Genomic DNA, 57,671 nt, shown 5'->3' with positions numbered 1-57,671 from the left:
AAGATCACCGACCGGCTCACCGCGGTCGGCGGGCTGCGCTGGGAGGACTGGCAGCAGGAATCGGGGATGGGGCGGCCGTTCGTGTTCGCCGACCGTTCGCACGGCAACGTGTGGCTGCCGCAGTTCGGGCTCGCGTATGCGCTCACGCCGTCGCTGACCGCGTATGCGAACGTGAGCCGCTCGTTCAAGCCGAACGTCGCGTCGAATGTCACGTCGCCGCTCGCGCCGGAATTCGGCCGCGTGCTGGAAGCCGGCCTGAAGTTCAACCTGAAGCCCGGCATCACCGGCACGCTCGCGGCGTACCAGATCGACAAGCGCAACGTCGCGGTAACAGTAGGCGACATCACGTCGACGATCGGCACCGCGCGCTCGCGCGGGATCGAACTCGACGTCGCGGGGCAACTCACGCGGCACCTGAGCCTGATCGGCAGCTATGCCTACACGAACGCGAACGATCGCGACAGCAACACGTCGCTCGTCAACGTCGCGCGCCACACCGGCAGCCTGTTCGCGGTGTATGACACGGCGCTCGCGAACCTGCCCGGCCGCTGGCGCTTCGGCGGCGGCGCGCGGCTCGTCGGCGCACGGCCCGGCGACACCGCGAACAGCTTCACGCTGCCCGGCTACGTGACCGTCGATGCGTTCGCAGCGTACGAGACGACGATCGGCAAGTTCCCGACGCGCATCCAGCTCAACGTGAAGAACCTGCTCGACAAGACCTACTACCCGTCGAGCAACAGCAACCTGATCGTCGCGGTCGGCGAGCCGCGGCTCGTCACGCTGACGACGACGGTGTCGTTCTGACACACCGTCGCACCGGCCGGCCGAGGCGCGCAACACGCGCGACGCGCTCCGGCCGGCGACACGAACCGGTACGAACCGAACGCGCTATCAGCCGCCCGCGAAATCGAGCAGGATCTTGCAGCTTTCCGCGGGATTGCGCTCGGCCATCTCGAACGCCCGCGCGACGTCGCGAAAGCCGACCTTGTGCGTGACGATGTGCTCGGGCTGGATCAGCCCGCGAGCAATCCAGTCGATCACCTGCGGGAACATCGCGCAGTTGAGCCGCGATGCGGCGAGCGTCAGCTCCTTCTTGGTCAGCTCGGCCTGCACGATCGCCGACGGCTCCGACGAAAACCCGAGCACGCCGATGCGGCCGGCCGGCGCGGCGATCGTCACGGCCTCCTCGAGAATCGACGGATGGCAGACCGCATCGAAGATCAGCGTCGGGCCGCCGTCGACGCCGCGCTTGTCCAGCGCGTCGGGCAGCGACTCGACGCTCGTGTTGATGATCTCGTCCTCCGCCGCGCCGCACTTGCGCGCGAGCTGCAGCCGCGCGTCGAGCCGGTCGGTGATGAACGCGCGAATGCCGTACACGCGCTTGAGCACCTGCAGGATCGTCAGCCCGACGGTGCCGGCGCCGTAGATCAGCGCGACATCGCCCGGCAGCACGCCGGTGCGCGACGTCGCGTTCGCGGCCACCGCGAACGGCTCGACGATCGCCGCGCAGGTATCGGCGATCGCGTCCGGAATCCGGTGCGCATTGCCGGCCGGCACGCACGTGTACTGGCTGAAGCCGCCGTCACGATGCACGCCGAGCACGCTCAGGTGCCGGCACACGTTGCGCCGGCCGATCATGCACGCGTGGCAATGCCCGCAGCTGATCACCGGATCGACCGCGACGGTCTCGCCGAGCCGCGCGGCATCGACGCCCGCACCGACCGACTCGATCGTGCCGACGAATTCATGGCCGATGATGCGCGGGTACGACACGAACGGATTCTTGCCGTGAAAGATGTGCAGGTCCGACCCGCAGATGCCCGCATAGCGCACCTTCACCCGCACCTCGCCGGCGGCGGGCGCGGGCAGCGGCACTTCACGCACGCCCATGCTGTTCGGACGATCGACAACGACGCTCAACATTTCGGTTCTCTCCTTCGGATCTTCGCCGCTCACCAGTTCCACATCGAGCCGTCGCGCAGCCGCGCGACCGGCAGGTACGCGCGCTCGTACGGATATTTCGCGGCCAGCGTCTCGTCGATGTCGACGCCGAGGCCCGGCACGTCGTCCATCACGAGATAGCCGTCCTCGAAGCGGTAGTTGTGCGGAAACACTTCATCGGTCAGCGCGCTGTGCGGCATCAGTTCCTGGATGCCGAAGTTCGGCGCCCACAGCCCGAAGTTCACGGCCGCCGCCATGCAGACGGGCGACAGGTCCGTCGCGCCGTGGAAGCCGGTGCGCACCTGGTACATCGCCGCGTAATCGGCGATGCGCCGCACGTGCGTGATGCCGCCCGCGTGCACGATCGTCGCGCGGATGTAGTCGATCAGCTGGTCGCGAATCAGGTCCTTGCAATCCCAGACCGAATTGAACACCTCGCCGACCGCGAGCGGCGTCGTCGTGTGCTGGCGGATCAGGCGGAATGCGTCCTGGTTCTCGGCGGGCGTCGCGTCCTCCAGCCAGAACAGCCGATGCGGCTCGAGGTCACGGCCGAGCCGCGCGGCCTCGATCGGCGTGAGCCGGTGATGCGCGTCGTGCAGCAGGTGCGGCGCATCGCCGACCGCGTCGCGCACCTTGCGGAACAGCTCCGGCGTGTGGCGCAGGTAGAGCGCGGTGTCCCACGGCTCTTCGGGCGGCAGCCCCTTCTCGGCCGGCTCGTACGCGCCGGCCGTCTTGCCGACGCCGTACACCTTGTCGAGCCCCGGCACGCCCGACTGCACGCGGATCGCGCGATAGCCGGCCTCGATGTGCGCACGCACCGCGTCGACCGCTTCCTCGTGATCGCGCCCGTTCGCGTGGCCGTACACCATCAGGCCGTCGCGGCTCTTGCCGCCGAGCAGCCGGTAGACGGGCATGCCCGCGAGCTTGCCCAGGATGTCCCACAGCGCCATGTCGATCGCGGCGATCGCCGTCATCGTCACGGGCCCGCGCCGCCAGTACGCGCCGCGATACAGGTATTGCCAGATGTCCTCGATGTTGCGCGGGTCGCGCCCGACGAGGCACGGGAACACGTGGTCTTCCAGGTACGCGCGCACCGCGAGCTCGCGCCCGTTGAGCGTCGCGTCGCCGAGGCCGTGGACGCCCTCGTCGGTCACGATCTTCACCGTCACGAAGTTCCGGCCCGGACACGTGACGATGGTCTGCAAGCGTTCGATTTTCACAGCGCTCCTCCAGCGGGCGATTCAGATGTCAGTCGACGAAGTAATGGGGCGCGCGGCTGCGCACGTCCGGCAGGTGCGAGCCGATCCGGTCGACGTGCGCCGCGACCGACGCGCCGAGCAGCGCCATGTTGCGCGACGCGATGTGCGCGAGGATCTGTTCGTGTTCCTGCAGCGCGCGGCGCGCGTGATCCTCGACACGCTCGAGCAGCAGCCAGCGCACCCGGTCGAACTGGCGCTTCATCGGCTGCAGCATTTCCCACACATGCGGCCGGCCCGCGAACGCGAACATCCGCCCGTGCATCGCCTCATCGAGATCGAAGAACGCTTCGACATCGCCGGCGGCCACCGCGTCACGCTGCGCGTCGATGATCCGCGACAGCTCCGCGAGTTGCGCCGGCGTGATCTTCTGCGCGAGCTCGACGTGGTTCGCGCATTCGAGCGTGCTGCGCGCGAAGCGCCCTTCCTCGAGGATCGACACGGGAATCGGCGCGACCAGCGTGCCGACCTTGCGGATGATCTGCACGAGCCGCTCGTCGGCGAGCTGCGCGAACGCTTCGCGCACCGGCGTGCGGCTGACCTTGATCGTCGTGGAAATCACCGCTTCCGACAGCGCGGTGCGCGGCGGCAGCGCGCCGCGCACGATCGCGTGGCGCAGCAGCGCATGGACCTGCTCCGTATATGACCGGCTCTCGTCCAGCGAGAACCCCTGCAACGCCGTGACGACGACGTCACCCTCCTCCAGTACTGCCGTTTCGCTCATGGTGCGATTGATCCGACTCGATATCGATAGCTACCATGGTACATAACCAGCCGAATTCCGGCGATCTAGCGTTTACACCGATAACTTCACGAGAAAACTCGAAATAACCTGCACGCATTCGACCACCTACCATGGTACGCACCACCCCTGATCGCCATGCCATCCACCCCCGATTTCCTGCGCACCGCGCCGCCCGGCACCCGCCGCCCCCGTTATGACCGGCGGGCGGTCCGCACCGGCATCGTCCATCTCGGCCTCGGCGCATTCCATCGCGCGCACCAGGCGCTTCACACGGAGACGGTGCTCGAACAGGGCGATCTCCGCTGGGGGATCGTTGGCGTCGAGTTGCGCCGGCGCCATACCGTCGACCTGCTCGCCGCGCAGGACCACCTGTACACGGTGACCGAACGCGACGGCCAAGAGGCGCGCACGCGCATCGTCGGCGCGGTGCACGGCGCGCTGTTCGCGCCCGAATCGCTGCCCGCGCTGCTGGCGCTGATCGCCGACCCGGCCGTGTCGATCGTCAGCCTGACCGTGACCGAGAAAGGCTATTGCCGACGCCCCGGCGGCGGTCTCGATGCCGACGATCCCGCGATTCGCCAGGATCTCGCGACGCCCGACGCGCCGCGCACCGCGCTCGGCGTGATCGCGGCCGGCCTGCGCCGACGGCCGGCTCATGCGCCGCTGACCGTCGTGTGCTGCGACAACATGACGTCGAACGGCGACACGCTGCGCGCGCTGCTGATCGACTATGCGGAGCGCATCGACGGCACGCTCGCGCGGCGCATCCGCGACGACGTCGCGTTCCCGAACAGCATGGTCGACCGGATCGTGCCGGCCGCGACGCCCGAATCGCTCGACTGGGCGGACGCGCATCTCGGCGCGCGCGACCCAGCCGCGATCGTCTGCGAGCCGTTCTCGCAATGGGTGATCGAGGATCGCTTCGCCGGCCCGCGTCCGCGCTGGGAAGACGCCGGCGCGCATCTCGTCGGCGACGTGCGGCCCTACGAAACGATGAAGCTGCGGTTGCTGAACGGCTCGCATTCGGCTCTCGCGTATGCGGGGCAGCTGCGCGGCCGCGCGACCGTGTCCGACGCGATGGCCGATCCGGCGATCGCGGCGCTCGTCGACGGCATGATGACGCGCGACCTGCTCGCAACCGTCGACGTACCGTCCGGTTACGACGCGCACGGCTATTGCGCGACGCTCGTGCAGCGCTTCCGCAATCCGACGCTCGCGCATCGCACTGAACAGATCGCGATGGACGGCACGCAGAAGGTGCCGCTGCGCTGGCTGCCTGCGCTGGCCGAAAGCGCGGCGGCTGGGGTCGAGCGTCCCTACCTGGAACGCGCGCTGGCGCTCTGGCTGCACTACGTCGCCACCGCGCGCGACGAGTCGGGCCGGCCGCTCGCGATCAACGATCCGGGCGCGGCCGCGCTCGGCGCGACGCTGGCGGCTGCCGGCGATGCAACCGGCGCGGTTCGCGCCGCACTCGGCAGCAGCGCGCTCGCCGGTTCGACCGCGTGGCCCGACGCGTTGATCGTGCGCGTCGGCGCGCATCTGTCGACGCTGCGCACGCACGGCACCGACACGCTGCTCGCGCCGTTGCACACGCCGTTGCACACGCACTGAACAAACGCTCGTCACGGTTCGCCGCAACCGCAGCGAACCTCGCAACACCCGTGCCCGCCGACGGCGATACCGACGCGGCGAACGATCGACACGACATGACGGCCGGCCCACCGGCACGAAGGAGACAGACAATGAAGCAGAAGTCGCCGGCGTGGTTCACGGTGTTCCTGCTGTTCCTGGTGTACGGGATCAACTATCTCGACCGCGTCGCGCTGTCGATCGTCGCGCCGATCGTGCAGACCGATCTCGGCATCGATGCCGCGCAGATGGGCCTCGTGTTCAGCACGTTCTTCATCGGCTACGCGCTGTTCAATTTCATCGGCGGGCTCGCGTCCGACCGGCTCGGGCCGAAGCTCGTGTATGTGCTGTCGGTCGGACTGTGGTCGGTGTTCTGTGGGATGACCGCGCTCACCGTCGGCTTCGTGAGCCTGCTGATCGTGCGGCTGCTGTTCGGCATGGCCGAAGGGCCGCTGTGCTCGGCCGCGAACAAGATGGTCAACAACTGGCTGCCGCGCGACGGCGCCGCGACCGCGATGGGCCTGCTCAGCGCCGGCTCGCCGCTCGGCGGTGCGATCGCCGGGCCGATCGTCGGCCTGCTGGCCGCGCAGTTCGGCTGGCGGCCGGCGTTCTGGATCGTATGCGCGATCGGGCTCGCGTGGGTCGTCGTGTGGATGATGTCGACGTCGGACCGTCCGGCCGCGCCGGCTGGCGAGGCATCGGGTGCACGTGCGGCGACGCGTGCGGCATCGCCCGCCCACGCGCCCGCGGCGGCGGCGGCAACGCCGGCGCACACGCTGTCGCACTACGTGCGCCAGCCGCGCATCATCGCGACGGCCGCTGCGTTCTTCAGCTACAACTACGTGCTGTTCTTCTTCCTGAGCTGGTTCCCGAGCTACCTCGTGCGTGCGCACCATCTGAACATCAAGGAGATGAGCATCGCCACCGTCGTGCCCTGGCTCGTCGGCACGGTCGGCCTCGCGTGCGGCGGCGCGATCTCGGATGCGCTGTACCGGCTCACCGGCAACCTGCTGCTGTCGCGCCGGATCGTGCTCGTCACCTGCCTGCTCGGCGCGGGTGCTTGCGTGGCCGTCGCGGGCGCCGTGCAGTCGACGCAGGGCGCGGTCGCACTGATGTCCGTGTCGCTGTTCTTCCTGTACGCGACGGGCGCGATCTACTGGGCGATCGTGCAGGACGTCGTGCATCCCACCCGCGTCGGCGGCGTCAGCGGCTTCCTGCATTGCATGGGCAGCCTGTCGGGCGTGATCGGGCCGGCCGTGACCGGCTTCATCGTCGAGCGCAGCGGCTCGTTCGCGTCCGCGTTCGTGCTGGCCGGCGCGATCGCACTCGCGGGCGCGGTGCTGGCCGGCGTGTTCGTGCGCAATGGGCGGCCGTCGAACGTGCTGCGCGAACGCACCGCGCACTGACGTTCCACGGCTGGCGAAGGCCGCGCGGCGCAGCATGAACCGGCGCCGCGCGCGGGCACGAGGTGAACGGCCACGTGCTCGGCGCGCCGTGACGTCCGCCCGCCGCGGCCCGCGTGATCACGGACGCCAGCGATACACGACGAGGCTCGACCCGTTGTAGTTGTCCTTCGTGATCACGTATTCGCCGGTCGAGCGCAGGTACGCGCGGATGCCGTACATCGAGTCGACGTCGTTGCCGACGTCCATCGCGGCCGTGTTCGAGTTCGTCAGCGTGGTGACGAGGCTGCCGGTGTTCAGGTCGAACACGTCGACGTTCGGCACCGTGTGCACGTAGCCGACGAACAGGTAGTGGCCGGCCGCCGCCATCGATTTCGGGTTCGCGCTCGTCAGGTCGATCGCCACGTTCGGCGTGCTCGTGTTGCCGGCCTTCCAGCCGCGATAGACCTCGATGTGCCCGTTCATCGCGGTCCAGTCCCAGCTGCCCGAGATGCCCTGCGCGAGGATCATCGTGTCACTGTCGGCCTGGTAGATGATCCGCGTGAGCGGCAGCACGGTGCGCGGAATCTGGATCTGCACCGGCGTGCCCCATGTCGGCTTGCCGGTCGCGTCGAAGCCCTTCATCGGATAGTGCGAGATGTTGTTGGTGCGATCGAGCCCGGCCCATACGTCGCCGTTGTCGTCGAGCGCGAAACCGGCCGTCACCTGCAGGCTCGTGTTGAACGGCTTGCCGGGGATCGAGCCATCCGGAATCGCGATATAGCCGCTCGCGTTGTTGAAGTGATAGATGTTGTAGTTGCCCGGGTTCTGCCCGGTCGCGACGAGCATCCGGGTGCCGTTCACCAGCGCGAGCTGCCCGAAATGCTGGCCGCGCTGGTAGTCCTTCATGTCGAGGCGCGGGTCCTTCGGATAGGTGAACGGATCGATCGTGTTCGCGACGAACGTGCCGCCCGCCGTACCGGTATAGACGTTGTTGCCGCTGTAGAAAAACGCGCCGTCGGTCGCAGGGTCGGGCGCGGCAGCGCCCTCGAAGTTCAGCGCCTGCAACTTCCATTGCAGTACGCCCGTCGGGCTGTACGAATGGAGGTCGGTGCTGCCGTTGCGCCCGAGATCCCAGCCGCCGCCCCATGCGTTGTTCAGCACGTACAGGTTGCCGGCCGCGTCCTTGCCGATGCCCGCGACACGCGTGAAGCGCTTGTCGCCGACCTGCCCCTTGATGCCCGACGTCGTGTCGAGATAGCCGCCCAGCACGCCGAACGTGCCGATCTGCAAGGGCTGGCCGGCGAGCGTGTAGACCTTGATGTTCATGTCGGGGCCTTCGTCGCCCACCAGCATCTGCCCGCTCGGCGCATCGAAATACAGCGACGCTGGCCGCGCGCGGGCCGCCATCTGGATCGTGTTCATCGCCGTGCCGGTCGGGCTGAACTGCGCGACGATGCCCGCGCTCTTGCGCGCGACCCACAGGTTGCCGCCCGCGTCGAGCGCCAGCGCGCCGGGCCCCGATACGCCGATGTCGCGCTGCCACACGCCGTCCGTCGTATACACACGCACGCGGTTGCCGTAGAAGTCGCTCACGTACAGCAGGTTGCCGGTCGTCGCGAGGCCGGTGATCACGTCCGCGTACTGGATACCCGTCCACGTGCTGACCGGGATGCGCAGGTCGCGCTGGTTCGTGCTGCGGTTGTAGCGGCCGACCGAGCCGCTGCCGAACGTGCGGTTGTAGCCGAGCGCGACGAACAGCGAGTTCGCGTTGCCGGTGATCGCGCCGCCGTGGAATTCGTCATGGATGCCGATCGTGCCGAGCGTCTGCCCGTTCTGGTAGATCGCGACGCCGCCTGCATTCTCGTCCCAGCGCGACGCCGTATAGATCACGCCTTCGGGCGCGACCCACAGCGAGCGAGCGCCGTTGCCGACGTGCGCGGCCAGCGTGCCGAACGTGTTCGCGAGCCAGTCCGTCGTGTATTGCGCTTGTGCGTGACTGACCGGTGTCAGCATTGCCATGCACAATCCAAGCAATGCCGCGCGAATTTGTTTCGATAACATGAATGATGCTCCCGGACGATCGCCTCTCGATACTCTAGTTCGGCGCGTATGAAATATTGGTGATTTCTGCAAAAAACCGGTCATTTCCACCATGAATTACTCATTGGTTTTTTACCCGGGATCGGCCCCGCGGCTCCCCGCCAGATAGCGCTGTGGCGATTCATCATTACCGGCACTTTGTTCCGAATTTCCCACTCCGGACGCGTCATTTTTTCTGATGCACGCGCATTGAATTTCCATTGCCGGCAAATCGACTCGATGATTACAAATCGAAATTAAAATGAAAGAGAAAAAATATTATCCGGCTGCATGCCGCATTGCCGGTAAATCGTGAAGAAGTGAAATAAGGCGGGGCGCGGCGGACTGCGTTTGCCGCTGAAGACGGAGAGGGAAACGGAGGTGCGCCGCACGTGCGGCGAAGCGTGATGCGGGCCGTGTTGAATGGGGAAGGCCGTACGCCGGCCCGGCGTGCGGCCGGCGGCCCGCATTGCGCGCGGGCGACCGGTCGCGCGCGTGGCGTTAGAACTTCTGGCGCAGGCCGAGGCTGACGATCGCCTGCGATCGCGAATCGGACGAGTGGCCGTTCGCCTTGTCCGACACCGCCGCGGTCGCGGCCACCGGCCGACCGAGTGCGTCGAGCGTCGTGCCGGACGCACGCTGGTAGGCGCCGAGCAGGTACACGCTGGTGCGCTTCGACAGGTCGTAGACCGCGCCGAGCGTGACGTTGTGATACTGCGCGCGGTCGTCGATGCCGTCGACGTCGCTGCCGCGCGTGTAGCTGTAGCCGGCGAACAATTGCGTCTGCGGCTGCACGTTCCAGCGCGTGAACACGCCCGCGACGTTGAACGTCGCATGACCGCTGAACAGCGACTGCGCGCCACTGCGGTACTGCACGTTGCTGTAGTTCACGCCGACGACGGCCGGGCCGAAGTTGTACGTCGCGCCGGTCGCGATGACCTGCTGCGACTGCGCGCTCGCATAGCCTTCGTTGATCGACGAGTTGAACAGCCCGTCATCGGTGCTCTGCCATTTGCCGGCCGTCGGGTCGGTCGCGCCCGTCTTGCTGTTGTCCGAGCGCTCGTAGCCGACGCCCACGCGCAGCGGCCCGGCCGCGTATGCCGCGCCGACGCTCCACGTGTTGCGCTGCTTCATGCTGCCCGGCTGGCTGCCGAAGCCGTACAGCGCGCCGAACGTGAAGCCGGCGTAGTTCGCGCTCGTGTACTTGATCGAGCTGTCCACACGCGCGGTCTGGTCGAGATCGTCGATGTCGCCCGGGTGTGCGCCGAACCCGCCGATGAACGACGACGGGGCGACCGGGCTCACGAAGTCGTCGAGCGACGTGTACTGGCGGCCGAGCGTGACCGTGCCGTAGCGGTTGCTGCCGACGCCGACGAACGCCTGGCGGCCGAACTGGCGGCCGCCCTGGCCCGACGTGCCGTTGGTGATGTCGAAGCCGTTCTCGAGCACGAACAGCGCGCGCATTCCGCCGCCGAGATCCTCGGAACCCTTGATGCCCCAGCGGCTGCCCGACAGGTTGCCGGTGGTCAGGCCGACCGCCGAATGCCCGGTGTAGGCGCCCGGCGAGCCGACCCGTTCGTTGCTGCGATAGGTCACGCCCGCGTCGACGATGCCGTACAGCGTGACGGAGCTTTGCGCGGATGCGATGCCCGCGAGCGAGAGCAGCAGCGGTGCTGCGATCAGTTGCTTGTTCATGGTTTTTAGCGTCTCCGGGCGGTCAACCCTGTTCTATGCGAGTAACGCGTGCGGCCGGCGAGATACGCCTGCATGCGAGGCCGACGGCGTTCGCACGCGGGAACGCGCGCGTGCGAGACGCGCGCGGCACGTTGCGGCGAGCATGCCCGCCGAGGCCGCCATGGTAGTTGGAACCGGTTTCGTTCGATAGCGCAATAATGAAAACAGCTTCTTGCCGATATCGAGATAATTGGTTGCGCGACGAACGTCGCTGTACGGCGCGGGGCCGCGCGCCCGATAATCGAGCGCACCGCACTGGGGGCACGGCATCGCGAGCGCGCTATGCGCGAGCGTCACCGCGTGGGCATTCGCCGAAGGCGGCTTCATGCGCATCCAGGGTGTCGTGCTGACCAGCAACGCCGGCTCCGTGCGTGTTCTGCAGAAATGCGGCTACCGGTACGAAGGATTGCTGCGTGCCTACCGGATGGTGCGCGGCGTGCCGGGCGATTTCGCGATGTACGCGCGCATCGCGACCGACTGACCGATGAGCGACGCTCGATGCACGGGTCCACTGGCCGTCGGCGCGATTGGACGCGCTACGCCGAATTGGCGACAATCGCCGCTCCCCGCATCGACTTCTTCGCCATGAAAATCGCCGCGCTGTCCGACATCCACGGCAACCTCGCCGCGCTCGACGCGGTGCTCGACGACGTGCGCCGCCGCGGCGCCGACCTGATCGTCAACCTCGGCGACATCGTGTCGGGCGCGCTCCATCCGCCCGACACGGCCGATCGCCTGATCGCGCTCGACCTGCCGACCATCAAGGGCAATCACGAACGGCAACTGCTGAGCGGCGATCGCGAAACGATGCGGCTGTCCGATCGCTGGGCGCACGACACGCTGCGCGGCGACCATCGCGCGTGGATCGCCGCCTTGCCCGAACGCCTGACACTCGACGACGACGTGCTGATGGTGCACGGCACGCCCGCCAGCGACCTCGTCTATTTCCTCGAAACGGTAACGCCCGACGGCTGCCGCGCGGCGACGCCCGATGAAATCGCGCAGCGCGCGGGCGACGAGCCGGCGTCGCTGATCCTGTGCGGCCACACGCATGTCCCGCGCATCGCGCAGCTCGACGACGGCCGGCTGATCGTCAATCCGGGCAGCGTCGGGCTGCAGGCGTACACGGACGATCAACCGCATCCGCACCGGATCGAAACGGGCTCGCCGCATGCGCGCTACGCGATGGTGTCGCGCACGCCGGCCGGCTGGCACGCCGAATTCCACGCGGTCGAATACGACTGGCACACGGCCGCCGACACCGCGGCAGCGCGCGGTCGCGATGACTGGACCGTCGCGCTGCGCACCGGCCGGTGCTGACGCATCGTCGCCGTTCCACACCGCTTCGTTCACCGGAAAAACGATCCGCCATGCACGGTGCGTCAGGCAGCGCCGCGTGCTGGCAACCGCTCGCGAGCCGCCCCGCGCGGCGTCGCATCACACAGCATTCGCCAGCGTCAGCCGCGCTTCGAGCCCGCCGCCATCCGTCCGGTTGCGCAACGTCAGCGTGCCGCCCATCGCGAGCGCAAGCTGCCGCGCGATCGCAAGACCGAGCCCCGTGCCGCCCGTCTCGCGATTGCGCGACGTCTCCACGCGGCGGAACGGTTCGAACACCGCGTCGAGCTGATCGTCCGGAATGCCGGGCCCGCGATCGAGCACCGCAATGACCGCGCCGCCGCCTGACGCCGCCTGCACATCGATCTCGGCCGCGCCCGCGAACTTCAGCGCGTTGTCGACCAGGTTGCCGACGATCCGGCGCAGCGCCTTCGGCCGCGTGACGAGCGCGAGCGGGCCGCCGCTGTGCAGCGCGACGTCCTGCCCCGCATCCGTGTAATCGCACACGATGCTGTCGAGCAGCGCATCGAGATCGATGCGGCGCGCGGCCTCATCCGTGCCGTGCAGCGTGCGCGCATAGGCGACGCCCTCCTTCACCAGATGCTCCATCTCGATCAGGTCCTGGCGCAGCTTCGCGCCCTGCACGTCGTCGTCCATCACGTCGACGCGCAGTCGCATGCGCGTGATCGGCGTCTGCAGGTCGTGCGAGATCGACGCGAGGATCTGCATGCGCTCGGCCATGTACTGCGCGATGCGGTCCTGCATCGCGTTGAACGCCCGCGCGGCACGCGCGACTTCGGACGGCCCGCCCTCGTTCAGGCGTTCACCCTTCAGGTCGGGGCCGAGCGCGTCGGCCGCCCGCGCGAGCTGGTTCAGCGGCCGCGTCGCGAGCCGCACCGCGAGCCAGCAGCACGCGGCCAGCACCGCGAGCTGCAGCGCGAGCACCACCGGCAGCCAGCCCGACAGCGGCACCGTCGACATCGGGTGGATGTCGATCGTCAGCGGCGAGCCGTCGGTCAGGCGCAGATGCACCTGCAGATGCTCGCGATCGCCGGGAATCGCGTTCGCCGTCAGCGGGTAGTCGCCGCCGATGCCGTCCGAGATCGACCGCTCGACGCGCGCCGACAGCCGCGCCTCGGACGGCGTGCCCGTCTCGCCGGGCCCGAGGATGAACACGTAGCTGCGCCGCGCGAGACGCGGCAGCCACGCGGCGCGCTCGCCGGGCGGCAGGTGGTCGAGCAGCGCGACCGAACTCGCGACCTCGCGCTCGATGTAGCCCATCATCAGGTTGGTGGTCGCCTGGTCGCGCTCCATCACCGTGAGCCAGAACGACAGCGTCTGCGCGAGCGCGAGGCCCACGCACAGGATCAGCGCGAGCCGCGCGAACAGCGAGCGCGGCCAGTGCCGCAGGGTGCGCGCGCTCATGCGTCGCCTTCGACCGTGGTCACCGCCGACGAGAACACGTAGCCCTCGTTGCGCAGCGTCTTGATGTAGCGCGGCTCGCGCGCGCCGTCGCGCAGCCGCTGGCGCAGCCGGCTCACGAGCAGGTCGATCGACCGGTCGAACGGATCGGACTGGCGGCCCTGCGTGAGGTTGAGCAACTGGTCGCGTGTCAGCACGCGCTGCGGATTGTCGAGGAACACGCGCAGCAGCCGGTATTCGGCGCCGCTCAGCGCGACCAGCGTGCCTTCGGCGTCGAGCAGGTGACGCCCCGTCGTGTCGAGCCGCCATTCGCCGAACGCGAGCATCTCGGCCGTCTCCGTCACCTGCATGCCGGGCGGCAGCATGCGCGCGCGGCGCAGCACCGAGCGGATCCGCGCAAGCAGTTCGCGCACCGCGAACGGCTTCGCGAGATAGTCGTCGGCGCCCATCTCGAGGCCGATGATGCGGTCGGTTTCCTCGCCGCGCGCGGTCAGCATCAGCACCGGCACCGTCCGGAACTTGCCCGCGCGCAGATCGCGGCACAACGTGAGGCCGTCCTCGCCGGGCAGCATCAGATCGAGCACGATCAGGTCGGGCGCGCCGTCTTCGAGCACGTTGCGCATCTCGCGGCCGTTCGCGGCGAGCGACACGCGCATGCCGTTCTTCTCGAGGTAGTCCGCGATCAGTTCGCGGATCGCGCGATCGTCGTCGACGATCAGTACGTGGTCGATCTTGTCCATGAGTCGGGGTCGTGAGGTTGCGGCTGGCGATGTCCGCCTTTATACCGCACGGCGGGCACGCATTTGTATCCCAATGTATCGCGCCGCCGCGACGACACACAACATTGCAAGCCCGCGGCTCGCCGGACACATCGCAGATACGTCGGCGCGGCCCAATGAGGGCTGTCGAAACCAGTCCGGCCGACGCGATCGCGCGGCGGCCGGCCGAACCGGAGAACCGCCATGCTGCCCAGACTCAAGACTGCCGCCCTCGTGATCGCGCTCGCCGCCACGGCCGGGCTCGCCGCGTTCGCCGGCACCCGCGACGACGCGGGCATGACGGCCTCGCTCGCCGGCACGCCGGCGCCCGACTTCACCGGCATCGAGCGCTGGCAGAACAGCGCGCCGCTCAAGCTCGCGCAGCTGCGCGGCAAGGTCGTGCTGGTCGATTTCTGGACCTACTCGTGCATCAACTGCATTCATACGATTCCGTACGTGAACGACTGGTACCGGAAGTATCGCGACCAGGGGCTGGTCGTGGTCGGCGTGCATACGCCCGAGTATCCGTTCGAACGCGATCCGAAGCACGTCGCCGATGCGCTCAAGCGCTTCGACATCCAGTATCCGGTCGCGCAGGACAACCGCTACGATACGTGGCGCGCGTACGGCAACCAGTACTGGCCCGCGCTGTACCTGATCGACGCGAACGGGAAGATCGTCTATACGCGCTATGGCGAGGGCGGGTACGACAAGACGGAGGCGGCGATTCGCGAGGCGCTGGCGCAGGCGCATGCCGGCGAAGGCACGAAGGGCGCGACGCGTACTCAGTAACGGGTGCCGCCCGGGGGCGCGGCATGCGCCCCGGGCGATTCGCCGCCGCTCACTTCCGCTTCGCGTCCGCCTCCGCCAGCATCGCCGCCCCGATCGCGAGATGCCCCTCGGCGATCAGCGCGTCGCCCGCGCCGCGCATATCGTCGGCCGCCTTGTTCTGCCCGAGCTTGCGCTTGCCGACGAGCCGCGTGATCTCGATCTGCAGCCCGACGATCGACTGCAGCATCGTGTCGAGATAGTCCTTCGGCGCGTCGGCCATCTTCCACGGCGCCGGCTGCGACGCCTCGTGCGTGCGGGTCAGCCGCGCGACCACGCCGCGCACGAACTTTTCGTCGTCGCGCACCGTGATGCGGCCGTGCGCGTGCACGACCACGTAGTTCCACGTCGGCACCTGCCGGTGCGCGACGTGCTTGCTCGGGTACCAGTTCGGCGAGATGTACGCATCGCCGGCACGGAAAATCACGAGCACCTCGTCGCCGTTCTCGATCTCCTGCCAGACCGGATTGGCGCGCGCGACGTGCGCATGCAGCTCGCCGAGGTCGCCGTCGCCCGGCAGCAGTTCGAACGGAATGTGGTTCGCGTCGAGCCCGCTCCTGCCGTGCGTGACCAGGCTGCCGAACGGATGCTGGACGATCAGTTCGCGCAGCGCGTCGGGGCGGGATTCGGCGAAATCGGCGGGGACATACATGGCGGCTCCACGGTCGGACAGGGTTCAGGAAGGAACGAGCCCGAAACAGGCGCGTCATGCCCCGATTGTGAGCGCTAACTGGTTTATGCTGTAGAGCCGGTTTCAAACAATTTCAGTAGACCAGAATCATGGCCAGAACCGCCCGGATCGTCGAAGTCCCGTCGCTCGGCGCGCTCGACCGCGCGGCCGGCGACCTGAGCCGCCAGCTCGCGCAGGCATTGCGGGACGCGGTGCGCCGCGGCGACGTGCGGCCCGGCGACACGTTGCCGTCCACGCGGCTGCTCGCGGCATCGCTCGAGGTTGCACGCGGCACCGTCGTCGACGCGTATGCGCAGCTCGTCGCCGAAGGCTTCCTGGAGTCGCGCGGCGGCGCCGGCACGCGGGTCGCGAACGCGCTGGCCGAGCCGCCGCCGGCCGGCAAACCAGCGGCGGCCCGCCCGCGCGCCGCGCACGCCGGCCTGCCCGAGCCGGCCGCGACGTTCGCGCGGATCGCCCGCGAATTCCGTCCGCTGCCGGCCGCGCCGTTCGCGATCTCGGTGCCGGTCGGGCTCACCGCGCCCGACGACATCTGGCGGCGGCTCGGCAACCGGCTGCGCGCACGCGGTGCCGGTGCGCCGTCCGGCTATGCGGATCCACAAGGCGCGTTGCCGCTGCGTGAAGCGATCGCCGACTACGTGCGCCGCTCGCGCTCGGTGCGCTGCAGCGCCGATCAGGTCGTGATCACCAGCGGCACGCAACAGGGGCTGCACCTCGCGAGCCAGGTGCTGCTCGGCGCGCACGATCGCGCGTGGGTCGAGAATCCCGCCTATCGCGGCATCACCGCGCTGCTCGAGAGCACCGGGCGCCGCGACGCGATGGTCCGCGTGCCGGTCGACGCGGAAGGCATCGACGTCGAGGCCGGCATCCGCGTCGCAGCGGACGCACGCGCGGCATTCGTCACGCCGTCGCACCAGTACCCGCTCGGGATGCCGATGAGCATGGCGCGGCGCAACGCGCTGCTCGGCTGGGCCCGCACGCATCGCGCATGGGTGGTCGAGGACGATTACGACAGCGAGCTGCGCTACGAAGGCTATCCGTTTCCGTCGCTGCAGGGGCTCGACCCCGAGCGCGTGGTCTATCTCGGCACCTTCAGCAAGATCCTGTTTCCGTCGCTGCGGCTCGGCTACGTGATCGCGCCCGACGATCTCGTGCCGGCATTCTGCGGCGCGCGCGTGCTGATGGATCGCCATGCGCCCACCGCCGATCAGCACGTGCTGGCCGCCTTCATCGCGGAAGGCCATCTCGACCGCCACATTCGCCGCGTGCGCGGCGTCTACGCGGAACAGCGCGCGCTGCTGATCGACACGCTCGGCGCGCGGCTGGCGCGCGAGCGCGCATGGGTGCAGCCGGGCGATCAGGGCATGCACGTCGTGCTGTGGCTCGCGGCAGGGATCGACGATCTCGACGTGGTGGCGCGCGCCGCGCAGGCGGGCGTCGCGGTGCGCGCGGTATCGCCGATGTTCGCGGCGGGCACCGAACGTCCGGGCCTCGTGCTCGGTTTCGGCGGGTTCGATCGCGCGCTGATGGAAGCGGCCGCCCAGCGTCTCGCGGATGTGGTCGGCGCCGCCGCCGGTGCCGATTCATCGGAACAATCGCGCCGACGCACGCGGCCAAAGGTTGTCCGCGGGCAACAAACGTAATCGTCTGTAAATCCTGCAAGAAAACCGGCATTTTGGCCACAGCCAACGTTGCGCGGTTTGCTAGGATCGCGCCTTTTCCGACCGCGCTCCTGCCGCCGTGAATCGCTTCGTGCCGTTTCTCCGCAACCTTTGGCTTCGCTGCCGTGACGGCGCCCGCATGCTGGGTGCCGGCGCGTGGCAACGCGTGCGCCATCCGACGCGCCGCGGCGTCGCGCTGACCCTCGCCGCGATACCGGTGCTCGGCCTGCTGGTCCTGCTCGCGTTCGTGCCGTTCACGCCGAGCATCGGCGACATCCGCAAGGCGCGCATCGACCGTCCCGCGCGCGTGCTGTCGGCCGACGGCCAGCTGATCGCCGAATTCCGGCCCGTCAACCGCGAATGGGTGCCGCTCAAGCAGATCTCGCCGCACATGGTCGACGCGCTGATCGCGACCGAGGACCACCGCTTCTACGCGCATCACGGCATCGACTGGCGCCGCACGCTCGCGGCCGGCCTGCATACGTTCTCGGGCAGCCGCCAGGGCGGCTCGACGATCACGCAGCAGCTCGCGCGCAACCTGTATCCGGATGAAGTCGGCCGCGCGCCGACGCTCACGCGCAAGCTGAAGGAGCTGATCACCGCGTTCAAGATCGAGACGGTGTACAGCAAGGACGAGATTCTCGAGACCTACCTGAACACCGTGCCGTTCCTGTACAACGCGTTCGGCGTCGAGATGGCCGCGCGCACCTATTTCGGCAAATCGGCGGACCAGCTCGACATCGTCGAAAGCGCGACGCTCGTCGGGATGCTGAAGGGCAACAGCTACTACAACCCGGTGCTGAACCCGGAGCGGGCGGTCCAGCGCCGCAACATCGTGCTCGCGCGGATGGCGGCGATGGGCATGCTGTCGCCGCAGCAGCTCGCGCGATTGCAGCGCCGGCCGCTGCGCGTCGACTTCGAGCCGCAGACGGCCCAGCCCGGCCCGGCCCCGCACTTCGCGGTGCAGTTGCGCAAGTGGCTGATCGCCTGGGCCGACCGGAACAACTACGACCTCTACTCGGACGGCCTCGTCGTGCGCACGACGCTCGATGCACGGCTGCAGGACATGGCGACGCAAGCGCTGACGCGGCAGACGGAACGGCTGCAGGCGGTCGCCGACGGCGCGTGGCGCGGCCCGTCCGGCTGCGGGCTGCGCAGCGACCTGTTCCGCGGCTTCATCCGGCAGACATCCGACTACCGCGACGCGCGCGATGCAGGGCTCGCCGATGCAGCGGCACTCAAGCAGCTCGGCGCGAATCGCGCGTTCATGCAGGCGTTGTGCGAGCGCAAGACGCAGGTGCAGGCCGGCTTCGTCGCGATCGATCCGCGCAACGGCGCGATCCGCGCGTGGGTCGGCAGCCCCGATTTCGGCAGCGAGCCGTTCGATCACGTCACGCAGGCGCGGCGCCAGCCGGGCTCGACATTCAAGCCGTTCGTCTATGGCGCCGCGTTCGCGGACGGGATGCGCCCGGGCGATACGTTCGTCGACCGCCCCGTCGCGATCCCGATCGACGCGCACACGGTGTGGCATCCGACCGATGCGGAGCCGCCGACCGACGCGCCGATGACGCTGCGCGACGCGCTCGCGCTGTCGCGCAATCGCATCACCGCGCAGGTGATGCAGCGCGAAGGCGCGGCCAGGGTCGCGCAGCTCGCGCGCGCGATGGGCGTGCGTGACAGCCCGCTCGACGCGGTGCCGTCGCTCGCGCTCGGCACGAGCCCCGTCACGCTGAAGGAGATGGTGTCCGCGTACGGGACGATCGCGAACCGCGGCGTGTACGTCGCGCCGCAGATGATCACGCGCATCGAGGATCGCGACGGCAAGGTGCTCGCCGCATTCGCCAGCGCGCCGCCCGAACGCGCGCTGCCGGTGGCCGCGGCGCAGACGCTGGTCGACGTGATGCGCGGCGTCGTCGATTACGGGACCGGTGCCGACATTCGCTCGCGCTACGGGATTCGGATCGACGTCGCGGGCAAGACCGGCACGACGCAGGACAACACGGACGGCTGGTTCATCCTGATGCATCCGCAACTGGTGGCCGGCGCGTGGGTCGGCTTCGACGACGGCAGCGTGACGCTGCGCAGCGACTACTGGGGTGCGGGCGCGCACAGCGCATTGCCGATCGTCGGTTCGTTCTACGATGCGGCGCTGCGGGCGCGGGCGATCGACCCGCATGTGCAGTTCTCGCCCGACTTCCGGCCGCGCAGCGCACCGGCGCCGACACCGAAGCGGCGTCCGCATCCCGGCCTGTTCGACTGGTTGAAAATTTTCCGCTGATCGCCGCGCGGCGTCGCTCGACGCCGGCGGCAGGCGGCCTGCGTGAGCGCGTGAGCGATTCGCCGGCCGGCCGTTAAGGCACAAAGCTCATCAGCCCGCCGCGAGCGTCGCGGCCAGTGCGTCGAATTCCGGCGCCCACGCCGCGCGCCATGCGGCCTTCGTGTCGTCGTCGACCCACGCGCCGTCGATCCCGTTCAGCATGAACTGCTTCAGATCGGCGAGCGTGAAGCCGAAATGGCTGAACATCAGCTCCCACGCCTCGGACGGATTCACCTTGTGCAGCGTCGGATCGTCGGTGTTCGGATGGATCTTCAGCCCGAGGCCCGGCATCTTGCGCATCGGATGCCGCTCCGCCCATTGGTCCGGCGGCAGCGTGCGCAGGTAGTACGAATTGGTCGGCACGACCGTGAAGACGATCCCGCGCTCCGCATAGCGCGCGCAAAGCTCGGGGTTATCGACGATCGTATAGCCGTGATCGACGCGATCGACGTGCAGCAGATCGACGGCCGTCTCGACGTTGCGCCACGGCATTCCGAACTCGCCCGCATGCGCGGTCGTGCGGAACCCGGCCGCACGCGCGTCGCGATACGCCTTCCAGAACAATTCGGGCGGCCGGTCGTTCTCGCGATAGTCGATCCCGAGCCCCGCGACTTCGTCCGCGCGATTCGCCTTCATCCAGTCGACGATCGCGACCGCTTCGTCCGGATCCTGCTCGCGATCGATGCTCGGAATCAGGCGCGCACCGATCCCGAAATCGCGCGCGGCATCGCGAATCGCCGTCACGATCGCGGCCTGTGCATCCGCATACGGAATGCCCGACACGCGCACCGTACCCGTCGGATTCCAGAAGAATTCCGCATGCCGGACGTTGTGCGCGGCCGCATCCTCGAGATACTCGTACGCGATCCGCCGCAGATCGTCGGGCCGCGTGAGCAGGTATCGGTCGAGCGCGCGCAGCACGTGCAGCACGCCGACCGGCTTCTCGCCGCGCGCATAGAACGCGTCGATTTCCGCGCGCTCGATCGGTGCGCCGCTGCGCTGCGCGAGCGCGACGAACGTGTCGTGCCGCACCGCGCCGAGCAGGTGGCAATGCAGCTCGACCTTCGGCAGCGCGTGGAAGAAGGCCCGATGAGCGGCCGTGATCTCGATGCCCGTGCGCGCGGCCGGGACGTTGCCTGGTGTTTCCTTCATGTCTGTCTCTTTTGCGGTAGTGCCGATGCGTCGTGAACACCGTCTCTCAGTGCGGCTTCACGACGGTCCAGAAGTAGTAGCCGAGCGGCAGCGCGAGCACGACGAGCCCCCACGACACGTCGCGCCAGCGGCCGGCCAGCAGCTTGACGAGCACGTAGCACAGCAGCCCGCCCGCGATGCCGGTGCCGAAGCTGTTCGACATCAGCGTGAGCAGCACCATCGACATCACGGGCAGTGCATCGGTGAAGTCGTCGAAATGCGTATGGCGGATCGTCGCGAACATCGACAGCCCGATCAGGATCAGCGCCGGCGCGGTCGCCTCCTTCGGGATCGCGAGCGCGACCGGCACGAACAGCAGCATCGCGGCGAACAGCACGGCCGCCGCCAGCGACGACAGTCCGCTGCGGCCGCCGGCCTCGACGCCCGCCGCCGATTCGATCAGCGCGGTCAGCGCGGGAATGCCGAACACAGGGCCGAACGTCGCGGCGAGCGAATCGACCAGGAACGGCCGGTTGATATTCGGCAGGTTCCCTTGCCCATCGAGCAGGTTCGCCTTCGCGCCGACCGCGAGCGCGGTGCCGAGCGTCGAGAAGAATTCCGCCGCGAAGAACGCGAACAGGTACGGCGCGGCCGCAAGTGTCAACGCGCTGCGGATGTCGAGCTTGAACGCGATCGGCGCGATGCTGTGCGGCAGCGACACGAACGACGCGGGCAGATGCGTGACGCCGAGCGGCACGCCGGCGGCGGCCGCGGCGAGAATCGCGATCAGGATCGCGCCGGGCACCTTGCGCGCCTGCAGCACGATCGCGACCGCGAGACCGATCAGCGCGACGAGCGCACCCGGCCGCGAGAAGTCGCCGAGCGCGAACGCGTTGGTCTTCGCGTTCGCGACGACCATCCCCGCATTGCGCAGCCCGAGCATCGTCACGAACAGGCCGATCGATGCGCCGAGCCCGAGCTTGATCGGCACCGGAATCAGCCGCATCACGACGCCGCGCGCGCCGAAGATCGTCAGCAGGAAGAACAGCACGCCCGACACGCAGGCGATGCCGAGGCCCGTCTGCCAGCCGACGTGTTCCGTCGTCGCGAGCGTCACGCCGATGATCACCGAGCCGCCGATGCCGGGGCCGACGAGGAACGGCAGGTTCGCGTAGAAGCCCATCAGCGTCGTGAACAGCGCGAACACGATGATCGTCGCGGTCGTCGCCGCGCCGCGCTCCATCCCGCCCGTCGCGAGCAACGACGGGATCACGACGAGCAGATACGCGGCCGCGAGAAACGACGTGATGCCGGCGAGCGTCTCGGTGCGCATGCTGGTGCCGCGCGCCGCGAGCGCGAAGCGCCGTTCGAGCCAGTTGGCCGGCGTACGCGCCGGCATCGTGTCAGTCGCTGACATGGTGGTTCTCCTGTGATTCCGATTATTGTCCTGTGTCGGTTCGCGCGGCGCGGCCCTATACTGCCGCGTACCGCATCCGACCGTTATTGCCCGATGTCGTCCGACCGCTCGTCGCTGTTACCCGCACTCACGCTGCGGCAGGTCCAGCACTTCGTCGTCCTTGCGCATGCGCGCAGCTTCACGCAGGCCGCGCAGGCGCTGTCGCTCACGCAGCCCGCGCTCACCGCGTCGATCCGCCAGATCGAGTTCCTGCTCGGCGGGCGCCTGTTCGCGCGCACCGCCCACCGGCTCACGCTGACCTCCGCCGGCGAAGCCGTGCTGCCGCTCGCCGAGCGGCTGCTGAACCAGGCGCGCGGCACCTTCGACGACATGACGCGGCTCATCGGCGAACGCATCCAGACCGTGCGGATCGCGTTCATCCCGTCGGTCGCCGGCCGCCTGCTTCCCGCGCTCAACGCACTGCGCGGCACGCATCCGGCGTTGCGCTTCACGCTCACCGATCTGCCGAACAGCGCACTCGTCGAAGCCGTGCGCGACGGCGTCGCGGATCTCGGCATCGGCGTGCGCGAACCCGACAGCGACGACGGCACGCTGCACTATCAACAGCTCTTCGAGGACGAGATCGTGATCGTCGTGCGGCACGACGATCCGCTCGCCGGCGCGAAGAGCGTCACGTGGGCGAAGCTCGTCGACCGCGAGCTGGCCGTGTTCGTGCGCGGCAGCGTCAGCGAGTCGTTGCAGCGCACCGGCGGCGCCGCCAAGCTGCGCCTGAACGTCGCGTACCGGATGGAATACACCGAACCGCTGTATGCGCTCGCGCGCAACGGCCTCGCGACCGCGGTACTGCCCAGCCTCTACACGATGCATCTGCACGATCCCGAACTCGTCGCGCTGCGCGTCGAGAAACCACGCGTCACGCGTGCGATCTCGCTGATCTCGCTCGCCGCCGACGATCGCGGCCCGCACGTGCGCACCTGCCGCGAGTGGATCGCGAAGCACATCTGATCCGGTTCGGTGCGCGGCACGTCGCGTTGCGTCACGTTCGTCACGTTGCGCCGTTCAGGGCAGCTTCGCGATGCGCTCGGCGAGCGTCGCGTAGAAGCGGTCCGCGTCGACCTCGTTGATCCACGTCGCGTTCGGCGCGCGGCCGCTGCGCCCGTTCCAGTCGATCACCGTCTCGCCGAGCGTCCAATGCCCGGCCGTCTCGACGACCACATTCACCTTGCGTCCGCTGAACAGCGTCGGATCGACGAGATAGCCGACCGCCGTCGGGTCGTACATCGGCCCGTCGTCGACGCCGCGCCGCTTCTTGTTGTACGCGAGCTCGGCGTCCATGATGTCCGCGACGATCGCGCCGCAGCGGTTGCCGAGCGCACGGAACGGCGCGACGCGCGCCGGCGTGATCGGCGCCTTCACCGCGACGTCGCGCGGCAGCACGACGATCGGCACCCCGCTGCCGAACACGACTTCGGCCGCCTGCGGATCGACGTAGATGTTGAACTCCGCGGCCGGCGTGATGTTGCCGCGCTCGAAAAACGCGCCGCCCATCAGCACGATCTCGCGCAACGCGCCGCGGATCTGCGGCGCTTCGACCAGCGCGGTCGCGATGTTCGTCAGCGGGCCGAGCGCGCACAGCGTCACGCTGTTCGGCGCCGCGCGGCTCAGCGTCTCGACGAGGTACGACACCGCATGCCCGGCCGCGAGCGGCGCGCGCGGTTCGTGCAGCGCGACACCTTCGAGGCCGGTCTTGCCGTGCACGTTCGCGGCCGTCACGAGCTCGCGCACGAGCGGACGCGGGCAACCCGCGAACACCGGCAGCGTGTTCGTGCGGCCGGCCCAGTCGCGGATGATCCGCGCATTGCGTTCGGTCAGCTCGAGCGGCACGTTGCCGGCCACGGCGGTCAGCGCGCGCACGTCGAGGCGGTCCTGCGCGCCCAGCGCGAACAGGATCGCGATGGCGTCGTCCTGCCCCGGGTCGGTATCGATAATCACCGTGCGGCGCGCGGCGTCGCCGCCGGCCGCGAACGCGCCCGTTTCGGGCAACAGCGCGGTGCCGGCCAGCGCGGCGGACAGTTTCAGGAAGGTGCGGCGGGATGCGATCGGATGGGTCATGGTCGGGCTCTCAGAATACGTGCCGCACGCCGAGCGTGGCCATCATCTGGCGCGTGCCGGTCGAGCGTGCGTACGCGAAGATCTGCGCGTGATCCGCGTCGCCGGCCGCCTGCTGCGCGATCACCGTCAGCGCGACGTCGGTGCGTTTCGACAGGAAGTAGTCGGCCTGCAGGTTCACCTGATGCCATCTCGGTCGCTTGTCGATCACGTCGTACTTGCCGTTCGTGAACGCATACGCGGCACCGAGAAAGAGCTGCGGCGTCATCGTATAGACGACGTTCACGCCGATGTTCTGCAGGTGCAGATGCGAATTGTCGAGGTAATCGTAGCGCACGTCGGTAAACAGCGCCGCGAACTGCGCGCGGCCGATCGTGTAGAAGCCGCCCGTGCCCGCGATGCGCTGCCGGCTCGCGAACACCGCCGGCGACATCGCGCTTTTCGCAAAGATCAGGAGCGGCGACCCATAGTCGTTCGCGATCGCGCCGTCCGGATTCGTGCTGCTGTACGGATGGTTGTACTGCGCGTAGACCACGCTCCAGCGCAGCGGGCCACGCTCGTAGCCGAGACCGAAGCTGTACGCGCTGTTGTTCGCGAAGCCGGTCGCGTTGCTGAAGCCGTACAGCGCGGTGAACTTCAGGCCGTAGTAGACGGGGCTCACGTACTTCACCGAGTTCTGCACGCGGATGTCGTTGTAGCCGTTGTCGTTGTCGCCGATGTTCACGCCGTTGCTCGCGATGATCACGGGCCCGATGTAGTCGTGGATCGCGTCGTACTGGCGGCCGAACGTCAACGACCCGTAGGTGCGGTCGGCAAGGCCCACGTAGGCCATGCGCCCGAACTCGCGGCCGTTCTGCGCGGCCGTGCCCGTCATCACGTTGAAGCCGTTCTCGAGCTGGAAGATCGCCGACAGCCCCTGCCCGAGATCCTCCTTGCCCTTCAGCCCCCAGCGCGGGTTCTGGTTCGTGCCGGACAGCGCCTGCCACGCGTTCTTGCCGCCCTGGTTGGTTGCGTACCCGACGCCGGCCGAGATGAGACCGTACAGCGTGATGCTGCTTTGCGCAGCGGCATGGGTCGCGAAGGCGCCGAGCATCGCGAGCGGAGCAAGCTTGTAGAGAGTTTTCATGCGGGTCGTATGGTCGGTGAGGGTCCGGGCGCGGCAGGGTTTTCCGCGAAACCGGACTCGACTATACGAACGCCGATCGGATAATAAAAGTTTGCTTTTCTTATGTGTCGATAAAACGGATTTATTCTTATCCGACCACCCGCAGCGGCGGACCGGATGCCGTCAGTCCGCCGTGTCGCCGTTCTTCGGCAACTTCGACCACGCGTTGCGCCCCGGCGCCGGCGACCATGCCGGACGCGTCTTGCGCGCGCTGTCGATCACAACCAGGTAGCGGCCGGCGATCGGCGTGATGTCGCGATCGTGGCGCAGCACCCACAGCGACTTGCCGGCTTCGACGCGCGCCTGATAGTCGTCATCGAGAATGCCGTGCCGGTCGAGGAACGTGTTCAGCGACGCGGGAATCCGCACACAGCCTTTCGAGTGGCGGATGCCCAGCAGCGCCTCGAGACGGTCGGGATCGGTCGCGTGCATCTGGAAACGCATCGGCGACTTGCCGCCCTTGCCCCAACCGCGCTCGCCGTCCACCCAGCCGAAGTCGTAGATGCGCATGTCGCGATGGCCGTAGCCGCGAATGCCGTTGTCGTTCGTCGTGCCTTCCGCGCGGAAGTCCATGTTGTCGGGCGAATGATGGAACACGCCGAGCGGCGTCAGGAAGTGATCGTACTTGCCGGGCCAGCCGGTGCCGACCGGCGACGCGCCGATCATCAGCCACGCATTGGTCGGCGTCGCGCGGAAGTAGATGAACAACGCCTGCACGTTCGGCGCGCGGTCGACCATCGCGACGTACTCGCCGGCCAGATCGCCGAGGTCCGCATCGGCGAGAGCCTTCTGAAGGCGCTCACCGTACGCGCGCTGCTCCCTCGCGGGCACGTTCAGGCGCCGCGTGACTTCCCGCGTGAAGTCCTTGCGCATGTCGATCGCACGCGCGGTTGCGTTCTTCGCTTCGTCGGCCGACAGCGGCGGGTGCCGGCGCGGCGGCGTCGGCGCGGGAGCCTCGGCTTCGCTCGCGGGCGTGCCGGAAGCGGCCGACGCAGGCGACGCCGCCGATGCCGCGGACGCCGGCGATGCGGTGGACGCGGAGGACGCCGCCGATGCCGCGCTGGCAGGCGCAGCATGATTCACGGCCGATGCCGCGGATGCCCCGTTGGCCGGCGCAGCACGATGTACGGCGGATGCCGCCGATGCCCCGATGGCAAGCGCAGCATGATTCGCGGCGGATGCCGCGAACGCCCCGTTGGCCGGCGCAGCACGATGTACGGCGGATGCCGCCGATACCCCGTTGGCCGGCGCAGCATGATGCACCGCGGATGCCGCGGACGACGGCGTTGCGCCCAAGGGCGCAGGCGCCGCCGAAGCCGGATGCGCGGGCGATGCAGTTGATGAGGATGACGTAGCAGCGGACGACGGCACGTCGGACGCGGCAAAGGCTGACCGCTCGACAAGAACGGAAATCGGGAGAGCGGCCGCGAGCCATACGGACGCGGCGACGGCGAGGGTACGGCACCGCGGCTTGGGCAGCCGCCGCGTGAGGTCGGAAAGCATCATACGATCGAAGCCATCGGCCGATCCGGCCGCCGCACATGGCGAACGGCGCGTCTACCGCACGAGCCATCGACACGCCGCAGGCATCGCATGCCGCGGCGCCGACGCCTCTACGCGGTGGAGCCGTTCGCAGTGCAACGCGTTCGGCACGATGGCGGCTAGTGAGTCGTCAGGTCTTTCATTTTACCCGCGCAGATGACGATCCGCAGGGCCGAACCCCCGGTTTGACGGCGGTTTTGCGCTTCGTCACGCTTTGTTTCAACTCGTTGCCGATTGCTTTGCCGCCGCATGGCAGGCTAGTGCGTTGCGCGTTTCGGCAACATGAAACTGCGCGCACGCTAGCGCTCCGCCCGAACACGCAACACAAGCGCCCCGCCCTCTCTATTTCGAAATCGCTTCAAGCGCGATGCCTTTGGTGCGCGGCCCCATGAGCCCGATCGCGGCCATCACGATTACCATCGCGCCGGCGATGAACGCGAACACGCCGAACGTGCCGAAGCCTTTCAGCACGGCCGCGATCACGAACGACGAGAAGATCGCCGAGAAGCGGCTCCACGAGTAGACGAAGCCCACCGCGCGTGCGCGGATCGACGTCGGGAACAGCTCGGCCTGATACGCGTGGAAGCTGTACGACATGATGTTGCTCGCGAGCGTGAGGCCGATGCCGAGCACGATCAGGAACGCGCCCACCGTCGTCTGACTGAACAGCAGCCCGCAGACGACGATCGCCGCCGCCATCGCGACGATCACCGACTTGCGCTCGAAACGGTCGGCGATCACGAGGCCGATCAGCGGACCGAGCGGCGCCGCGAGCGCGATCACGCTCGAATACATGAGGCTCGACGTGATCGTGATGCCCTGCTTGATCAGCAGCGTCGGCACCCAGTTCGCGAAGCCGTAGAAGCCGACCGTCTGGAACACGTTGAAGATCGTCATCATGATCGTGCGGCTGCGATACGGCGGCACCCACATGTCGCGGAAGCTGCCGCGCGGCGGCACCGGCTCGGCCGGCGCGGGCGGCGGCAGCGGCCGACCGTATTCGGCTTCGACCTTCGCCTCGAGCGCGCGCATGATGCGGTCGGCTTCGTCGATGCGGCCCTGCTGGGCGAGCCAGCGCGGGCTTTCCGGCAACGCGCGGCGAATCCACCACACGAACAGCGCGCCGTGCGCGCCGATCAGCACGACCCAGCGCCAGCCGTCGAGACCGAGCGGCGCATGCGGCACGAGCAGGTACGCGAGGAACGCGACCACCGGCACCGCGACGAACCCGACTGCCTGCTCGCACGCGAATGCGCGGCCACGGATCTGCTTCGGCACGAGTTCGGAGATATACGTGCCGATCGTGACCATCTCGACGCCGAGGCCGAGACCGACGACGAAGCGCCAGAAGTTCAATCCGCCCGCGGTGTCCTGGAACGCCATCACGACGTTGGCGGCCGTGTACCACAGCAGTGACCACGTGAAGATCGCCCGGCGGCCGAAGCGATCCGCGAGGAAGCCGCATGCGATCGTGCCGATGAAGAGGCCGGAGAACAGCGCGGCGATGAAGCTCGCGACGCCCGTGGTGCCGAACAGGCCGTGCGTCGTCGCGGACAGGATTCCGCTTTTCACGAGGCCCGGCGCGACGTAGCCGCTGTACAGCAGGTCGTAGAGTTCGAAGAAGAAACCGAGGCTCAGCAGCACGACGAGCTTCCAGACGCTGCGGGTCGGCGGCAGGCGGTCGAGGCGGGCTGAAATCGAACCAGCGTCGATGGGGGCAGTTCGAACGGGTTCCGCTACGGAAGAAGGATCAGGCACGGTCGATGCCATGGTGGCGAGTCTCCGGATTATTGATTGTCTTGGCGCTACCAGAGGGCATTGGCAAGCGGCTTTGCGCATTTTAGCGAGGCGAGCGACCGAGCACATCAATCGTTGAAGCACCGTCGCCGGCGACAACGCGCCGGAACGCCCGCGATCAACCGCTGCGTCGACGACTGCCCCGCGCCCTCGATCCCCATTTATAAACTCCTTAAGTGCGCGAGCAGTATGTAAATTTCGTAACTATCGATCCGGCTGATCAAGCGCGTCGAATCGTCGAAACACCGCTTTGCTGGTTCGGCAAAATCGGCGCTCGCCCTGTTGGCACGGGCGAGAGCGGCCATTTCGGGCGCCGCCGCCGACGCCCCGCGGGGCCGGATGCGCGCATATCTGTTCGAGTTTCGTTCGAGCCGCACCCCGGTAACATGCTACCGGGCCAACTCCCGGCTTCCGGGCGCCTTTCGGCGTCCGATATTGTCGGCAAAACGTAAGCATTCCATGTCCATACAACGACTCTCCACGTACGCACGCCGGATCGCACTATTCGCATTGCTGCAGTTCGCCGCGCTCGCGACCGCGTCGGCGTTTCCGGGCGCCGCATCCGCGCCGAACGCGAGCGGCGTCGGCGCCCCCGTGCCGACCATTTCGCTGAGCGACGCGGTCGCGCAGCTCAAGCAGATGCAGGGGCAACAGGATCGCATCAAGCAGCAGACGTCGAACGCGACCAACAGCAAGGAGCTCGACGGGCTCGGCGAAGCGACGCAGGAACTGAGCGCCGACGTCGAGAAGCTGCAGAGCGAGCTCGCGCCGCAGCGCACGCAGATCCAGGCTCAGCTCGACGTGCTCGGCCCGCCGCCGGCGCCAGGCGCGTCGCCCGAAACGCCCGCGGTCGCGCAGCAGCGGGCGACGCTGAACGCGCGCAAGGCGCAAATCGAAGCGGCGCTGAAGCAGGCGGCCGACCAGAAGGCCAATCTGGCGAACCTGAACGACCAGTTCTCGAAACTGCACCGCAGCCTGCTGCGCAACCAGCTAGCGTTCCGTTCGGGCAGCATCTTCGGCGCGCAATTCTGGCTGCCGCTGTTCCATCTGTCGCCGGACGATGTCCAGCGCCTCGAGGACTTCAACGACGAACTGCGCGACATGCTGCGCTCGTCGTGGACACCCGGCCAGCGCGCCATCACCGCGCTGCTGCTGATCGCCGCGCTCGCGGTCTGGCTCGGCGGCCGCCGCCTCCTCGAACGCGGGCTCGCGTGGTTCTGCCTGACCCGTCTGCCGCCCAGCCGGCTGCGCCGCAGCGCACTGGCTCTGGCGACGGCGTTCTCGACGCTGCTGGCGACCGAGGTCGCCGTCCAGGTGCTCTATCTCGCGCTCGCCCGCCACTACGAGCTCACGCCGTCGATGAGCGATCTGTGGGACCAGTTCGCGAAGCTCGCCGTGACCTGCGCGCTGATCGCCGGCCTCGGCCGCGCGCTGCTCTGCACGAAGCATCCGTCGTGGCGGCTGCCGGCGCTCGCCGATTCCGTCGCGCTCGCGATGCGGCCGTTCCCCGGCGTGCTGGCCGCGCTGCTGCTGATGTCCGGCACGCTCGAATCGATCAACCGGATCGTCGATACCAGCCTGTCCGTCACGCTGTTCGGCCGCGGCATCGTATCGCTCGTCGTCGCGCTGACCGTCGGCGCGTCGATCCTGCGCGCGAACCGCGTACGCACCGCGCTCGCGGCATCCGGCGAGGCGCCCGAGGAGCGCTCGACGCTCGCGGGGCTGATCCACGCGGGCGTCACGCTGGCGATTGTCGTGTCGCTCGTTGCGCTGCTGATCGGCTACATCACGGTCGCGCGCTTCATCACGTACGAGCTCGTGTGGTTCGAGATCGTGCTGTGCAGCGTCTACATCCTGACGCAGCTGACGCGCGACGCCAGCGAAAGCCTGTTCTCCGCGAACCTGTCGAGCGGCAAGCAGATCAAGCACCTGTTCGCGCTCGACGACCGGCATCTCGAGCAGGCGCATACCGTCGTGTCCGGGCTCGGCACGAGCCTGCTGATGCTGGTCGCGGCCATCGCGCTGGTGACGGGCGGCTTCGGCACGACGCCGAGCGACCTGCTCGACAGCGCGATCGCGATGATCGGCGGCCAGCGGCTGCAGAGCCTGAACATCATGCCCGACCGGATCCTGAACGCCGTCATCGGGTTCGCGATCGGCTTCTACCTGCTGCGCTCGGTGCGCCGCTGGCTCGACAACGAATTCATGCCGGCGCTCGGCATGGACGCGGGCATGCGCGTGTCGCTGGTCACGCTGTTCACCAACGTCGGCTACGTGCTGCTCGTACTGATGACGCTGGGGCTGCTCGGTGTCCGGTGGAGCAACCTCGCGTGGATCGTCAGCGCGCTGTCGGTCGGTATCGGTTTCGGCCTGCAGGAGATCGTGAAGAACTTCGTGTCCGGGCTGATCCTGCTGACGGAGCGGCCGGTGAAGGTCGGCGACATGGTCAGCATCGCGGGCGTCGAAGGCGACATCCGCCGCATCAACGTGCGCGCGACCGAGATCCAGCTCAGCGATCGTTCGACCGTGATCGTGCCGAACTCGCAGCTGATCTCGCAGAACGTGCGCAACGTGACGATGGGCAACAGCACGCAAGGCGTCGCGACGCTGACGCTGACGTTCCCGCTGAACACCGATCCCGAGCAGGTGCGCGACCTGCTGCTCGATGCGTATCGCGAACACCCGGCGATTCTCGACAAGCCGGCGCCGTCGGTCACGTTCAGCCAGCTGGCGCCGGACGGGATCACGCTGAGCGTGACGGGCTACGTGGCAAGCCCGCGGATCGCGAGCTCGACGAAGAGCGACCTGCTGTTCGAGATCCTGAAGCAGTTGCGCGCGGCGCAGATCACGCTGTCGACGCCGCAGATGCTGGTCGTGCAGAACATGCCGGCGCTCGAGGGTTCCACGCAGTACGAGCCGGAAGCGCACACGCGGGCGCGCGCTGGTCGATCCTTGTAGCGCACGCAGCACCGGAAACGACAAGGGCCGGTTACCGCTTCCCGCGGTAACCGGCCCTGTTCATTCAATCGTCGAGGCGCCCTGCCGGGCGCCGCGCATCACACGTCGAACTTCACCCCCTGCGCCAGCGGCAGCTCCCGGCTGTAGTTGATCGTATTCGTCGCACGACGCATATACGCCTTCCACGCATCCGAACCCGACTCGCGCCCGCCGCCCGTTTCCTTCTCGCCACCGAACGCGCCGCCGATCTCCGCACCGCTCGTGCCGATGTTCACGTTGACGATCCCGCAATCGCTGCCCGCTGCCGACATGAACTGCTCGGCCTCGCGCATGTCGTTCGTGAATATCGCCGACGACAAGCCTTGCGGCACTGCGTTGTGCAGTTCGATCGCATCGTCGAAGTTGTCATAGATCATCACGTACAGGATCGGCGCGAACGTTTCGCGCTCGACCACCGCCGATTGCTTCGGCATCCGCACGATGGCCGGACGCACGTAGTACGCATCCGCATGACCGATGTCGACGCGCTCGCCGCCCTTCACTTCGCCGCCCTGCTCGCGCGCATCGGCCAGCGCCTTCTGCATCGCGTCGAACGACGCGCGGTCGACCAGCGGGCCGACGAGCGTGCCTTCCTCGAGCGGGTTGCCGACCTTCACCGACGCATAGGCCTTCTCGATGCGCGGCAGCAGTTGCTCGACCAGGCTGCGATGCACGATCAGGCGGCGCAGCGTCGTGCAGCGCTGGCCGGCCGTGCCGACCGCCGCGAACGTGACCGCGCGCACGACGAGGTCGAGATCGGCGCTCGGCGCGACGATCATCCCGTTGTTGCCGCCGAGCTCGAGGATGCCGCGCGCGAGACGCTGGCTCAGCACCTTCGCGACGTCCTGGCCCATCCGCACACTGCCCGTCGCGCTGACGACCGGCACCTTCTTCGACGACGTCAGCACCTCGCCGACATCGCGCATGCCGAGCACCAGCTGGCTCAGGCCCTGCGGCGCGACGCCCGGATGGGTCTTCTCGAATTCGCGGATCGCCTTCTCGAGCAGCACGTGGCATGCAATCGCGGTGAGCGGCGTCTTCTCCGACGGCTTCCACACGACCGAATCGCCGCACACGAACGCGAGCGCCGCATTCCACGCCCACACCGCGACCGGGAAGTTGAACGCCGAGATCACGCCGCACACGCCGATCGGGTGCCACGTTTCCATCATCCGGTGGCCCGGGCGCTCCGACGCGATCGTCAGGCCGTAGAGCTGGCGCGACAGGCCGACCGCGAAATCGCAGATGTCGATCATTTCCTGCACTTCGCCGAGGCCTTCCGACGTGATCTTGCCGGCTTCGAGCGTGACGAGGCGGCCCAGCTCGGCCTTGTGCTCGCGCAGCACGTTGCCGAACACGCGCACGAACTCGCCGCGCACCGGCGCCGGCACCGTGCGCCACTTGAGGAATGCGTCGTGCGCGGCGTCGATCTTGCGCTCCGCGTCGGCGGGCGAGTCGACCGCCAGCGTCGCGAGCGTCGCGCCGTCGAGCGGCGAACGCGCGGTCAGCGCAGCGCCTTTCCACCGGGCGAGATCGATGTCGAGCGCAGCAAGAATGTCGTTGAATTGCATCACTTCCTCTTCAGGGACAGATTGATCGGTGCGGCGGCGACGCCGCCCGCGTGATTCGATTGGAGCGCGTTCGCGCGCCTTGCGCAAGCAGATGCGCGCCCCGGCCGGCCCGACGCGCCGCACGGCGCATCGTCCGCGCGCCGTCGCCGATACCCCGGCCGATCGGCACGCCCTCGCCTCGCGAGGCACGATCCATAAGACACATTGTCGGTGGCCACAAGTCGGCCCGCTATTGATATTAACTCACCACTTCATTCCGAAACCGCAACACCCCGGCGGGACGAATTCCCCGCTTTCCTTAACCGCATGAGACTTGTCCAAAGCCCGTGACCCGGCCAGCCGCCGCGTGGCCGCCGGCCCCGACATGATGAATAACCCGCATTACCCTGTGCAGAAATATCGTTTGCCGCGCGTGCCACCGCCGCACACAATCGGGTCGCGTCGAAGTGGACCGCACCCGGCGCCACGACCGCCGTCGGCGCGCTCTGCTTCCTCACGTCGCTGTACGGCGACAAGACGGTCGACCTGTGGATGCTGAACACGTCGGGCATGGCCGGCTTCATCACGTGGCTCGACATCGCGATCAGCCACTACCGCTCCCGCAAGGGCCTGCTGAAGCAGGGCTATCGCGTCGACCAGCTGCCGTATCGCTCGAAGTGGTTCCCGTTCGGCCCGATCTTCGCGTTCGTGCTGTGCGCGGTCGTCGCGCTGGGCCAGGACTACCAGGCGTTCATGGGCAGCAAGATCGACTGGGGGAGCGTGGCCGCGACCTATATCGGCGTGCCGTTCTTCGTTGCGATCTGGCTCGGCTACGCGCTGGTGCGCAAATGCCGCCTCGTGCGCTACGAAGACATGGAGATCGCGCCGTGGATCGAGCGCAACGCGACGCCCGACGCCACGCAGAAGGCCGACGCCGGCTATCCAGCCTTCGTCGCCAGCCCGGCCAATCCGACGCCCGGCGCCTGACGTCTGGTAAGCCCGCTAATTCCGGCAATCCCGGTTACGCAGCGGCCGCCGCCCGAGCGCGGCGGCCACTGCGCTGAAAACCCCATTCGACGCGGCGCGCGCGTTCAGGCAAGATCGACGCGCGCCGCCTGTTTTTCCGCCGTTACGACTCATCGAAACCGCATGCAGAACTTCTACGAAGCCACCGTTACCCGCCAGCCCTACCCGCAACTGACCGGCCCGATCGATACGCAGGTCTGCATCATCGGCGGCGGCCTCGCCGGCCTGTGCACCGCGCTCGGTCTCGTCGAGCGCGGCGTGCAGGATGTGGTCGTGCTCGACGGCGAACGGGTCGGTTTCGGCGCGTCGGGCCGCAACGGCGGCTTCGTGTTCGGCGGCTACAGCCTCGACAACGCAGATCTGCTGCGCACGCTCGGCCGCGACGAAGGCCGTCGCCTGTATCGGCTCACCGTCGATGCGGTCGAGCTGATCCGCGCGCGGATTGCCCGCTACGGCATCGACTGCGACATCGTCGACGAGGGCGTGATGCTCGCGAACTGGTTCGACGATCCGGCGCGGCTCGACAGCGTGCGCACGCTGATGAAGCAGGAATTCAACGTCGACTGGAAACCCGTCGCGACGGACGCGCTGCGCGCGCGGCTGAAGACGCAGCGCTATCACGGCGGCCTGTTCGAGCCGAACGCGTTCCACTTCCATCCGCTCAAGTACGTGCTCGGCGTCGCGGCGGCCGCGTCGCGCGGCGGCGCACGCGTGTACGAACGCTCGGCCGCGCTCGGCATCGCGCGCGAAGGCGCCGGCTACGTCGTGCGCACGGCGCACGGCACGGTGCGCGCGAAGGACGTCGTGTTCGCCGGTGGCGGCTATGCGCGCGGCGTGTCGCCGCGCATCGAGCGCGCGGTACTGCCGATCGCGACCTACGTGATCGCGACCGAACCGCTCGGCACGCGGCTGCCGGACGCCATCGATGCGCCGTACGCGATCTACGACACGCGTTTCGCGTTCGACTACTACCGTCCGCTGAAGGACACGCGAATTCTGTGGGGCGGCCGGATCTCGGTGCTCGACCGCGGCCCCGACGCGATCGCGCGGCTGCTGCGGCGCGACCTGCTGCGCGTGTATCCGCAGCTCGACGGCGTGAAGGTCGAATACGCGTGGGGCGGGCTGATGAGCTACGCGCGGCACAAGATGCCGCAGATCGGGCGCGACGCGGACGGCGTGTGGCACGCGATCGCGTTCGGCGGCCACGGGATGGCGCCCACCACCGTCGCCGGCGAAGCGCTCGCCGCCGCGCTGGCCGGCGAGCGGCCGGTGCCGGAAGGCTTCGCCGCGTTCGGGCTCACGCGCACGTTCGGGCTGGCTGGCCTCGCCGCCGCGCAGCTCACGTACACCGCGTACCAGGCCCGCGACGCACTCGCGTCGTGCCGCCGCTGAACCGTCGCGGCAGCAGCCGAAACCGCGCCGCCGATTAGAGCGGCGAGTCGGCAGAACGGCGATTTCCTGCATGCTAGAATGATTTTTTCATGCCGCCGCCAACGCACAACAAAGTCACATGAAAGCTGCAAGCAAGGCCGCCACGTCCGAAAGCCGCGCGCTTGCGACCGATGCGCGGCGCAAATACGATCCCGAGCAAACCAAGCGCAACATCCTCGACGTCGCCACGCAGGAGTTCTCCGCGATGGGCCTCGCCGGTGCGCGCGTCGACGCGATCGCCGAGCGCACGAACACGACGAAGCGCATGCTCTACTACTACTTCGAAAGCAAGGAAGGCCTGTACGAGGCCGTGCTGGAGAAGGTGTACGGCGACATCCGCGCGCTCGAGCAGGAACTGCACGTCGGCGACATGGAGCCGCGCGAAGGCATGCGCCGGCTCGTCGAATTCACGTTCGACTATCACGACAAGCATCGCGACTTCGTCCGCCTCGTGTCGATCGAGAACATCCACGGCGCGAAGTATCTCGAACAGCTGAAGTCGTTCAAGAACCGCAACGTCAGCATCATCAAGACGCTCGAGGAACTGCTCGAGCGCGGCGCGGCGAGCGGCGCGTTCCGCAAGGACATCGACGCGTTCGACCTGCACCTGCTGATCAGCTCGTTCTGCTTCCACCGCGTGTCGAACCGCTACACGTTCGGCGCCGCGTTCGGCCGCGATCCGTCGGCGCCGCGGCTGCGCGCACGGCATCGCGAGACGATCGCCGACTCCGTGCTGCGCTACGTCGCCGCGTAGTCGCACCGCGCGATTCTGCGCGATTCCACCCGAAGGCCGACCGACATCACGACGCGTGCAACCGGCATGAGCCGGAAGCACGTCGCGCTTCCGGCCGAGCGCAGGCGTCATGCGTCATGCGTCATGCGTCATGCATCATGCGTCGCGCGTCAGTCGGTCGGCGCGGTCGACGCCAGCGCGATCCGCGCCTTCTCTTCCGGGCTTCCCGCCACGTAATACTTCTTCGCCCAGCTCGAATCCTGCGTGAGCGCGAGTTGCCGATGCGAACCGGCGCCATGCTGTTTCGTCTCGATCGCCAGCGCCCGCGCGCGATAGTGCTCGTAGAGCCGCAGGAATTCCGCGAGATAGATCGCCGCGATCCGCGTGTCGCGAATCTCGAGCAGGTTCTCGTCGTTGTACTGCTCGGAATTGCGGCTCATGTTCGCCGAGCCCGTATAGACGATCGGGTTCGCGCCTTCCGCATCGATCACGATGAACTTGTGGTGGATCACGACCGGCGGATAGGCCGGCGCCGGTTCGCCCGGAAAGAGGCGCAGCTCCGGCTCGAAACCCCGCGGCACCGTTGCCGGCGAGAAATACGCGGCATCGATCACGTCGCGACGATCGCGCCGGCGATGGTACAGCTCGAGGTTCGCGAGCGTCGCCGCATCGAGCGACTGGCCGTCGTGCTGCGCCGCATCGGCCTTCGTCGCGCTGCCGGCGCTGATGCGGTTCACCAGGCCGAACATCATCAGGCCGCGGTCGCCGGCCGCGAAGCATGCGTCGCGCAGCGCCGCGTCGGTCGGCATGAACAGGCAGAACGACACCGAATGCTTCGCGGCCGCGATCGCGGCGACAATCGTATCGATCTCGGTGCGTTGCCCTGCCAGCTCCGGCGAAAACGCGACGCGCACCTGCGCGCTGCCCACCGTCAACGGCGCCGACCAGCCCGGCGACAGCCGCGCCGTCTCTGCGATCGACGGATTCGCGGCCAGCGCATACGCACGCTCGTTGTACAGCGCGGCGAGCGCCGGCGAATCGAATGCGTGCAGCACGTTGGCCTGCGCCGTCAGCCCTTCGGTCGTGAAGTTCGCGGAGCCGGTCAATACGCGCGCGGGCGTCGCACTCCCGGGCGCGTCGGTCACGATGAACTTGTCGTGCATGATGTGCGTGCGGTCGCGCGGCGCCAGCGTCGCGAGGCCCTGCAGCGCGTCGACGGCCGGCTGGTTCGGCGACGGCTGCGCCGGCTTGCCCTTGCGCGCGGTCGTGTGCGCGTCGTAGACGATCGCAAGCGACGTTTCGCCGTGCCGGCGTCCGAACGCGTCGAAGGCCGGCAGCGCCCACAGCCGGTCCGTCAGGTGATAGACGGCCGACACCGCGCGCGACGCGGGATCGAGCATCTCCGCGAACACCTGCTCCATGTCGTTCGCGAGCCACGTGCGCAACTTCAGCGCCTGCGCCTCACTCGGCGCGGCGCCCGGCGCGAGACCCAGCGCCGCGACCTGCTTCGCGAACGCCTGCGAGCTCACCACTGCGCGGTTGAACCAGGTGCCGATGCCGTCGACGATATGCGCGGGCAGCACCACATCGCACACGCCGGCTTGCGCATCGAGCACCTGCAGGTTTGCCGGCGTACCGACGACGGGAAAGACGTCATAACGGAACGACGCATCGCGATCCGGCGGATCGATGCGCGCATCCCACCACATGAATTTCTGGATCGGCGCCTGGTCGGTCGGCGCGTCGCCTTGCGTGTCGGCGGCCGGACCGTCGAACGTCAGCCGGTTCGGCAGCCAGCTGTTCGGCGCCCGCGTCTTGCCGTCGGCCGACCAGAAGCCCGGTGTGCGCCGGATCGCAAAGCCGAGGAAATCGGTGCGCGACGCCGCCTCGGGCCAGTCGAAGGCCAGCAGGACCAGGGTGGGTGAAAGATAGCTGCGGACGCTGACGGTCATTCGTGCTCCTGGCGTTTCGGCCGAAAGAGATGAATGGGTCAGTGTTGACGGCGGTTCTTCCCGGGCGATGACCGTTCGATGAACCTTGTGTGTCGGACCCGCGTCAGTCGCACACGAGCAACTCGATGCCGCGTGCGGCCAGCGCGCGGCGCACGGCCTTGTCGGGCGTGCGCTCGGTGACGAGGTAGCGCGCGGCCGCCGTGCCGTTGATCCGCACCGGCGTCACGCGGCCGAACTTCGAATGGTCGGCGACGATGACCGCCGTGCCGGCCGCCGCGATCATCCGGCTGCGCACTTCGGCGGCAAGCCGCGAGTAGTCGGTGCAGTCGCCGTCGGCCGTGATGCCGCCCGCGCCGACGAACGCGAAATCGACGTGGTATTGCGCGAGTTGCTGGATCGTATCGAGCCCGAACGTCGCGTCCTCGTCGTCGGACAGCTCGCCGCCGAGCAGCGTCACGCGATTGCCGTTGCGGCGCGCGAGCACGAACGCGGTGCGCCAGTCGTTCGTGTAGATCGACAGCCGGTGCCGGTCGGCCAGTGCGAGCGCCACCGCATGCGGCGTGCTGCCGGAGTCGATCAGCACCGACGCATCGTCGGGCACGAATCCGGCCGCGCGTCGCCCGATCGTGCGCTTCGCTTCGGCGTTCGCCGCTTCGCGCTCGGACAGGCTCGGCTCGCGGCGGTCCGCCGCCAGCGCGCCGCCGTGCGTCATCACGAGCAGGCCGCGCGCCGCGAGCGCGTTCAGGTCGCGCCGCACGGTTTCGCGCGACACGTCAAGCGAGCGCACGAGTTCGGCAACCGACAGCGCGCCCGATCGGCCGAGCTCCGACAGAATGTATTGATGACGTTGTTCCGCCAGCATCGCAATGCGCCCGAGGCGACTGGTAATGGGTAAGCCAGCCATTGTATTACGGCCGTTTGACTGCCATTTGACGACGCCGCGTTCGGCAGCGGCCGCGCTTCACGCCAGCGAAAACGCCAGCGAAATTCTGTATTGCCGGATGCGCGCGAATCGGCGCGGCAAGCGATTGCTACACTTTGCGCTTCGCGTAACGACAGACCATCAAGGGGCTTGCGCAATGTATCGCAAAGGCAGTGTGCTCGAAATCCAGTTTTCGCCGGAACGACTCAACGACGGGGCCGGCGATCCGTACTGGATCGACCTGACGCTCGACGAAGCGCGCCGGCTGTACGAACAACTCGCCGCGCGCTTCGCGACCGACGCGCGCGCAAACCAGCCGCTCGACACGTTCTCGCTCGACTGATCTCCGTTCCTTTACCTGCGTTTACCTGCGCCACGGCGCGCCTTCATGCCGCGGCCCTTTCGCCGGCCGGTGATAACCGAACGGCTGGCTCGACTGATCTCCGCTCCTTTGCCCGCGCCATGGCGCGCCTTGGTGGCGCGGCCCTTTCGCCCGGCCCTGTGATAACCGGAGGGCTGACACGCTGGCGCGCTTGCGCCGCATCACATCCGCGGTCGCCGCTTGCAGCCGAAGCAGCGCGGCCCATGGCCGCTGCATGCATCCCGCACGCGCGACGACCGAGTGCAGAATCCGACAAGACGGCGGCACCGCTTCATCCGATACTGACCGACTTCACGATTCACCCGGCCGTATCGCGGCCCGCCACGCATGTTTACCTCGCTCGTCGCCGCGGCTTTCGTCGCGCTGTGGTCCACCGGCTTCATCGTCGCCCGGGCAATCAAGCCCTACGCCGATCCGAACCTGTTCCTGCTCGCGCGTTTCGCAGGCACGGCCGCGCTGTTCGGCGCGGTCGCCCTCGTCGCGCGCGCGCCGTGGCCGGCCCGCCGCGAATGGCCGCGCCACCTGATCGCCGGTGCGCTGCTGCAGGGCGTCTATCTCGGCGCCAGCTACTGGGCCGTCGCGCAAGGGCTGAATGCGGGCGTGATGGCGCTGCTCGGCGCGCTGCAGCCGCTCGCCACCGCCGTGCTCGCCGTGCCGCTGTTCAACGAGCGACTGCCCGCGCGCGGCTGGCTCGGGATGGCGCTCGGGCTTGCCGGCGTGGCGCTCGTGCTCGCGCCGAAGGTCGCGGGCGGCGTCGCGCCGTCGCCGGGCGCCGCGCCCGCGTGGTTCGTCGTGACCGTATCGATCCTGGCGGTCGGCTCGATCACCGCCGGCTCGCTGTACCAGAAGGGCAAGCTCGCGCGGAACGACCTGCGCACGGCCGTCGCCGTGCAGAACCTCGGCGCGGCGATCGTCGCGGCCGTTTTCGTCGTGCTGCTGCATGAAACGCGCTGGATCGGCGCGCCGGCGCTGTGGATCTCGCTCGTGTGGGGCGTCGTGTTCCTGTCGGGCGGCGCGGTCACGATGCTGATGTGGATGCTGCGGCGGGGCAACGCGGCGCGCGCGACGTCATTGCTGTTCCTCGCGCCGCCACTCGCCGCGCTGCAGGGGTACCTGCTGTTCGGCGAAACGCTCGCGACCGTCCAGCTCGCCGGCTTCGCACTTGCGCTGGTGGGCGTCGTGCTCGCGCGGCGCTGACGCACGCGGTCAGACGACAGGAAGCCCATCACCGCCGCTCCCGCCCTGCATCGAAACGCAGCATCCGCGCGCACGCCACGGTGCGCCGCCGCGCGCGCCGCACCATGACGATGCACCGCGTCTCGCCGATGCAACGCGAAGCGGCCGGATCGCATGCCCGGCGCGGCACCGCGCCACGATTGCGCTTATGATGGGCGCCTCGCATTTCGTTCCGGAACCACCCCCATGACATCCGCCGATTACGCCAGCCGCCAACGCGCGATCATTGCCGAACTGAACGTCGCCCCGCACTTCGACGTCGACGCCGAGATCGCCCGGCGCGTCGATTTCCTCGCGCAGTACCTTCGTTCGAGCGGCCTGCGGACCTACGTGCTCGGCATCAGCGGCGGCGTCGATTCGTCGACGGCCGGGCGGCTCGCCCAGCTGGCGGTCGAACAGTTGCGCGCCGGCGGCTACGATGCACGCTTCATCGCGATGCGCTTGCCGAACGGCGTGCAGAACGACGAAGCCGATGCGCAGCGCGCGCTCGCGTTCGTGCGCGCGGACGAGACGTTCACCGTCGACGTGAAGCCCGCGGCCGACGCGATGCTCGCGTCGCTGGTCGCGTCCGGCCACGCGTTCGAAACCCCGGCGCAGCAGGACTTCGTGCACGGCAACATCAAGGCGCGCGAGCGCATGATCGCGCAGTACGCGGTAGCCGGCGCGCGGCGCGGCATCGTGATCGGCACCGACCACGCGGCCGAATCGCTGATGGGCTTCTTCACGAAATTCGGCGATGGCGGCGCGGACGTGCTTCCGCTTGCCGGCCTGAGCAAGCGCCGCGTGCGCGCGGTCGCCCGCGCGCTCGGCGGCGACGAACTGATCGTGATGAAGGTGCCCACGGCCGACCTCGAGGAACTGCGTCCGCTGCGCCCCGACGAGCACGCATACGGCGTCACCTACGACGAGATCGACGATTTCCTCGAAGGCAAGACTGTCGCCGACACGGTGTACGAAACGGTGCTGCGCTTCTACGACGGTTCGCGCCACAAGCGCGCGCTGCCGTATACGCCGTTCGACTGGCCGACCGCGTAAGCCGACCGAGCAAACCGGCCCCGCGCCGCGCGAACCATGGCGGTCACGCGCGGCACGTGCACGACGGGCTACGCTACGCGTGCCCGCCCGTCTTCTTCGCCTGCAGCGCGCGAATCCGCAGCCGGGCGCCCGTGTCGCTGACCGTCGCGTCGTACATCGTCGCGAGATCGCGCTTGAGCGCGGTGCGTGAACCGCCGTCGAGATACACCATGTGCCCCGACGGATAGAAACGCGCGGACAGGTTCTGCCGCACCTTCCGATCCTCGAGCGGCATCTGCTGCAGGTCGATCACGGTCTGGTAGAACGGCGTGACGAAATCGTACAAGCCGTTCGCCGACAGCACCTTCAGGTCGACGTTCAGCGCCATCACCGCGGCGAGGTCGCCCGCCGTGTAGAGGATCACGTTCCCCTTCGCATCGATGCCCTGCTGCGCGCCGGTCGGGTCGATATGGCTGAAGTCCCAGTTCTGGAACGCCTGGTCGTTCAGGTCCGTGAACGCGGAGTTCGACGTGAACTTCAACTGCTCGTTCAGGTAGCTGTTCCACATCGCCGTATAGACGCCCGTCACGGCCGTCATCGTCGGATCGTTGCCGCCCGAGTTCGGATCGATCTTGCCGGCGATGCCGGTCGAGATAGCCGTCACGCGGCCGTCGTACGAACCGAGCGCGAGCCCCTGCGCCTGCAGCAGCGTCGTCAGGAACAGCGAATTGCCGCGCGCGTTGTAACCCGCGATGTCGAGCCCCCAGGTCTGCAGCGTCGCCGTGTCGATGCCCGTGTAGTCCGACAGCTTGCGCACGGCGGCCGGGTCGGCATGCGGCACGTTGCGCAACGCCTTCAGGTAATCGGTGCGCGCGAACTGCGCGACTTCCTCGATGAACGCGCCGAGATCGGCCGGCGCCGGCTTGACGCCGAGCTTCTTGTGATACCACGCGTCGGCCGCCGCGGTCGGCAGCACGCCGACCGGGTTGCCGGCCTGCCGGTAGTCGAGGATCGACGACTGCAGCGTGACGCCGTTCAGGTCGACGCCGTCCTCGTGCAGCTTGTACGCGAGCACGCAGCTGCGCGCGGTGCCATACGACTCGCCGAACAGGTATTTCGGCGAATTCCACCGGTTGTTCTTCGTCAGGTAGCGCTTGATGAACTGCTTGAGCGAATCCGCATCCTGGTCGACGCCCCAGAAATTGCGGTTCTTGTTCGGCGCGACGGCCGCCGAATAGCCGGTGCCGACCGGATTGATGAACACCAGGTCGCTGTGGTCGATCATGCTGTCCGGGTTGTCTTCGAGGTGGTACGGCGCGGGCGGCGTGAACCCCGGCATCGACGTCTTGATGCGCTTCGGCGCGAACGAGCCCAGCAGCACGAACACCGACGACGAACCGGGCCCGCCGTTGTAGAAGAACGTGACGGGCCGCGTTTCCTCCTTCGCACCGTCGGCCGTGAAGGCGACGTAGAAGATCTTCGCGGCCGGCTGCGAACTGCTCGGGTCGACCGTCACGAGATGGCCGACCGTCGCCGTGTACGCCATCCGCTTGCCGCCGATCAGGATCGTGTGGTGCGTGATCGCGGCCGCTTCGGTCGTGTCGGTCACCGAGTCGTCGGGGCCGTTGCCGTACGCGACCGGATCGAAGAACGGCTGGTCGCGGCCGTGGCTCAGCGCGACGGGATTGATGGTCGGCGGCACACCATGCGAATTATGGTCGCCGTGATGCAGCGGATACACGCCGCCGGAAGATGCGGAATCGATGCCCATCGTGCTGCTCCTGGAGGTGAAAAAAGACGCGGGCAGGGAACCCGCGTCACATGGAAAGGCCTGTGCCGGCGCGTCAGCTCGATGGCTTGCGCGCGAGGATCGCGGCGAGTTTCGCGCCGTCGGGGCTGCCGAGGCCCGTGCACGCGTCCCAGCCGGACGCGGCCGTATACGTGCCGTTCGAGCCTTTCGTGATGTCGCGCAGCGCACCCGGATGCTTGTACAGCACGGGATTGATCCAGCCGGCCGATGCGCCGGCCGCCGCGTTGAGCCGGGCGATCAGCGCGGCCCACAGCGGCGCGACCGCGCTCGTGCCGCCCATCACCGCGGGCGTTCCCGCGATCGACACTTCGTAACCCGTTTGCGGCGACGCATCGCCGGCGACGTCCGGCACGCCGCGCTTCGCGAGCGGCGTGCTGCTGCCGTCGGCGAGCGCGACGGTCAGCCCCTTTTGCCAGGCCGGCACGTCGAACATCGTGCTGACGCCGCCACCACTGGCGCCGCCACCGGCCGCGTCGTCGTTCCACGTGACCTCGCCGCGAATGCCCTGCCCCGGCAGCGCATCGAGCTGCGTGCCGCCGCAACCGAGCACGTACGGGCTCGACGCCGGGAAGTCGACGTGATCGGCGCCGTCCTGCAGCCCGTCGCCCGAGCCGCTGTCGCCCGACGCCGCGCACACCGTGACCCCCTGCGCGGCGGCCGCCCGCAGCACGCGGTTGAACGCCTGCGCCGACTGCGCCTGCCAGATCGCTTCCGGGCCGCCCCAACTGATCGAGATCACGGACGGCCGGTTGGTCTTGTCGGTGACGGCCGCGTTGACGGCCTGAATGAAGCCCGCGTCGCTGTTCGGCGCGAAATAGACCGCGATCTTCGCGGCGGGCGCAATCGCACCGGCGATCTCGATGTCGAGCGCCACTTCGCCGTCCGGGCCGTTCGCGTCGCCGGTCGGCGTGTTGCGGCCGGTGCCGACGTTCACGTCGACGAGCGTCGGCGGCTTGTCGATTCCGAGCCCACGGAAATACTGCTGGATATCGGTCGCGCGATAGCCGCCGCCGAGTTCGACGATCGCGATGCATTGCCCGGCGCCATCGCCGGACGGAAAGCCGTACAGCGACGCGAGCTGGGGCGGCGTGAACGTGACGGAGGTGGCGCCGCGCGCGGGCTTGAACGGCGGACGCAGCCGGAAGTGCGGCCGCGCCTGCGGCCGGCTGTCGAGGCCGAGCACGGCCGTGACGACATCGCCGAGATCGTCCGGCAGCGCGATCGGGCCCGAGCGGCCGCGGTACTGGCCGATCGAGCGATGCTCGAAACGCTCGAGCTTCACGCTGAATGCTGCTTCGAACTGCTGGATCGTGCCGGACAGCACGACGACGCTCTCGACCGGATCGACGCGATCGACGGTCAGCTGGTGACGGCGCGCGAAGTCCTCGGTCTTGCGAATGTCGTCGGGATGGGCGGAGAAACGCTGCGCGAAGGCGTCGCGCGACAGCGGTTTTGCGTCGGCGTCGCCAGCGGCGAGCTGATTGACCAATGCGTCGAGTTGCCCTTCTTCCTGCCGCCGCAACATCATCGTGACGTGGATGCGTTCTGCCGGATCGCACTGACCGAGACACTTGGACTCGGCGACGATACGGGGTTCACGGTCGGCTTGAAGATGCCTTGCCATGTTCAGACCCTCCTTGGTACCGCGTTGCACAGGCGTTGCACGGAACAGCCAGGAAATCGGACAGGGCCGGCGGCAGACGGTTCCGTCCGGTCGTCGGTTCGCGGCAGCGCGAAGTCAAAGGAAGTTTAGAACAGTCAGATGATTTTGCGCGCCCCCTGGCGTGTCGGGGCCCGCGCGAAGGCCGGCATTGCACGCGGCGTTCGTTGGTGCACTGCACCGCGCGGCGTGTCGATCCGCGCGACGCGGTGCGATGGTGGGGCTCAGTCCATCGACAGGCGCAGCGCGAAGCCGATCAGCGCCGCCGAGAAGGTCCAGCGCTGCACCGTCTGCGCGAGCGGATGCGCGCGCATCCACGCCGCGATGCGCGACGCGCCGAACACGCATGCGAGGTCGAAACACACGCCGGCCGCAACCAGCATCGCACCGAGTTCGAACATCTGCCACACGACGGGCCCGGCCTCGGGCCGCACGAATTGCGGCAGCAGCACTGAGCAGAACAGCAGCGCCTTCGGGTTCAGCAGGTTCGTGAGCAGCCCCTTGAAGAACGACTGCCGCAGCTCGCCCGCGGCGGCCGCGTCGCCGTCGCCAAGCGCGAACACCGGCGAGCGGAACACCTGGATCGCGACGTACGCGAGATACAGCGCGCCGCCGTAGCGGATCGCTTCATACAGCCACGGCGCGCTGCGGATCAGCGCCGCGACGCCGCAAGCGGACAGCGTCACGTGCGCGGTGCGCGACAGCGACAGGCCGGCCGCCGCCGCCATTCCCGGCCGCACGCCGCGCCCGATGCTGGTCTGCAGCACGAGCGCCATGTCGGGGCCCGGCACCGCGTAGATGGCCGCCAGCGCGGCGAGATAAATCAACAGCAAATGCGTGGAAATCATGGTCTGCCCCCGTCCTTCAATGACGATATGTTGCCGCTGGAGGTGGAGGGATTATTGGCCATCTGAGGCTCTGAACTGGCGATTCGTAGCGGAATCCGCCACAATCCTGGAACCGCAACACGGATTCCGCCAACATGACCGAACTCGACAAAACCGATCGCGCGATTCTCGCCGCGGTGCAGCGCGACGGCCGGCTGCCGATCGCGCGCCTCGCCGATTCCGTCGGCCTGTCCGAGACGCCGTGCGCACGGCGCCTGAAACGCCTCGAAAACGACGGCTACATCGAGCGCTACCGCGCGCAGCTGTCGCGCCAGGCGCTCGGCTACGGCGTCGTCGCGTTCGTGCTCGTGCGGTTCGCGACGCACGACCGCAAGGTCGCCGACCGGTTCGAACGGGAAGTGCTCGCGATCGAGCGGATCCTCGCGTGCCACAACGTCGCGGGCACGGCCGACTACCTGCTGCAGGTGGTCGCGCGCGATCTCGACGACTACGGCACGTTCATTCGCGATTCGCTGCGGATGCTGCCCGGCGTGACATCGATCGAATCCGCGCTGTCGCTGCGGGAGGTGAAGCACGATGCGGGGTTGCCGGTGCCGTGATGCGGGGGGCCAACGGTGGAGAGCGATACGTTACCGCACGCGCGCCGTCACTTCGACGCGCATCGATGTGGGCGGTTGGCCGCCCGCTGCGTGACACTTGTTCACCTGTTTGATGCCACCGGCCCTCACACGGCGTCGGGCGCCTGGTGCGCGTGTTCGAGATCCTCGAGAAACGCCTCCACGAGCGGATTGCCACGCCCGTCGCGAGCGACGACCATGTGGAACGTGACGTCGTAGCGCAACTGCTCCGGATTGAGCGGCGCGAGCAGCCCCTGCGCGACGTACGGCGCCGCGAAGTGCTGCGGCAGGTAGCCGAGGTGATGGCCCGACAGGATCAGCAGCGCGACGGCCTCCATGTTGTCGGCGGTCGCGGTCACGCGGTCGGGCGTCGTCGACATCTGCGCCTCCGGCAGCGGATACGAGCGCCACGCCCACTCGAATCCCGCGACGTCGGCCGGCGTCAGCGCGCCGGCCGCGTCGAACAGCGGATGGCCGCGGCCGCAATATGCGATCTGCCGCTCGATGAACAGCGGCGTGTAATGCAGCGACGGCACGCGATGCCAGAAATAGCCGACGGCGATCTGGATCTCGTCGCTCAGCAGCTTCTCCTCGAGATCGCCCGGCGCGCGCACCGAGATCGAGAAGCGCACGGCCTGGTCGCGCGTGCGGAACGCGGCGATCGCCTCGGCGATCCGCGCGTTCTGGCTGATCGGCGTATGGCCGATCAGGCCGATGTTCAGCGTGCCGACCAGTTGGCGGTCCATGTGCCGCGCCGCCATCCCGAATTCGTCGAGCGCCGCGAGCAGCTTGCGGCTCATCGCATGGAACCGCTCGCCCTTCGGCGTGAGCCGGAAGCCGCTGCGGCCGCGCTCGCAGAGCCGGTAGCCGAGCCGCGTCTCGAGCGACGACAGCTGCGCGCTGATCGTCGACTGGCCGACGTTCAGCATCGCCTGCGCCGCCGACACGCCGCCCGCGTCCGTGACCGCGAGAAACACGCGGATCAACCGCAGATCGAGGGTCGACAGATTCCCCAGCACGCTATTCCCCTTCCATACATCGATGAAAATCGATGTTTACGTCGATATCTTCGCATTCTTCTTTGCGGTCGGACGCGTAAGACTATGCGCCAGACCGCGTCGCATGATACGGCAACCCCACATCGGAAGAGACACCATGAACGACCACACCCATTTCCAGCCGCTCGGCGGCAATGAAATGCCGCGCTGCGGCGGCATCGCGACGATGATGCGCCTGCCGCACGTGGCGAGCGCCGCGGGCCTCGACGCATGCTTCGTCGGCGTCCCGTTCGATCTCGGCACCTCCAACCGCACCGGCGCACGCTTCGGCCCGCGCCAGATTCGCACCGAATCCGTGCTGCTGCGCCCGTACAACATGGCCACGCGCGCCGCGCCGTTCGATTCGCTGCAGATCGCCGACATCGGCGACGTCGCGATCAACCCGTACAACCTGCACGATTCCATCGCGCGCATCGAGGCCGCATACGACGCGATCCTCGAGCACGACTGCAAGCCGATCACGCTCGGCGGCGACCATACGATCGCGCTGCCGATCCTGCGCGCGATCCACCGCAAGCACGGCAAGGTTGCATTGATCCACGTCGATGCGCACGCCGACGTGAACGATACGATGATGGGCGAAAAGATCGCGCACGGCACGCCGTTCCGCCGCGCGGTCGAGGAAGGCCTGCTGCACGGCGACAAGGTCACGCAGATCGGCCTGCGCGGCACCGGCTACGCGGCGGAGGATTTCGACTGGTGCCGCGAGCAGGGCTTCCGCGTCGTCCAGGCCGAGGAATGCTGGAACAAGTCGCTCGCGCCGCTGATGGAGGAAGTGCGCGCGCGCGTCGGCGACACGCCCGTCTACATCAGCTTCGACATCGACGGCATCGATCCGGCCTACGCGCCCGGCACCGGCACGCCGGAAATCGCCGGCCTCACGGTGCCGCAGGCGCTCGAGATCATCCGCGGCGCGAAGGGGCTGAACATCGTCGGCTGCGATCTCGTCGAAGTCGCGCCGCCGTACGACCCGTTCGGCACCACGGCGCTGCTCGGCGCGAACCTCGCATACGAGCTGCTGTGCGTGCTGCCCGGCGTCGCATACCGCGACTGATCCGGCCACGCGACCTATTCCAAATCAGAGGATTCCAGAGGAGCACAAAATAGATGGGGACTTCCGTCAAACAACCGAAGCGGGCGGCGCTCGCGTCATTCGTCGGCACCACGATCGAGTGGTACGACTTCTATAGCTACGCGACCGCCGCCGCCATCGTGTTCGGGCCGCTGTTCTTTCCCGGTGAAAACCGCTTCGTCAGCCTGCTCGCGTCGTTCGGCTCGTTCGCGGTCGGCTTCTTCGCGCGGCCGCTCGGCGGCGTGATGTTCGGCTATCTCGGCGACCGCTTCGGCCGCAAGCGTTCGCTGCTCGCGACGCTGATGCTGATGGCCGTGTCGACGGTCGCGATCGGCCTGCTGCCGACCCACGCCCAGGCCGGCGTCATCGCACCGATCCTGCTCGTGCTGATGCGCGTGCTGCAAGGCATCGCGGTCGGCGGCGAATGGGGCGGCGCGGTGCTGCTCGCCGGCGAGCATGCGCCCGAAGGCAAGCGCACGTTCTTCGCATCGTTCGCGCAGCTCGGCAGCGCGAGCGGCCTGATCCTGTCGATGCTCGCGTTCGGCGCGATCAGCACGCTGTCGAAAGACGACATGATGAGCTGGGGCTGGCGCGTGCCGTTCCTCGCGAGTTCCGTGCTGCTGGTGGTCGGCTTCGTGATCCGCGCGAGCGTGTCGGAGTCGCCCGAGTTCGAGGAAGTCAGGAAGAGCGGCAACACCGCGCAAAACCCGGTGCGCGAAGCGCTCAAGTACTGGCCGCTGCTGCTGCTCGCGATCGGCGCGAACGTGTACGGGATCGCCGGCGTGTATTTCAGCAACATCTTCATGATCAGCTACGTGACGCAGTTCCTGTCGCTCGACCGGTCGATGGTGCTGCATTGCATGACCATCGTCGCCGTACTGCAGTTCGTCGTGCAGCTCGCCGCCGCATTCCTCGCGCAGCGCTTCGGCACGACGCGCGTGCTGCTGATCACCGGCGCCTGGGCCGCGATCGTGCCGTTCGTGATGCTGCCGCTCGTGCATATGGGCACGCCGCTGTCGATCACGGTCGGCGTCGGCCTCGCGACGCTCGCGGAATCGGGCTACTACTCGGTGGTCGCCGGTTTCGTCAGCGGCATCTTCATCGCGCGCATCCGCTACACGGCGATCTCGATCGCGTACCAGGTGTGCGGCGCGATCGCCGGCGGTCTGACGCCGCTCGTCGCCACGCTGATCGCGCAGAACGCCGCGCCGCAATGGTGGCCGCTCGCGATCCAGTACACGAGCGCCGCCGTGCTGTCGTCGCTGTGCGTGTGGCTGATCTCGCGCCGCGTCAGCATCGACGATGCGGGCGCGCCCGGCAAGCAGGACCGAGTGCTGCCGCGCGCCGCACGCGCCGTGTAACGCGCGAGCAAGCGTGACGAAAGGCGGCCCGCTCGTGCGGGCCGCTTTTTTTCGCCTGCTACCCGATCATCGATCGCGACGGCAGGCGCGCTGCGCGCTGCGCATCATTGCACCTGGTTGCGCAGCGTCTTCGCGGCGGCGACCATGTTCGTCAGCGCCGGAATCACTTCCGCCCACTGGCGCGTCTTCAGCCCGCAGTCCGGGTTCACCCACAGGCGTTCCGCCGGAATCCGCTCGGCCGCCTTCCTCATCAGGCCGACGATGTGATCCTGCGTCGGGATGTTCGGCGAATGGATGTCGTACACGCCCGGCCCGATCTCGTTCGGATACCTGAAGCTGTCGAACGCGTCGAGCAGTTCCATGTCCGAGCGCGACGTCTCGATCGTGATCACGTCCGCGTCCATGTCGGCGATCGACGCGATGATGTCGTTGAACTCCGAATAACACATGTGCGTATGGATCTGCGTGTCGTCCTGCACGCCGTTCGCGGTGATGCGGAACGCCTCGACCGCCCACTTCAGGTACTCGCCCCATTGCGCGCGGCGCAGCGGCAGCCCTTCACGCAGCGCGGCCTCGTCGATCTGGATCACGCGCACGCCGGCCTTCTCGAGATCGAGCACTTCATCGCGGATCGCGAGCGCGAGCTGGTAGCACGACACCGAGCGCGGCTGGTCGTCGCGCACGAACGACCAGTTCAGGATCGTCACCGGCCCGGTCAGCATGCCCTTCATCGGCTTGTTCGTCAGCGACTGCGCGTACGTAATCCATTCGACCGTCATCGCCTTCGGGCGGCTGATGTCGCCGAACAGGATCGGCGGCTTCACGCAGCGCGAGCCGTACGACTGCACCCAGCCGAACTGGCTGAACGCGTAGCCGTCGAGCTGCTCGCCGAAGTATTCGACCATGTCGTTGCGCTCGGCTTCGCCATGCACGAGCACGTCGAGTTCGAGCGATTCCTGTTCGCGCACACTGCGCTCGATCTCGGCCTGCATCGCCGCGCGGTAGCCGGCTTCATCCAGCGCGCCGGACTTGAACAGGCTGCGCGCCTGGCGGATTTCGGCAGTCTGCGGGAACGAGCCGATCGTCGTCGTCGGGAAGGCCGGCAGGTTCAGGCGTGCCGACTGCTTCGGCGCGCGCTGCGCATAGGGGCTCGCGCGGTTGCCGAGCTGCGCGTCGATGCGCGCGATCGCGGCCTTCACCGCCGGGTTGTTCACGCGCGGCGAACGGCGCCGCGAGTCGATCGCGGCGGCGTTTGCGGCAAGCGCGTCGGCCACCTTGTCGCGGCCTTCATTCAGCGCCGTCGCGAGCACTTTCAGTTCGTCGAGCTTCTGCAGCGCGAACGCGAGCCACGAACGGATCTCCGCGTCGAGCTTCTCTTCGCTCGCGAGATCGACCGGCACGTGCAGCAGCGAGCACGACGGCGCGATCCACAGGCGATCGCCCAGTTGCTTCGCGAGCGGCTCGAGCCAGTCGAGCGTCGCGTTCAGGTCCGTCTTCCAGATGTTGCGGCCGTTGATCGCGCCCACCGACAGCACGCGGTCGGCCGGCAGTTCGCGCACGAGCGCGTCGACTTCGTCGCGGGCGTTGATCGCGTCGACATGCAGGCCGTCGACCGGCAGCGACGCCGCGAGCGTCAGGTTGTCCCGAAGCGGGCCGAAGTACGTGGCGAGCAGCAGCTTGATACGGCGCGTTTCCAGCGCCGCATACGCGGTGCGCAATGCCTGACGCCATTCGGCGTCGAGCTCGGTGACGAGGATCGGTTCGTCGATCTGCACCCATTCGACGCCCTGCGCGGTCAGCGTGTCGAGCAGCGCGCCGTACACCGGCAACAGCTTCGGCAGCAGCGCGAGGCGATCCGAATCGTCCTTCGCCTTGCCGAGCCACAGGTACGTGACGGGGCCGAGGATCACCGGCTTCCCGGCGAGGCCCAGCGCCTGCGCTTGCGCCAGTTGCTGAAGCAGGCGAGACGGATCGAGCGAGAAGTTCGTGTCCGCGTGGAATTCCGGGACGATGTAGTGGTAGTTCGTGTCGAACCACTTCGTCATTTCACCGGCGGAAACGCCGCCGCAGCACGCGGCATTCTCGTGCGCCGCTTGCGCCGACCGGCCGCGCGCGACGCGGAAATAGTTGTCGAGCACGTCGCCGTGGAAGCCTTGCACGCGCTTCGGCAGGTGGCCGAGCGTAAAGCTCATGTCGAGCACCTGGTCGTAGAACGAGAAATCGCCGATCGGCGCGAGATCGAGGTCGCGCTGGTCGTTCCAGTGACGCTCGCGCAGCTCGGCGCCCAGTGCCTTCAGCTCGTCGCGCGACGATTCGCCGTTCCAGTAGCGCTCGAGACCGAACTTGAGTTCGCGCTTCGCGCCGATGCGCGGAAAACCGAGGTTGTGTGTCGTAACCATGAAGCTGCCGTCCAGAGAGAAATTGAAGATCCGGCAGCCATCATAGGGATTTCATCCCATGAAATAAAATGGCATTATTTCATTCATCCATTAAATTTGTTCATGTATTTGTGGGGTGAGCGATATCCATGCTGGAACGATTCCATCTCGTCGTGATCCGTGAAGTCGAGCGCCAGGGCTCATTGACGGCGGCCGCCAATGCGCTGCACCTCACGCAATCGGCGCTCAGCCATACCGTCCGGAAAATCGAGCAGCAGCTCGGCACGCCGATCTGGGATCGGGAGGGCCGCGGCCTGCGGCTGACGCAGGGCGGCCAGTATCTGCTGAAGCTGGCGAACCGGCTGCTGCCGCAGTTCGAGCTCGCAGAGGAGCGGATGAAGCAGTATGCAAAGGGCGAGCGCGGCACGCTGCGCATCGGGATGGAATGCCACCCGTGCTACCAGTGGCTGCTGAAGGTGGTGTCGCCGTACCTGTCGTGCTGGCCGGACGTCGACGTCGACGTGAAGCAGCGCTTCCAGTTCGGCGGCATCGGCGCGTTGTTCGGCCATGACATCGACGTGCTCGTGACGCCCGACCCGCTGAACAAGCCCGGGCTGCGCTTCGATCCCGTGTTCGATTACGAGCAGGTGCTGGTGGTCGCGGATGCGCACCGGTTCGCGAACGCCGACTACGTGACGCCCGAGCAGCTGACCGACGAGGTTCTGATCACGTACCCGGTCGAGACCGACCGGCTCGACATTTACAACCAGTTCCTGACGCCGGCCGGCATCGTGCCGCGGCGCCACAAGTCGATCGAGACGACCGACATCATGCTGCAGATGGTGGCGAGCGGGCGCGGCGTGGCCGCGCTGCCGAGATGGCTTGCCGATGAATACGCGGACCGGATGCCGGTCGTGCCGGTCAAGCTCGGGAAGAAGGGCATCGCGAAACAGATCTTCCTCGGCATCCGCGAAGCGGACGCGTCGATCGACTATCTGGCCGCATTCGTCGCGCTGGCGCGCGAATCGACGTGGAGCGCGCCGCGCATGCTGCGCTAGGCGCGCCCCGATGCGATGCGCGTCAGGCGGCGCGCATGGTGCGTTCGCCGCGTTCGACCCATGCGCCGAACAGCAGGCCGATCGTCGTCCACATGATCGCCTGCATGCCGATCGCGGCGACGCGGAACTTCCACAGCACCGCGGCCGGGAATTCGGCCGGCACTTCATCGATCGACGGCAGCCCGATCTGCACGGCCGCGATGATCGCGACGAACGCGAGCCCCGCGACGATCGATGCGTTCCACGGGCCGAGCTTCGCCAGCAGATGACGACGCACGCTGACCGAGAACGCCATCGTCGCGACCGAGATCGCGATCATCAGGAAGAACAGGCCCGTGCGATAGCCGATCGTGTCGTGGTCGCCGACCGCCGGCGGATTGGCCGGGTATTTGATGCTCGGCACGATCACGAGCGCGACGAACGCCGCCGCCGCGAGCCATGCTGCGAGCGGCCGCGCCGGGAGGCGGCTGCCTCGCCCGTATGCAAACGCGAAGACCAGCGAGAACAGCCCGCCGAATGCCGCGCCGTAAGTCACGACACCCGTCAGCAGGCCGACGCCGGCTTGCGTGTGGCGGCTGACCAGTTCGGGCTCCGGCGCTTCGCCGTTGGCGGCGTCGACTTTTTCTCCGAAGGAGATTGCCTGATCGACTTGCGGTTCGCCGACGATTCTGGCGAAACCGAACGTGAGGAGGCCCGCGACGATGCCTGCGAGCATCCCGCGCATGAGCAGCTTTCCGACCATCGTGTACTCCGCGTCAGTGGCAGGGAAAGCCGAGCAGATGGCGGCCGTCGTGGACGAACTCGTGCACGTACATGCCCGGGACGAGCGACGTCGCCCCCTGTTCCGCACCGACGAAATAGAGCGCGAGCAACAGGATCAGGCCGACGAAGATGGCCCACGGCAACAGTTCGCGGACGGGAATGGGCGCCGGCACGACGACCGGCTTCAGCACTGCTTCGCTCATGGATGCACCTCAGGGGAATCGCGCCCCGACAAATGTTGGATGGAATACGAAGACAGGTCTGGCTTCCGGGATTGAAGATCCGCGGTTACAGTGGCGCGACCGCGCCGGGCTTGCACCGGCTTCCGCCCTTCGTATCGGGCGAATTGTACGTGCGAACGTTCGCGTGTTGAAGGCCCGCGCATCACGGGTGCGGCCGTTCCGAACTTTCCGGCCATCGACATGACCCAACCTGCCTCGCTGCGCCTGGTTGCGCATGCGCCGACCCGCGCGATGCGCATCGGCGCGTTTCCCGCCGACGATCCGCTCGATGCACCCGGGCTCGCCGAGGCTGCCGCGCTGCGCGAGCGGTTCGCAGGCGCCGCCGGCGCGATCGTGCTGTGCAGCCCCGCACCGTGCGCGCGGCAGACCGCCGACGCGCTCGGGCTGCGCGCGGGCATCGACGACGCGCTTCGCGATGTCGACTACGGCCACTGGCACGGCAAGCGGCTGCATGACCTCGCGCGCGAGGTGCCGGACGAACTCGGCGCGTGGCTCGACGATCCGGCCGCATCGCCGCACGGCGGTGAATCGTTCGAAGACGTCGCGCGCCGCGTCGGCGCATGGTTGAGCGCACTGCCACGTAACCGCGATATCGTCGCGATCACGCATGCGGCGATCGTGCGGGCGGCCATCGCGCACGTACGCCGGATGGACGCGAAGGCGGCGACCCGCATCGACGTCGCGCCGCTGTCGTGCACGATATTCGCCGCGTCGCGAGATGGCTGGACGTCGATCACGGACGACATTCGGCGCAATGCCGATGCGTAAGGCCGCCTGCTCACTATATGGAGAATGACGACGCCATTTCCTTACACCTCTGTAAGAAAATGGTTCGTCCTCCCGACTGTCATCAAACTGACTGGTAGCGAAAGCTAGGATCGGCTGCGGTTACCTTACGAGATGCCGCCATGAATCAGCCTGCTTCGTCCGCCGCGAATAACGCCGGCTCCGCCGAACGTACCCGACAGGTCGGCTATGCCGTCTTTCTGCTGGTACTCGCGGCCGGCGCCGTCTATATCGCCACCCATCTGATCGTCGATCTGTCGCCCGTGCGCGAAGGGTCGCTGTTCCCGTACCTGATGCTCGGCGCCGCGCTGGTGATCGCGCTCGGGTTCGAATTCGTCAACGGCTTCCACGACACCGCGAATGCGGTCGCGACCGTGATCTACACCCACTCGCTGACGCCGAACGTCGCGGTGATCTGGTCCGGCATGTGGAACTTCCTCGGCGTGATGGTTTCCAGCGGGGCCGTCGCCTTCGGCATCCTGCAGCTGCTGCCGGTCGAGCTGATCCTGCAGGTCGGCAGCGGGTCGGGTTTCGCGATGGTGTTCGCGCTGCTGATCGCCGCGATCGTCTGGAACCTGGCGACCTGGTACTTCGGGTTGCCGTCGTCGAGCTCGCATACGCTGATCGGATCGATCATCGGCGTCGGGCTGATGAACCAGCTGATGCATGGGCCGTCGGGCACGAGCGGCGTCGACTGGGGCCAGGCGCTCGGCGTCGGCAAGTCGCTGCTGTTGTCGCCGATCGTCGGCTTCCTGTGCGCGTCGCTGCTGCTGCTCGTGCTGAAGGCCGTCGTGCGGATTCCGGAACTGTACAAGGAGCCGCCGAAGGATCAGCCGCCGCCGTTCTGGATCCGCTGCCTGCTGATCCTCACGTGTACCGGCGTGTCGTTCGCGCACGGCTCGAACGACGGGCAGAAGGGGATGGGCCTCATCATGCTGATCCTGATCGGCACGATGCCGACTGCGTATGCGCTGAACAAGGCAGTCACGACGGCCGAATCGCAGACCTTCGTCGCCGTCGCGAACCAGGCTGCCGCGACCTTCGCGAAATACTCGAACGGCGTCGCACCATCCGCGAATCCGCGCGCCGACGTCGAGCACTTCGTGCAGCACCGCGAGATGACGCCTGCCGTGCTGCCGGCCGTGCAGCAACTGTCCACGTCGCTCGCGACGGCGGTCGGCTCGTCGGGCTCGATGGCGGCCGTGCCGCAGGGCGACGTCGACAACGTGCGCAACACGATGTATCTGGTATCCGAAGCGATTCGCCTGATCGAGAAGGCGGGTCAGCCCGCATTCGCCGCCGACGACAAGCTCGCGATCGACAACTACCGCAAGCAGCTCGATCACGCGACGAAGTTCATTCCGACCTGGGTGAAAGTGGCCGTTGCGATCGCGCTGGGTCTCGGCACGATGGTCGGCTGGAAGCGGATCGTCGTGACCGTCGGCGAGAAAATCGGCAAGCAGCATCTGACGTACGGACAGGGCGCGTCGGCCGAACTCGTCGCGATGCTGACGATCGGCGCGGCCGATGTGTACGGGCTGCCCGTGTCGACGACACACGTGCTGTCGTCGGGCGTCGCGGGCACGATGGCGGCGAACGGGTCCGGGTTGCAGTGGAGCACGGTGCGCAGCCTCGTGCTCGCGTGGGTGCTGACGCTGCCGGCGTCGATCGCACTCGCGGCTGGACTTTACTGGCTGTTCCGCTCGATCGCCTGAGCGGACGGACGGCGAGCGGCCGGGGAACCGGCCGCTCGCCGTCGAGAACCTGTCCGCATTTTTGTGGGCGAGGCGGTTGAACAACAGGTTATCCACGCGCCTGCGTGAATCGCTCGCCGAAC

44 protein-coding genes, 2 pseudogenes and 1 riboswitch (1 of these 47 running past the window's edge) are annotated in these 57,671 nt (G+C 67.9%); of the genes and pseudogenes, 22 read left to right on the top strand and 24 right to left on the bottom strand.

Features of this window, described 5'->3' with window-relative positions:
• Window positions 1-804, top strand: the end of a protein-coding gene (locus tag SB786_RS29230; RefSeq protein ID WP_410730491.1) for a TonB-dependent siderophore receptor. 1,374 nt of this gene lie to the left of the window's left edge; 804 of the gene's 2,178 nt are visible here — the last part of the coding sequence; its start codon lies beyond the left edge, outside the window; the stop codon is at window positions 802-804.
• Between the two features lie 87 nt (window positions 805-891).
• Here SB786_RS29230 and SB786_RS29225 read toward each other — a convergent pair whose 3' ends face one another.
• From SB786_RS29225 to SB786_RS29215, 3 genes are read right to left on the bottom strand one after another with little or no spacing between them, the layout of a single operon-like run.
• Complete coding sequence (locus SB786_RS29225) at window positions 892-1,923, bottom strand: Zn-dependent oxidoreductase (protein ID WP_410730490.1); 1,032 nt, start codon at window positions 1,921-1,923, stop codon at window positions 892-894.
• A 29-nt stretch (window positions 1,924-1,952) separates the two neighbouring features.
• The gene (gene manD, locus SB786_RS29220; RefSeq protein ID WP_410730489.1) at window positions 1,953-3,161 is read right to left on the bottom strand and encodes a D-mannonate dehydratase ManD; all 1,209 of its coding nucleotides are present in this window, start codon (window positions 3,159-3,161) and stop codon (window positions 1,953-1,955) included.
• Between the two features lie 28 nt (window positions 3,162-3,189).
• Window positions 3,190-3,921 (bottom strand): GntR family transcriptional regulator, encoded by a 732-nt coding sequence (locus SB786_RS29215; RefSeq protein WP_175729018.1) that lies wholly within the window; start codon window positions 3,919-3,921, stop codon window positions 3,190-3,192.
• A gap of 156 nt (window positions 3,922-4,077) precedes the next feature.
• Between SB786_RS29215 and SB786_RS29210 the strand changes: the two genes are divergently transcribed.
• A complete protein-coding gene (locus SB786_RS29210; protein ID WP_410730488.1) occupies window positions 4,078-5,553 on the top strand; it encodes a mannitol dehydrogenase family protein in 1,476 nt (491 codons plus the stop codon).
• Window positions 5,554-5,684: 131 nt separating this feature from the next.
• Window positions 5,685-6,977 (top strand): MFS transporter, encoded by a 1,293-nt coding sequence (locus SB786_RS29205; protein ID WP_410730487.1) that lies wholly within the window; start codon window positions 5,685-5,687, stop codon window positions 6,975-6,977.
• Between the two features lie 117 nt (window positions 6,978-7,094).
• On the opposite strand, the gene SB786_RS29200 is transcribed toward SB786_RS29205, so the two are convergent.
• Both SB786_RS29200 and SB786_RS29195 read right to left on the bottom strand, forming a co-directional pair.
• Window positions 7,095-9,017 (bottom strand): SMP-30/gluconolactonase/LRE family protein, encoded by a 1,923-nt coding sequence (locus SB786_RS29200; RefSeq protein WP_410730486.1) that lies wholly within the window; start codon window positions 9,015-9,017, stop codon window positions 7,095-7,097.
• A gap of 519 nt (window positions 9,018-9,536) precedes the next feature.
• Entirely contained in the window at window positions 9,537-10,730 is a 1,194-nt protein-coding gene (locus SB786_RS29195) for a porin (protein ID WP_410730485.1), read from the bottom strand.
• Window positions 10,731-11,022: 292 nt separating this feature from the next.
• Here SB786_RS29195 and SB786_RS29190 point away from each other — a divergent pair.
• Window positions 11,023-11,250 (top strand): annotated as a pseudogene (locus SB786_RS29190) (GNAT family N-acetyltransferase); the annotation flags it as partial.
• Window positions 11,251-11,354: 104 nt separating this feature from the next.
• Window positions 11,355-12,089 carry a metallophosphoesterase family protein gene (locus SB786_RS29185; RefSeq protein ID WP_410730484.1) on the top strand — a complete coding sequence of 245 codons (735 nt, stop codon included), beginning with the start codon at window positions 11,355-11,357 and terminating at the stop codon, window positions 12,087-12,089.
• 117 nt (window positions 12,090-12,206) lie between these two features.
• Here SB786_RS29185 and SB786_RS29180 read toward each other — a convergent pair whose 3' ends face one another.
• Complete coding sequence (locus tag SB786_RS29180; protein WP_410730483.1) at window positions 12,207-13,529, bottom strand: ATP-binding protein; 1,323 nt, start codon at window positions 13,527-13,529, stop codon at window positions 12,207-12,209.
• Window positions 13,526-14,266, bottom strand: a complete 741-nt coding sequence (locus tag SB786_RS29175) for a response regulator (RefSeq protein WP_006750896.1) — start codon at window positions 14,264-14,266, stop codon at window positions 13,526-13,528. The genes SB786_RS29180 and SB786_RS29175 overlap by 4 nt, the downstream gene beginning before the upstream one ends.
• Before the next feature lie 222 nt (window positions 14,267-14,488).
• On the opposite strand from SB786_RS29175, the gene SB786_RS29170 reads away from it, so the two are divergent.
• Window positions 14,489-15,076, top strand: a complete 588-nt coding sequence (locus SB786_RS29170; RefSeq protein WP_410730482.1) for a thioredoxin family protein — start codon at window positions 14,489-14,491, stop codon at window positions 15,074-15,076.
• A 49-nt stretch (window positions 15,077-15,125) separates the two neighbouring features.
• Here the strand turns inward: SB786_RS29170 and SB786_RS29165 are convergent, their stop codons facing one another.
• Entirely contained in the window at window positions 15,126-15,764 is a 639-nt protein-coding gene (locus SB786_RS29165) for an FMN-binding negative transcriptional regulator (RefSeq protein WP_410730481.1), read from the bottom strand.
• Between the two features lie 128 nt (window positions 15,765-15,892).
• Here SB786_RS29165 and SB786_RS29160 point away from each other — a divergent pair, with 128 nt between their 5' ends.
• Both SB786_RS29160 and SB786_RS29155 read left to right on the top strand, forming a co-directional pair.
• Complete coding sequence (locus SB786_RS29160; RefSeq protein WP_410730480.1) at window positions 15,893-17,443, top strand: PLP-dependent aminotransferase family protein; 1,551 nt, start codon at window positions 15,893-15,895, stop codon at window positions 17,441-17,443.
• A gap of 97 nt (window positions 17,444-17,540) precedes the next feature.
• On the top strand, window positions 17,541-19,739 hold the full coding sequence (locus SB786_RS29155; RefSeq protein ID WP_410730479.1) for a penicillin-binding protein 1A: 2,199 nt from the start codon (window positions 17,541-17,543) through the stop codon (window positions 19,737-19,739).
• Between the two features lie 90 nt (window positions 19,740-19,829).
• Here SB786_RS29155 and add read toward each other — a convergent pair whose 3' ends face one another.
• A complete protein-coding gene (gene add, locus SB786_RS29150) occupies window positions 19,830-20,930 on the bottom strand; it encodes an adenosine deaminase (protein ID WP_410730478.1) in 1,101 nt (366 codons plus the stop codon).
• A 46-nt stretch (window positions 20,931-20,976) separates the two neighbouring features.
• Complete coding sequence (locus SB786_RS29145) at window positions 20,977-22,326, bottom strand: NCS2 family permease (RefSeq protein WP_410730477.1); 1,350 nt, start codon at window positions 22,324-22,326, stop codon at window positions 20,977-20,979.
• A 93-nt stretch (window positions 22,327-22,419) separates the two neighbouring features.
• On the opposite strand from SB786_RS29145, the gene SB786_RS29140 reads away from it, so the two are divergent.
• Window positions 22,420-23,331 carry a LysR family transcriptional regulator gene (locus SB786_RS29140; RefSeq protein WP_126226051.1) on the top strand — a complete coding sequence of 304 codons (912 nt, stop codon included), beginning with the start codon at window positions 22,420-22,422 and terminating at the stop codon, window positions 23,329-23,331.
• Window positions 23,332-23,385: 54 nt separating this feature from the next.
• On the opposite strand, the gene SB786_RS29135 is transcribed toward SB786_RS29140, so the two are convergent.
• The 4 genes from SB786_RS29135 to SB786_RS29120 all read right to left on the bottom strand — a co-directional run bounded on the left by SB786_RS29135 (window position 23,386) and on the right by SB786_RS29120 (window position 28,912).
• Entirely contained in the window at window positions 23,386-24,438 is a 1,053-nt protein-coding gene (locus SB786_RS29135; RefSeq protein ID WP_410730476.1) for a nucleoside hydrolase, read from the bottom strand.
• A 10-nt stretch (window positions 24,439-24,448) separates the two neighbouring features.
• The gene (locus SB786_RS29130; RefSeq protein WP_410730475.1) at window positions 24,449-25,561 is read right to left on the bottom strand and encodes a porin; all 1,113 of its coding nucleotides are present in this window, start codon (window positions 25,559-25,561) and stop codon (window positions 24,449-24,451) included.
• A gap of 162 nt (window positions 25,562-25,723) precedes the next feature.
• Window positions 25,724-27,103: a hypothetical protein gene (locus SB786_RS29125; protein WP_410730474.1), complete on the bottom strand. Its 1,380-nt coding sequence runs from the start codon at window positions 27,101-27,103 to the stop codon at window positions 25,724-25,726.
• 381 nt (window positions 27,104-27,484) lie between these two features.
• Window positions 27,485-28,912 carry an MFS transporter gene (locus tag SB786_RS29120; protein ID WP_410730473.1) on the bottom strand — a complete coding sequence of 476 codons (1,428 nt, stop codon included), beginning with the start codon at window positions 28,910-28,912 and terminating at the stop codon, window positions 27,485-27,487.
• A gap of 486 nt (window positions 28,913-29,398) precedes the next feature.
• On the opposite strand from SB786_RS29120, the gene SB786_RS29115 reads away from it, so the two are divergent.
• Window positions 29,399-31,897 (top strand): DUF3772 domain-containing protein, encoded by a 2,499-nt coding sequence (locus SB786_RS29115; protein WP_410730472.1) that lies wholly within the window; start codon window positions 29,399-29,401, stop codon window positions 31,895-31,897.
• 98 nt (window positions 31,898-31,995) lie between these two features.
• Here SB786_RS29115 and SB786_RS29110 read toward each other — a convergent pair whose 3' ends face one another.
• The gene (locus SB786_RS29110) at window positions 31,996-33,507 is read right to left on the bottom strand and encodes an aldehyde dehydrogenase family protein (protein ID WP_410730471.1); all 1,512 of its coding nucleotides are present in this window, start codon (window positions 33,505-33,507) and stop codon (window positions 31,996-31,998) included.
• A gap of 405 nt (window positions 33,508-33,912) precedes the next feature.
• Here SB786_RS29110 and SB786_RS29105 point away from each other — a divergent pair.
• The 3 genes and pseudogenes from SB786_RS29105 to SB786_RS29095 form a co-directional block, all read left to right on the top strand.
• A pseudogene (locus SB786_RS29105) lies at window positions 33,913-34,473 on the top strand (lysine transporter); the annotation flags it as partial.
• Window positions 34,474-34,635: 162 nt separating this feature from the next.
• Entirely contained in the window at window positions 34,636-35,904 is a 1,269-nt protein-coding gene (locus tag SB786_RS29100; RefSeq protein ID WP_410730470.1) for an NAD(P)/FAD-dependent oxidoreductase, read from the top strand.
• A gap of 118 nt (window positions 35,905-36,022) precedes the next feature.
• Entirely contained in the window at window positions 36,023-36,697 is a 675-nt protein-coding gene (locus tag SB786_RS29095) for a TetR family transcriptional regulator (protein WP_012366853.1), read from the top strand.
• A gap of 149 nt (window positions 36,698-36,846) precedes the next feature.
• Here the strand turns inward: SB786_RS29095 and SB786_RS29090 are convergent, their stop codons facing one another.
• Entirely contained in the window at window positions 36,847-38,628 is a 1,782-nt protein-coding gene (locus tag SB786_RS29090) for a phospholipase D-like domain-containing protein (protein WP_410730469.1), read from the bottom strand.
• Between the two features lie 103 nt (window positions 38,629-38,731).
• On the bottom strand, window positions 38,732-39,490 hold the full coding sequence (locus SB786_RS29085) for a DeoR/GlpR family DNA-binding transcription regulator (RefSeq protein ID WP_410730468.1): 759 nt from the start codon (window positions 39,488-39,490) through the stop codon (window positions 38,732-38,734).
• Window positions 39,491-39,707: 217 nt separating this feature from the next.
• Here SB786_RS29085 and SB786_RS29080 point away from each other — a divergent pair, with 217 nt between their 5' ends.
• The 3 genes from SB786_RS29080 to nadE all read left to right on the top strand — a co-directional run bounded on the left by SB786_RS29080 (window position 39,708) and on the right by nadE (window position 42,203).
• Entirely contained in the window at window positions 39,708-39,893 is a 186-nt protein-coding gene (locus SB786_RS29080; RefSeq protein ID WP_006752380.1) for a hypothetical protein, read from the top strand.
• Window positions 39,894-40,259: 366 nt separating this feature from the next.
• Window positions 40,260-41,129, top strand: a complete 870-nt coding sequence (locus tag SB786_RS29075) for a DMT family transporter (protein WP_410730467.1) — start codon at window positions 40,260-40,262, stop codon at window positions 41,127-41,129.
• A 225-nt stretch (window positions 41,130-41,354) separates the two neighbouring features.
• The gene (nadE, locus tag SB786_RS29070) at window positions 41,355-42,203 is read left to right on the top strand and encodes an ammonia-dependent NAD(+) synthetase (RefSeq protein WP_175658704.1); all 849 of its coding nucleotides are present in this window, start codon (window positions 41,355-41,357) and stop codon (window positions 42,201-42,203) included.
• Window positions 42,204-42,276: 73 nt separating this feature from the next.
• Here the strand turns inward: nadE and SB786_RS29065 are convergent, their stop codons facing one another.
• From SB786_RS29065 to SB786_RS29055, 3 genes are all read right to left on the bottom strand, one after another.
• Window positions 42,277-43,953, bottom strand: coding sequence for a S10 family peptidase (locus SB786_RS29065; RefSeq protein ID WP_410730466.1), 1,677 nt, complete (start codon window positions 43,951-43,953; stop codon window positions 42,277-42,279).
• A gap of 73 nt (window positions 43,954-44,026) precedes the next feature.
• Window positions 44,027-45,616 (bottom strand): protease pro-enzyme activation domain-containing protein, encoded by a 1,590-nt coding sequence (locus SB786_RS29060; protein WP_410730465.1) that lies wholly within the window; start codon window positions 45,614-45,616, stop codon window positions 44,027-44,029.
• Between the two features lie 260 nt (window positions 45,617-45,876).
• Window positions 45,877-46,500, bottom strand: a complete 624-nt coding sequence (locus SB786_RS29055; RefSeq protein WP_006758659.1) for a LysE family translocator — start codon at window positions 46,498-46,500, stop codon at window positions 45,877-45,879.
• Between the two features lie 134 nt (window positions 46,501-46,634).
• Between SB786_RS29055 and SB786_RS29050 the strand changes: the two genes are divergently transcribed.
• On the top strand, window positions 46,635-47,099 hold the full coding sequence (locus SB786_RS29050) for an Lrp/AsnC family transcriptional regulator (RefSeq protein ID WP_006752374.1): 465 nt from the start codon (window positions 46,635-46,637) through the stop codon (window positions 47,097-47,099).
• A gap of 125 nt (window positions 47,100-47,224) precedes the next feature.
• Here SB786_RS29050 and SB786_RS29045 read toward each other — a convergent pair whose 3' ends face one another.
• A complete protein-coding gene (locus SB786_RS29045) occupies window positions 47,225-48,136 on the bottom strand; it encodes a LysR family transcriptional regulator (RefSeq protein ID WP_006758658.1) in 912 nt (303 codons plus the stop codon).
• A gap of 136 nt (window positions 48,137-48,272) precedes the next feature.
• On the opposite strand from SB786_RS29045, the gene speB reads away from it, so the two are divergent.
• Together speB and SB786_RS29035 are read left to right on the top strand one after the other, a co-directional pair.
• Window positions 48,273-49,229 carry an agmatinase gene (gene speB / locus SB786_RS29040; RefSeq protein WP_006752372.1) on the top strand — a complete coding sequence of 319 codons (957 nt, stop codon included), beginning with the start codon at window positions 48,273-48,275 and terminating at the stop codon, window positions 49,227-49,229.
• 53 nt (window positions 49,230-49,282) lie between these two features.
• A complete protein-coding gene (locus tag SB786_RS29035) occupies window positions 49,283-50,608 on the top strand; it encodes an MFS transporter (RefSeq protein WP_410730464.1) in 1,326 nt (441 codons plus the stop codon).
• A gap of 104 nt (window positions 50,609-50,712) precedes the next feature.
• Here SB786_RS29035 and metE read toward each other — a convergent pair whose 3' ends face one another.
• Window positions 50,713-53,007 carry a 5-methyltetrahydropteroyltriglutamate--homocysteine S-methyltransferase gene (gene metE, locus SB786_RS29030; RefSeq protein ID WP_410730463.1) on the bottom strand — a complete coding sequence of 765 codons (2,295 nt, stop codon included), beginning with the start codon at window positions 53,005-53,007 and terminating at the stop codon, window positions 50,713-50,715.
• Window positions 53,008-53,135: 128 nt separating this feature from the next.
• On the opposite strand from metE, the gene SB786_RS29025 reads away from it, so the two are divergent.
• Window positions 53,136-54,044, top strand: coding sequence for a LysR family transcriptional regulator (locus SB786_RS29025; protein WP_410730462.1), 909 nt, complete (start codon window positions 53,136-53,138; stop codon window positions 54,042-54,044).
• 22 nt (window positions 54,045-54,066) lie between these two features.
• Here the strand turns inward: SB786_RS29025 and SB786_RS29020 are convergent, their stop codons facing one another.
• Together SB786_RS29020 and SB786_RS29015 are read right to left on the bottom strand one after the other, a co-directional pair.
• On the bottom strand, window positions 54,067-54,786 hold the full coding sequence (locus SB786_RS29020) for a CbtA family protein (RefSeq protein WP_105830219.1): 720 nt from the start codon (window positions 54,784-54,786) through the stop codon (window positions 54,067-54,069).
• 13 nt (window positions 54,787-54,799) lie between these two features.
• Window positions 54,800-55,009, bottom strand: a complete 210-nt coding sequence (locus SB786_RS29015) for a CbtB domain-containing protein (RefSeq protein ID WP_006752367.1) — start codon at window positions 55,007-55,009, stop codon at window positions 54,800-54,802.
• A 33-nt stretch (window positions 55,010-55,042) separates the two neighbouring features.
• Window positions 55,043-55,185: riboswitch (cobalamin riboswitch) on the bottom strand.
• 43 nt (window positions 55,186-55,228) lie between these two features.
• Between SB786_RS29015 and SB786_RS29010 the strand changes: the two genes are divergently transcribed.
• Together SB786_RS29010 and SB786_RS29005 are read left to right on the top strand one after the other, a co-directional pair.
• Window positions 55,229-55,816 (top strand): histidine phosphatase family protein, encoded by a 588-nt coding sequence (locus tag SB786_RS29010; RefSeq protein ID WP_410730461.1) that lies wholly within the window; start codon window positions 55,229-55,231, stop codon window positions 55,814-55,816.
• A gap of 140 nt (window positions 55,817-55,956) precedes the next feature.
• Window positions 55,957-57,549, top strand: a complete 1,593-nt coding sequence (locus SB786_RS29005) for an inorganic phosphate transporter (protein WP_410730460.1) — start codon at window positions 55,957-55,959, stop codon at window positions 57,547-57,549.
• The last annotated feature ends 122 nt before the right edge of the window (window positions 57,550-57,671 follow it).

The organism is Burkholderia sp. SIMBA_062 (assembly GCF_046534765.1).
Taxonomy (GTDB): Bacteria; Pseudomonadota; Gammaproteobacteria; order Burkholderiales; family Burkholderiaceae; genus Burkholderia; species Burkholderia ambifaria.
This window is presented reverse-complemented; position numbering and strand designations above follow the sequence as displayed.

Bases quoted from the DNA above. Each gene is read 5' to 3' on its own strand.
- SB786_RS29225 (WP_410730490.1), bottom strand. From the start codon at position 1,923: ATGTTGAGCGTCGTTGTCGATCGTCCGAACAGCATGGGCGTGCGTGAA.
- SB786_RS29215 (WP_175729018.1), bottom strand. From the start codon at position 3,921: ATGAGCGAAACGGCAGTACTGGAGGAGGGTGACGTCGTCGTCACGGCG.
- SB786_RS29210 (WP_410730488.1), top strand. From the start codon at position 4,078: ATGCCATCCACCCCCGATTTCCTGCGCACCGCGCCGCCCGGCACCCGC.
- SB786_RS29205 (WP_410730487.1), top strand. From the start codon at position 5,685: ATGAAGCAGAAGTCGCCGGCGTGGTTCACGGTGTTCCTGCTGTTCCTG.
- SB786_RS29200 (WP_410730486.1), bottom strand. From the start codon at position 9,017: ATGTTATCGAAACAAATTCGCGCGGCATTGCTTGGATTGTGCATGGCA.
- SB786_RS29195 (WP_410730485.1), bottom strand. From the start codon at position 10,730: ATGAACAAGCAACTGATCGCAGCACCGCTGCTGCTCTCGCTCGCGGGC.
- SB786_RS29185 (WP_410730484.1), top strand. From the start codon at position 11,355: ATGAAAATCGCCGCGCTGTCCGACATCCACGGCAACCTCGCCGCGCTC.
- SB786_RS29180 (WP_410730483.1), bottom strand. From the start codon at position 13,529: ATGAGCGCGCGCACCCTGCGGCACTGGCCGCGCTCGCTGTTCGCGCGG.
- SB786_RS29175 (WP_006750896.1), bottom strand. From the start codon at position 14,266: ATGGACAAGATCGACCACGTACTGATCGTCGACGACGATCGCGCGATC.
- SB786_RS29170 (WP_410730482.1), top strand. From the start codon at position 14,489: ATGCTGCCCAGACTCAAGACTGCCGCCCTCGTGATCGCGCTCGCCGCC.
- SB786_RS29165 (WP_410730481.1), bottom strand. From the start codon at position 15,764: ATGTATGTCCCCGCCGATTTCGCCGAATCCCGCCCCGACGCGCTGCGC.
- SB786_RS29160 (WP_410730480.1), top strand. From the start codon at position 15,893: ATGGCCAGAACCGCCCGGATCGTCGAAGTCCCGTCGCTCGGCGCGCTC.
- add (WP_410730478.1), bottom strand. From the start codon at position 20,930: ATGAAGGAAACACCAGGCAACGTCCCGGCCGCGCGCACGGGCATCGAG.
- SB786_RS29145 (WP_410730477.1), bottom strand. From the start codon at position 22,326: ATGTCAGCGACTGACACGATGCCGGCGCGTACGCCGGCCAACTGGCTC.
- SB786_RS29140 (WP_126226051.1), top strand. From the start codon at position 22,420: ATGTCGTCCGACCGCTCGTCGCTGTTACCCGCACTCACGCTGCGGCAG.
- SB786_RS29135 (WP_410730476.1), bottom strand. From the start codon at position 24,438: ATGACCCATCCGATCGCATCCCGCCGCACCTTCCTGAAACTGTCCGCC.
- SB786_RS29130 (WP_410730475.1), bottom strand. From the start codon at position 25,561: ATGAAAACTCTCTACAAGCTTGCTCCGCTCGCGATGCTCGGCGCCTTC.
- SB786_RS29125 (WP_410730474.1), bottom strand. From the start codon at position 27,103: ATGCTTTCCGACCTCACGCGGCGGCTGCCCAAGCCGCGGTGCCGTACC.
- SB786_RS29120 (WP_410730473.1), bottom strand. From the start codon at position 28,912: ATGGCATCGACCGTGCCTGATCCTTCTTCCGTAGCGGAACCCGTTCGA.
- SB786_RS29115 (WP_410730472.1), top strand. From the start codon at position 29,399: ATGTCCATACAACGACTCTCCACGTACGCACGCCGGATCGCACTATTC.
- SB786_RS29110 (WP_410730471.1), bottom strand. From the start codon at position 33,507: ATGCAATTCAACGACATTCTTGCTGCGCTCGACATCGATCTCGCCCGG.
- SB786_RS29100 (WP_410730470.1), top strand. From the start codon at position 34,636: ATGCAGAACTTCTACGAAGCCACCGTTACCCGCCAGCCCTACCCGCAA.
- SB786_RS29095 (WP_012366853.1), top strand. From the start codon at position 36,023: ATGAAAGCTGCAAGCAAGGCCGCCACGTCCGAAAGCCGCGCGCTTGCG.
- SB786_RS29090 (WP_410730469.1), bottom strand. From the start codon at position 38,628: ATGACCGTCAGCGTCCGCAGCTATCTTTCACCCACCCTGGTCCTGCTG.
- SB786_RS29085 (WP_410730468.1), bottom strand. From the start codon at position 39,490: ATGCTGGCGGAACAACGTCATCAATACATTCTGTCGGAGCTCGGCCGA.
- SB786_RS29080 (WP_006752380.1), top strand. From the start codon at position 39,708: ATGTATCGCAAAGGCAGTGTGCTCGAAATCCAGTTTTCGCCGGAACGA.
- SB786_RS29075 (WP_410730467.1), top strand. From the start codon at position 40,260: ATGTTTACCTCGCTCGTCGCCGCGGCTTTCGTCGCGCTGTGGTCCACC.
- nadE (WP_175658704.1), top strand. From the start codon at position 41,355: ATGACATCCGCCGATTACGCCAGCCGCCAACGCGCGATCATTGCCGAA.
- SB786_RS29065 (WP_410730466.1), bottom strand. From the start codon at position 43,953: ATGGGCATCGATTCCGCATCTTCCGGCGGCGTGTATCCGCTGCATCAC.
- SB786_RS29060 (WP_410730465.1), bottom strand. From the start codon at position 45,616: ATGGCAAGGCATCTTCAAGCCGACCGTGAACCCCGTATCGTCGCCGAG.
- SB786_RS29055 (WP_006758659.1), bottom strand. From the start codon at position 46,500: ATGATTTCCACGCATTTGCTGTTGATTTATCTCGCCGCGCTGGCGGCC.
- SB786_RS29050 (WP_006752374.1), top strand. From the start codon at position 46,635: ATGACCGAACTCGACAAAACCGATCGCGCGATTCTCGCCGCGGTGCAG.
- speB (WP_006752372.1), top strand. From the start codon at position 48,273: ATGAACGACCACACCCATTTCCAGCCGCTCGGCGGCAATGAAATGCCG.
- SB786_RS29035 (WP_410730464.1), top strand. From the start codon at position 49,283: ATGGGGACTTCCGTCAAACAACCGAAGCGGGCGGCGCTCGCGTCATTC.
- metE (WP_410730463.1), bottom strand. From the start codon at position 53,007: ATGGTTACGACACACAACCTCGGTTTTCCGCGCATCGGCGCGAAGCGC.
- SB786_RS29025 (WP_410730462.1), top strand. From the start codon at position 53,136: ATGCTGGAACGATTCCATCTCGTCGTGATCCGTGAAGTCGAGCGCCAG.
- SB786_RS29020 (WP_105830219.1), bottom strand. From the start codon at position 54,786: ATGGTCGGAAAGCTGCTCATGCGCGGGATGCTCGCAGGCATCGTCGCG.
- SB786_RS29015 (WP_006752367.1), bottom strand. From the start codon at position 55,009: ATGAGCGAAGCAGTGCTGAAGCCGGTCGTCGTGCCGGCGCCCATTCCC.
- SB786_RS29010 (WP_410730461.1), top strand. From the start codon at position 55,229: ATGACCCAACCTGCCTCGCTGCGCCTGGTTGCGCATGCGCCGACCCGC.
- SB786_RS29005 (WP_410730460.1), top strand. From the start codon at position 55,957: ATGAATCAGCCTGCTTCGTCCGCCGCGAATAACGCCGGCTCCGCCGAA.